Consider the following 42,627-nt stretch of genomic DNA (forward strand, 5'->3'; position numbering starts at 1 on the left):
AAATTATTTTTGCATGCAAGTGATTAATCTTCTTCTTTTGCAATTTGATTTTCTGGATAAGAAATCCAATCACTCCAGCTACCTGCATACAATTTAACATTTTGGAATCCAGCCAATTTTAATGCAACGATATTTGGACATGCCGTAACACCAGAACCACAATATACAATGGTTTCCTTATCTTTCGACAGATTTTGGAATCGTTCTTGTTGCCCAGCTTTATTCTTAAATTGTCCTGATTGCAACATTCCATCCTTCCAAAAATGGTTTACCGCTGTTGGAATATGTCCTGCTTTATGATCGACAAGTTCCTCTACACCAGCATAACGTTTCGGCTCTCTTGAATCAATTAATGTAACATCCGCACCTGCACGGATATTCTCTCTGACCGTTTCCATCGTTACAAGCATATGATCTTGTATATTAGCTTTGAATGTTTTTCGTATAGCAACAGGAATTTCCGCTGTTGTCGGTAGTCCATTCTCTTTCCAAGCAGGGAAACCACCATCTAATATATATACTTTCTCATGTCCTACATAGTTACATAACCACCATAAACGAGCAGCATTTGCACCAGCTTGACTGTCATACGCAATTACTGTCGTATGTTCATCAATACCAGCCTTCGAAAGCTTGTCTGCAAACTCCTCAATATTTGGTAAAGGATGGCGGCCACCATGTTCTGCTATAGGACTTGATAAATCTAAATTCAAATCAAAATATAACGCATGAGGAATATGTCCTTCTTCATACTTTTCTCTACCCCAATTAGGATTCGCTAAATCAAAACGACAATCGATTATACGGACATTCTCATCTTCTATATGCTCACGTAACCATTCGACTGTAACTATCATCTTTAACGACCTTCTTTCTCTTTCAAACGACTTACATACTCCATAACCATTTCTTCTGTAACATATTTACGCTGCAAGGTAACACCATTTTTTGCAAGATCATTAATTTGCTTCGTTACAAAATTAATGACATCAACCGAAAATTCTTTCCCATTTGACGCAAGAGATACGGCAGCTTCAATAGCTGCTTCACGCTGTGCATCTAATTGTAAACATGCTTTTACGCTTTCATTTTGTTTACGAGAATGTGCTGTAATTGCTTTATGTACTTCCATCTTCTCTTCCCCCTAAATAGTTATACGTTTTTATTCAATTCCATTGCAAGCCGGATCATATCACGACATACAATCCCATTTTCAATAATCTCTTCTTCATAATGCTTCGAAAAGTAATCAAAATCAATAGAAAAAATACGAAATCCACATTTTTGATATAAAGCAAGTTGTGAAACACTAGAATTGCCTGTACCAACTTCAAGTTTTGACATACCATATCCTTTAGCAGTTTCTACAGCATGCCTTAATAGCTTCTTCCCAATCCCTGTTCCTTGTAAATGTTCTACAACCGCAATATTCATGATTTCCATCGTCTTTGGCCTTGTTTCCAAAAGAACATATACACCGATAACGCTCCCCCCCTGCTTAGCTACGTATGTTAATCCTCTTTGTACATATGTAGCTATTTGCCGTTCACTTGGATCAGCAAGTAACAATAAAGCCTTCGGTATAGCCTCTTTTGGAATACGTTCTATTACAACAGACATAAAAAATTCCCCCTTCTCTATTGTTCTAAACCCTCCTTGTCTACCATAAGTAATAGAAAGGAGGGATTCACCATGGACAACAATGAGAAAAAATGCAACGTCATCTCTATTGATGGAAAGAAGAAGAAAAGCGACATGTATTCCTATCCAAAATTAGTAGTTGAAAACAAAACATATGAATTTTCTTCATTCGTCTTATGCGGTGAAACACCAGATGGCAGACGACTCGTTCTTACTCATATGATTTCTACCGATGAATTTGCTGGATTTGTAAAATCTTTAGATACTGTACTTCAAAAGAAAATTGAACGAATCTTTTTCTCATAACGACTATATAACATAAATTTCTTTTTCAATCTCTACTAACTGCTTTTGCAATTGTTCTTTACTTTGTTCATATAGAGATACATCGATCGTTTCAGCCAATGCAAACAATATACTTTCATAATAGTTCATCACATCTTGCTGCATCACTTTTTGGAATAAATTCCACTCCATATCCCACTCTTGCTTATAATGATGAACAAATAAATGTTTTTCATCAGCTACATAGTTTGATACGAGCGGTTCTAATACAGATTTAGCGTCTTCTTGCATAAAAGCTTTGTCATTCTTTTCAAAAAAGCTTTTCTCATTTTTAAAATGTGCCAATGCTTTTTTGAAATCTTTTATTTCAACTGAAGGGAAGGGTTCTTTATGTGTAATATCTTTATATTCATACTCCACTGTTCCATTCATAGAAATTGATTCATTTTCTACTTTACAGTTCACTACAATTTCGTCTTTTGCACGCTTCATCGCTTCGTCTATCCATTTTTCAAGGCGTAATGATGTCGCACGCATTTCTTGCAATAAATCATGCTGAATAAATGCTACTAATTCCATAACACACTGCTGCAATTGTGTTTTCACATTTCCATCGGTTCGAAGTGCCGCCGGATTAATAAATTCAGTAAACACATCGTTATAGCGTAGGAATAGACGCTGTTGCACGTAATAAAACAACTCTTTCACTTCATTTTGCATCGCCTGTTCTTCAGCAAGTACACTATATGAAGAAATGATATGAAGTAGTTGATCACGCTCTGCTTCATATTTTTTCGTTTGCTTCTCTTTCTCTTCATTCCCCTGCTTTGCACCCTTTATCATGTTTACTAAAAGCTGATCTGCCCCTTGCAACGCACCATATAGAGCATGCACAGAAACAAGCATTAAATCTCTCATCATAAAGGACGTAAATGATTCCTCAAACTTAGTAATCCCAGAGTTTTGTAAAATACCATACTTCTCTTTTTCAACATTCTTTCCTTGTTTCTCTTCAAGCGCACATAAACTTGAAATTGCAAATAAACGCGGATTTCTAATACCGTATTGCAGTAGCTGATCTGCTATATAACCTTTTACCATTTCAAGTTCTTCTTCAGACTCTGCTAAATCCGCAGCATTAATTAAGAAGAACATTTTATCAAGGGAAAAAGTATCCTTTACACGACCAAGCTGAATTAAAAATTCACGGTCAGCACGAGAGAATACATGGTTATAATATGTTACAAATAAAATAGCATCTGCGTTTTTAATATACTGGAATGCAACATCCGTATGGCGAGCATTGATAGAATCCGCTCCAGGTGTGTCTACAAGCGCTACTCCCTGCCTTGTTAAAGCACAATCATAATAAAGTTCCATATACTCAACGAAGCATGATTTCTCTTCATTCGCTACATAATCAGAGAACTCTTCTAATGTAACTTGTACTTGTTCTCCTAAATAAGTAGAAACTGCATCATACCCTTTTTGTACCGCTCGTAAAAAGCTAAATGTTGTTTTTTGCTTCCCAGTTGGTGAAGGATATTTCATAACTTTATCAATTTGTGCTAACGCTTCATCTAACGTAGCAATCTCATAATGAAACAGCTTATAAACAGCTTTCATATCTTCTAATAACGCTTGCTTTGATTTAAACTGAACAATTACTGTTCCATGTGGTTTTTCCTCTGTAACCGGCAAAATTTGATTAATCGTTGCCGTCGTCGGGTTTGGTGATACAGGAAGTACTTTCTCACCGAGTAAGGCATTGGCAAATGATGATTTTCCAGCACTAAATGCCCCGAATAACGCTACTGTAAATTGTTTTGTTTCTACACGTCTTCTTTTCTCTATTACCTCTTGCTGTACATGTTTCAGCGCTGGCAATGGCTCTAATATCGTTTCAGCTTTTTTCACTTTCTCTAATATCCGCTGAATATTTAAAGCCGCCGTTCCTTTCAGCTCTTCTTCATGAATCGCTACGTTATCGTTTACGATTTCCTTCTCTTGTAGTGTAAATTTCTCACTAACAATTTGCTTTTCCCTTTGCAATATCTCATCTATTTGCAAACCTTCAGGCGTAGCAACATGATCGTGCCAAACATTTCGTAAATAGTCTTCATATGTCGCCAAATTGTTATTGTATTGTAATTGTGTTTCTTTCGCCGTTTGCAACATCGTATATGTTTCAATCTCTTCTTCAATACGAGCAACTGCTTCCCTCACCTTTTGCTTTAAAACGACCGCACTTTTATCAAAAATTTGCTGTGCTTTTATAAAATAACGCTTCTTTAGTTCATTCGCTACATCCGCTGTATAAAGAAGTAAGTAATCACCTGTGAAACCTGCGCCTTGTTTAATTACCTCAGCCAACATTTCTGGTCCGAAAGCAATTTCTAACCCATATATGTCTTTCCCAATTTCCTCCGTGAACAATCCTTCTTCTTTTAAGAAGGCTACAATAAATTCCTTCACATGAAAATCAAGCTGCGTTTCAACAGTCTTTTGAAGGGCAGAATAAAAAGCCTCTACACGCCTTTGTTTTTCTTGCTCCGTCTTTCCTTTCGCAAATAGCAAACCGACTTTAAACTTTGTTAATTTCGTTTCTAAGTACGCATTTGCCAATTCTCTCATTTCAAATGGCATTAAATACGCGTTATCTAATATAGCTTGTAGGCCTTTTATAAATTCATTTCTCACATGAGACTCTTTACTTGCCTCACGATTTTTCGCTTCCGTTAACTCTTCCTTCTTTTCAACTACCTCTGAAATAGAAAGTGGTGATGCTAACTCTTCCTCATATTTCAAAAGAGCTTTTTCATTTTCAGAAACAATAAACGAGAAATGTTCCCCCATTAAATATTCTGTTTCTCGCTCCATTCCAGTCCTTACATACTGCTCTTTTTCTTTCATAATAGAAGTAATTAACGTTTCTAAGCTTCCAATTTCATTATGTGGATGGTTCATCATTCGTAATGACGTATAATATACTCCATCTACTTCAATATCCCAATTAGAGAACGATTGCTTTACACTATCTTTATAATTCTCAAACGACAATTCATTTTCTTTATGTTTATCTATTTGATTGACAACGAGATAAACCGTTTTATTACGTTGTTTCAATTCTTTAACAAATTGCAAATTCACTTCCGATTGGACGTGATTATAATCCATCATATAAAAAATTACGTCTGCTAGATGTAGCGTTGATTCTGTCGCTAATTGATGGACATCATCTGTTGAGTCAATCCCTGGTGTATCTACTAACATAACACCTTCAGGAATTGGCGCATCATTCCGATAAATGTGAACACCAATTACCTCATCACCATCTTTACAAATTTGTTTTAATTCTTCAGCTGAATATGCACCGTCATACTCGTACTGTTCTCCAGATTTAACCGTTACAACAACACGATCCATTCCTTTTTCAATTTTGACAACGTTAGCGCTTGTCGGAATTGGACTTGTTGGTAACAACTGCGCTTTATATAGATGATTCATCATCGTTGATTTCCCTGCAGAGAAGTGACCACAGAACGCTATCATAAGCTGTTCTTGTTTATATTTTTGAATCACCTCAAACAACTTTAAACTATTCTCTGCATCGCCGTGTTTTTGCCACTCTTCATAAAAACAAACAAGTTTTTTCATACCGTTTGTCTGTACTATGTTTGTCATCCCCTTGTTCCCCTTTATCCAAGATGTATATACTTTTCCCCGCTATTTGCGAGCTCATAACCAGTGAGAGTTACACCTACCCATTGATTACAGTTTCACTTTACTATCATACTAAATTTTCAGCATATTCTCATTAAAAATAAAAAATCCCTTTCATTCTTTTTACAAATGAAAGGGATTTTATGTCATATCACTCATTTTGCTGTTCCTACTCCATTTAAAACATACTTCGCAATAACTGCATATACAGCGACTGTACCTGCTACTAATGCATATACCATACTTACACACCAACCTTTTTGATAATGATTATCAATTTTAAATATATTTTATCATTAAAGAGAATCATTATCAACACTTTTCATAAAGAAAGCTCCTTATAAGAAGGAGCTTTACTGCCTGTTTTGAAAAAGGTTAAAACTTGTTGTGCCCTCTTATTATATCGCATCTTACATAACTTAATAGTAAAAAAATGGAAATCAACCCTATACCCTCCATCTTACATTTTGTATAATAAAAGGGAATTACTTAACAGGGAGGAAAATAATGACACAAAATATTTCACAAGGCGAGAGGATACACTCCATCGATATTATTAGAGGAATAGCTGTACTAGGTATTTTTCTTGTGAACTGGCCTGTTATCGCTGGGATTGACTCACGTGATATTTCAGGAGTTTATGAAGGGCTAGATAGCTATATCCGTCTATTTTACGATATGTTTATTCAAACAAAGTTTTATACTATCTTTTCGTTTTTATTTGGCCTAGGCTTTTACATTTTTATGAGTCGTGCTGAAGCAAAAACAGATCATCCGAAAATTTTATTTGTTCGCCGCTTACTTATTTTATTATTATTCGGTTTCTTACATTACGTTCTTTTATGGGACGGAGACATTTTACATACTTATGCGATTGCTGGATTTTTCTTATTTTTATTTTATAAGAGAGAACCTCGTACTATTTTAATATGGGCTATCGTTTTATTGAGTATTTTTCAATTCATTATGCTAATGGCTGGTATTACAGTTGCATTGGTACCAAAGGAAGAGCTAGGTTTTTCCTTACCTATCATGCCATTAGAAGATTGGCTGTCACAAATACAAAATCGTTTCCATGCATTTTACGCTGATGGAATTGGATTAAATTTACTTATGCTTCCAGAAACAGTTGGGCTATTTTTGCTTGGTTTATACGCCGGCAAAAAGGATATTTTCCGCCGCACGAAAGAGTTAGATCTAAAACTTAAAAAATGGCAAATTATTATGTTCCTTTTAACATTACCAATGTGGTTCTTCATGGTCCGTTACTTCTTATCAAAACCATTTTATGAACCAATTTATATGCAGGTCTTTACAATGTTTAGCGGAAAAACGTTATTCATATTCTACATTTTCACGCTAATGCGTTTATTACAAAAAGAAAAATGGCAAACGTTATTACGTCCATTCCAATACGTTGGACGAATGGCATTAACAAATTACATCTCGCATACAATTGTTACATTACTTGTATTTGGTCTATTCCTTAAAAATTATTATCCTGCTCCATTATGGGTTGGACCAATATTCTGCATTAGTTTCTACACGTTACAAATCTTTATTAGCCGCTGGTGGCTTTCACATTATCAATACGGGCCACTTGAGTACATTTGGCGTCTTGGTACGTACGGAAAAATGATGCCACTTAAAAAGAAAAGCAAGGTCTCATAATGAGACCTTGCTTTTTTACGCTTCTCTTACCGCACTTTGCATAGACACCGGCTCTTCTTTTATTTTCACTTTACGCTGCGGCACCATATTAAATACGATATTTAAAAGTACTGCTGACGCACTTCCAAGTACAATTCCGTTATCTGTTAAAATACGAATATTTTCAGGAAGTTGTGAGAATAAAGTAGGAACGACTGTAACTCCAAGTCCGATTCCGACAGAACATGCAACGATTAATAAATTTTCTTGTTTACCAAAATCAACGCTACTTAACATTTTAATACCATATGCCATTACCATACCGAACATTGCTAACATCGCACCGCCCAGTACTGATTTCGGAATGATCGTTGTAATAGCTGCGATTTTTGGAATGAATCCAAGAACGATTAACATACCACCACAAGTATAAATAATAACGCGATTTCTTACTCCAGTTAATTGAACAAGCCCTACGTTTTGAGAATATGTTGTATATGGGAACGCGTTAAAAATACCACCTAACACCATCGCTAATCCTTCTGCTCGATAGCCTTTGGTTAATTCTTTTTCACCAATCTTTTTATTGCAAATATCAGATAATGCAAAGTATACACCTGTTGCTTCTACAATCCCTACGCAAGCAACTAAAATCATCGTAATAATTGGCGTCAATTCAAATGTTGGTGTACCGAAGTAAAATGGCTGAATACCATGGAACCAATCTGCTTCTTCAACTGCTTGCAAGCTTACTTTCCCCATAAATGCTGCAACGATTGTACCGAACAATAAACCTAGCAAAATAGAGATTGAACGAATAAATCCGTCGAAGAAACGATACATAATGATGATAAATAGTAACACACCAAATGCTAACGCTAAGTTTTCAAGACTTCCGAAATCTTTGCTTCCTACTCCGCCAGCCATATCATTAATAGCAGCTGGAACAAGTGTAACTCCAATTACTGTAACGACAGATCCTGTTACAACAGGGGGAAACAGTTTTACAAGCTTTCCAAATAATTTTGCAAAAATAACAACGAATAACCCGGCAGCAATAATTGCTCCATAAATAGAAGACACGCCGTATTGTTTCCCGATTGCAATCATCGGTCCAACCGCTGTAAATGTACAACCAAGCACAACTGGAAGCCCAATACCGAAAAAGCGATTTGATAATGCTTGTAAAATTGTCGCAACGCCGCACATTAATAAATCAATTGAGACTAAATATGTTAACTCTTTTTGATTCAAACCAAGTCCACCGCCCACAATAAGCGGAACGATAATTGCTCCAGCATACATTGCAAGCATATGCTGCATACCAAGCGATGCAATTTTAAATGGATGCTGCTTCATCGTTTATTTCACCTCCGCAGTTTCTTGCTGTACAAATGTAACTGTGCCGTTATCAAGTGATGCAATTTCTGCTAGTGATTCAACACGAACGCCTTGTTCACGAAGCTTCTTTCCTCCATCTTGAAATGCTTTTTCAATAACAATTCCAATTCCTGCAATACTCGCTCCAGCTTGCTCTACTAAACTCATTAAACCTAAAGCAGCCTGACCGTTTGCTAAAAAGTCATCGATGATTAATACACGATCATTTTCATCGATATGATTTCGAGATAATGAAATTTCATTTGTTTCTTGTTTTGTAAATGAATATACGTTTGCAACGTACATATTATCTTGTAACGTTAACGATTTACGTTTTCGTGCAAAAATTACTTTTACACCAAGCTCTAATGCAGCCATAACCGCTGGTGCAATGCCTGAAGATTCAATCGTCACGATTTTTGTAATGTTCTCTTCTTTAAAACGTTTAGCAAATTCTTTTCCGATTTCTTGCATAAGTACTGGATCAATTTGATGATTTAAAAAAGCATCTACCTTTAATACGTCACCAGATAAAACCTTTCCTTCGTTCAAAATCTTTTCTTGTAATACTTTCATGTTTGTTCCCCCTCTTATGCAATAAAAAAACTCCAAAAGCCGCCACCACTCGTTACAAGTGAGAGACGCGCTTTTGGAGTTTCGCAAAAAAAGAATGCTAAACAAGCAATTATATTCGTCCTCACTCATAGTCAAAGTATTTACGGTACTTCGGTAGAAACTTGCAGGCCATATCCCCGCGATTATATGAGTGTAGCTAACTATTTATTTTATAGAAGGATTATAACGTACTTTTTATGCTTTGAAAAGCATTTATCAAAAAAACACGTACAAATTTTTAAAAACCACTATTTTTGTTCGAGTTTTGCAAACTCTTTCATTCCCAATTACAACTTCGTTAAAATGATTGGCCCATCTTTTGTAATCGCAATTGTATGCTCATATTGAGCTGATAATTTCCCGTCCATCGTTCGTACAGTCCACCCATTTAAATCTACTTTAGAATATCGCATACCTATATTTACAATCCGTTCAATTGTAATTACCATTCCTTCTTGTAACTGAGGTCCTTGTCCTTGTTTCCCAAAATGAAAAATTGCTGGTTCTTCATGAATCTCTTTACCAATCCCATGTCCCGTAAAGTCTCTTGCGACAGAAAAACCTTCATTTGTTACATAACTTTCAATTGCATAGCCAATGTCTCCTACATGATTACCAATTACCGCCTGATCAATCCCTTTATACAAAGCATTCTCAGCTACTAACAACAACTTTTCTGCTTCATCAGAAACTTTTCCAACTCTATACGTCCAAGCAGAATCTGAAAGACCCCCATTTAAGTTTACTACCGTGTCAATTGTTACAATATTACCCTCAGTTAAAGGAACATCGGCCGGAAACGCATGACACATTTCATCGTTTACAGATGCACATATCGCATATGGATACCCGTTGTAACCTTTCTGTTCAGATGTGGCACCATGCTTTTTTAAATACATTTCAACAAACGTATCAATCTCTTGTGTCGTTATACCTGGCTTTATCATTTTCGCAATTTCTTTATGACATGAAGCAAGTAATTTTCCAGATTCATGCATCAAATCTATTTCATTTTTCGTTTTAATTGTAATCATACTACCTCTACCCTTCCTTGCTAAACCTACTATTTGCTACTAAACTCCTATCATACACACCCTCTACCGAAATTTCAAAACTCTCAATTACAACAAGTAAACAATATGTATCATATATTTCTAAATCAAAATAAAAAAACAGAAGATCCTCTGTTTTTTAATCACGTTTACATATATAGTTCATTTTCAAGAACTCAAAACAACCACCATTTGTTTTCTGTATAAACGTTCCAACCGCTTCAAACCCCACCCTTTTATACACTTTTATCGCTCTCTCATTAAATGTCGCTACTGATAGTGTTATATATTTGCATCCGTATTTTTCTTTGCTAAAAGCTAGTCCAGCATTCACGAACTGTAAACCAAATCCATTTCCAGTTATATCAGGCCTCATTCCAAGTCCTATATCAACCGTTCCATTATTTATTTTACAAACCGTAAAGAACCCAATGAGAGTACCATTTTCTTTCACAGAAAACACACGATTCCCTCTACTCTCACCCTCTAAAAACTCAGCTAAATCTTCTTCATCTGCCTCTATATCGTAAAAGGAATATTCCCCTTTATAATGCCAGTTATATGCAATCTCTTCCGCCTCTTCTTGCGTCATTACTGTATATGTATAAACCATCTTCTATCCCCCTATAAAAAAAAGCTGCAAGTAAGCAGCTCTTTTTTATAACTCATAAATTCCTTTATACTTCACTTCTAAATAATCTGCTAAGTAATTTGCATTTAACCCTTCGCCTGTTACATCTTCTAAAATTTCAAGTGGCTTTTTCGTTTTACCATACTGGTGAATATGTTCTGTTAACCATTCACGAATTGGTGTTACGTTTCCTTCTTCTAATAATGCATCAAAGTTCGGAATGTCTTTTAACATTCTTTGCTTAAATTGCGCTGCATACATGTAACCAAGCGCATAAGATGGGAAGTATCCAAATGAGCCACCAGCCCAGTGAACATCTTGCAATACACCTTGCGCATCATTTTCCGGACGAATTCCTAAATATGCTTCCATCTTATCATTCCAAGCTGCTAGTAAGTCCTTCACTTGTAATGTACCATCAAATAATTCTTTCTCTAATTCATAACGCACCATAACATGAAGCGGGTATGTAAGCTCATCTGCTTCTATACGAATGAATGACGGCTTCGATTCGTTAATTGCATCATAAAATTCATCGACTGACATATCATCAAATTGACCATTGCTATACTCTTTTAATAAATCATAATTTTTCTTCCAGAATGATTTATTACGGCCGATAAAGTTCTCAAAGAATAACGATTGTGACTCATGAATACCCATAGATGTTCCACTACATAACGGTGTACCTTCAAATTTCTCTGCAATATTTTGTTCATATACAGCATGACCACATTCATGAATTGTTCCAAACACAGCCATGCGGAAATCCTTTTCGTCATAGCGTGTCGTAATACGAACATCCCCTCTATTTAATGTAATCTCGAATGGATGTACTGTTTCATCAAGACGGCCTGCCTCAAAGTCATAATTCAATTGCTTTAATAGTTCTAATGTAAAGTTCTTTTGTTTTTCTTTTGAAAATTTTTCCGATAAAGCACTTGTTTTTAATCCTTTTTTAGACTCCGAGATTTCTTTTACAAGCGGCACGATGCGCTCACGAAGTTGACCAAATACGTGATCTAAAACTTCTACTGTAATACCTGGCTCATACATGTCTAATAATGTATTGTATTTATATGTTTCGTAACCCCAATATGTAATAAATTTCTTTTTAAATTCAACAATTTTTTCTAAGTACGGGCGGAACATTTCGAAATCAGATTTTTCACGAGCTTCTTCCCACACACTCTCTGCTTTCGCTTCTAATTTCACATACGCTTCGTATTCCGCTTGTGGAATTTTCTTATTTCTATCATATTCTTTCCGACACTCTTCAACCATTTTCTTCGTCGTTTCAGAAAGTTTATCTTCACGTATTAAAGCTTCAAGCTCTGTTAAATAGTTCCCCATCTCATCTGAAGTCGACATAGCAAACACTTCGGATGAAAGCATACCAATTACTTCTGAACGTTGATCAACACCTTTTTTAGGCGCCCCTGTTCTTAAGTCCCAAAACATTAAACTTAATGCTTCTCCGTAATTTTGTATCTTCTTCACATATGTTAAAAATTGTTTTTCTACTTCATATGTAGCTACTGTCATTGTATAAAAACCTCCCTTTTCTACCTCAAACTTAATTCGACACGGAAATCTAAATTCCTTTTATAATAGAAAAAAAGCTTGGCAAGCGCCAAGCTTTCTCCTTATAATTCTTTACCTTCTACCGGTAGTACGTTTTTCACCGCTTCTACCACTTTCTCATCTTCTGTATCAGATAAAAAGATTGATATAGCACCTTTATCGTCGCTCGTACGAATTAAACGACCAATCCCTTGACGAAGACGTAAAATCATATATGGTACATCTACATCCCAGAACGGGTCATTCACATGTTTACGCTTCGCTTCAAACACAGGATCGTTTGGAGGGAATGGTAATGACCAAATGATAACATGTGATAATGATGAACCAGGAATGTCTAAACCTTCCCATAAATGAACGGCACAAAGTACAGTCTCTTCTTCATTTTGGAAGCGAGAAACGAGCTGACTAATTTCTTGATCCCCTTCATATAGGAACGGAACTGACATTTGTTCTTTACTTACATATTCTTTAAACGCTGCAAGTTCTTGCGTTGTACGGAATAATACAAGTGTACGTCCGTTTGTTTTCTGTATATTTTCAAGTGTATATTGACACTTTCTTTCCCACTCATTTTCTTTCGTATGCGATAGTAAGTTTACTGCCATTTGCTCTTCATAATCAAATGGTGAGGCAACTGAGAATGATAAGTAATCTTTTACCCCTAGGCTATTTGCTGTAAATGCGAATGAATCGTTATTAGATAATGTAGCAGACGAGAAAATATACGGAATTTTCTTCGAGAATACTTTCTCTTGTAATACTTCTTCTACTGCACGTGGCATAATCACTAACGTGAAGGCTCCATCACCTTCTTCACCCCATGTAATTACATTTTTCTCATGCATGAACAGACGAAGTGAATGCTCTAATACATCTAAATGTTCATCAACGATATTTAAGTCATACGTGTTTACTGTATGCATTTCACTTTCAAATACTAATGCATCACCGACTTCACCAATTTTCGCATAAAGTCGTTTCGCTTCAGCTGTTACTTTTTCTGTCACAGTAATTTCTAAACGATCAGAACCGGCAATTTCTTTTTTGTTTTCTTGTAACACATCAAAGAATCGCTCTGTTTGCCAAATTGTTTCTTCTACTAAATGTGCAAACTCTTCACGAATATCGTTTTGTAATAATCTCGTTAAAAGTTGCTCCATCATCGTTTGCTTTAAACGGTATGTTAAAGCTTTTTGAGCTGCATATTCTACAAGATGTCCTTCATCAAATACAACGCAGCTACTTTCTGGTAATAATGGAATTTGCCCTTCACGCTTTCGAGCATCGTACGTCCAAATATGATCCATATAGAAATCTTGAGAACAAATAATTAAATCTGCTGCTTTACGATAATGTTCACGTGAAAGAGTTTGTCCACAACGATGACGAGAATCACAAGTAAAGCAATCTTGGAAGTAATCCCAATTTACTTTCGACCATTCTTCGTCATTTAAAAGTGGAAATTCTTTTCTGTCACCATAGTGAGTAACGTTTTGCATCGTACCATGATCGAATACAAACTGTGGTAACTCGTAATATACGTCTTCAATTACTTCTGGAGCTCGTCCACTCATAACATCTTCAAGTTTACGTAAGCATAAATAATTATCCATTGATTTTGCAAGCCTTACATCAACAGATACGCCTAACGCTTCAGATAATTTCGCAATGTCTCCTTCTTCTTTCACAAGCTGCTCAATTAACGTTTCATCTGCACAAGCAATAATAGCTGGTTTTCCAGTATAACGCGCGTAACAAATTGCATATAGAAGATATACAATTGTTTTCCCTGTTCCTACACCAGCTTCTGCGAACATAACTTTCTTTTCTTGGAAAGCACGCTCTAACTGAAACGCCATAAAAATTTGTTCATCACGCTCTTCAAAGCCTTTTTCCGGAAGGATGTCGTAAAACACATCTCCAATCCACTCATTCAACTTATCATAAAAATTATCTTGTTTTCCTACTTCAAATGGTAATCTCTTCTCAGTAAACATCCTTAGCCTCCAACCAAAAAGTTTTTCTATAAAAAGATAATAGCAACTGCTACGCATATGTGTGCAGCTACTTTCCCCTGTTGCCATACATATAAATACACGAAAAAAAATTTTCCTTTCGAAAAAGGAAAATTTTCTTCTATATTAATGACTTTAAATACCTTTTATCAATCGCTGTTTCATGTGAAAGAGCTGACAAATATTCTTCTTGTGCTTTTTGTATTTCATCTACAATTGCATCTTGACTATCCACTTCTTTTCCGAGCTCATCATACGTACGGTGAATAGCTTTTTGAATCATTGATAATTGGAAATTATCCATATCACTTCCTCCTTTACGCATTACATAATAGCCAGTATATGCGCGCTGGAGGAGTTTTATACTATGAATTACGCGGTGGACGTTTTCCGAAGTATTGGTAGTAATCTGTACGGATAAATCCGTTAAACAGTTTACGCTTCTTCGACGCATCTTTTCCGTAACACTTCCCAAATGCTTCATAGCTTGTTAATACATACGCTGACCATGTATCTAATGGGCGGAATACTTGTCCCATTTCTTTATACAGTTGTTCAACGAGTGCTTTTTCACTTAAACGTTCTCCGTATGGAGGATTCGTTACAACGTAGCCATAATCCTCTTTTGTTGTGAAATCTTTTACTTGCATTTGTTTAAATGTAATTAAATCACCTAAGCCTACTTCTTCTGCGTTATCTTGAGCAACTCGAATCATACGATGATCAATATCCGATCCAATGATTTGTAATCGTTGATCATAGTTCGCTAAATCTTCAGCTTCTTGACGAGCTTCACGCCAGTTTTGTTTACCTACCCAGCCCCACTCGTCAGATGCGAAACCACGGTTAAATCCTGGTGCAATGTTTTGTCCAATTAATGCTGCTTCAATCGGAATTGTACCTGATCCACAGAATGGATCAACAAATGGACGATCTGGCTTCCAGTTTGTTAATTTAATTAAAGAGGCAGCTAATGTTTCTTTTAACGGAGCTTCCCCTTGATCCATACGGTATCCACGTTTATGAAGTCCAACACCGCTCGCATCAATTGTTAATGTTGCAATATCCTTGAGCATTGCAATCTCGATACGGAATAACGGACCATCTTCTTCAAACCAAGTTGTACGTTTATATGTTGTTTTTAATTTTTCAACGACAGCTTTTTTAACGATACGTTGGCAATCCGAAACACTGAATAATTCAGATTTTAAAGATTTACCGATAACAGGGAATTCGCCATTCTCTGGAATATAATCTCCCCAGTTTAATGCTTTCGTTTTTTCAAATAGCTCATCAAATGTTGTTGCTTTAAATTCGCCAACTTTAATTTTTACACGGTCCGCAGTACGTAACCATAAATTCGTGCGACAAATCGCCTTTTCATCTGCTTCAAATGTTACTTTGCTGTTTTCTACTTGACATTCATAACCAAGATCGCGAACTTCTCGGGCAACTAACGCTTCAATACCCATTGCCGCTGTTGCAATTAAAGTAACTTTTCCCATTTGCATTCACCTCTTATGTATATTCAAACAATAATTAATAGCAATTGGTCCTATTAATCATTACATTTTACGAAAAATTTTCTCATTAACCATTTTAACTCATACTTTATAACTTCATACAAATAAAAAGCCCTCCTCTAACAAAGGAGAGCTGAGTTATTTCATAGTTGGTTCATAACGTTCTGTAAGCCATGTTCTGTTCCTTTGTACTACAAACGGCCCACGCCTCGTACTCCGGTGGCAATCATCTATCTACAGGTTATAAAACCTGTCCTTTCCCGTCGTTCATTTCCTTGGAAAAGATTCCCCTACCATTATTTGGGTTTCTCGCTCGTGGGGTTTACCTCGTTCCACTCCTATCATTTCTTCAAGGACTTCGTCACTGTGGCACTTTAAAGGTAGTCAAACCATATCCGAAAGGACTTAGGTTTTTTCCCTGCCGTTAAACCAGCCTTACAGCCAGAATACCCTAGCTTATGAATTGGCTAGGCACGAACACTACAGCCATCTCAGGCCGTGCGAGCATGGACTTTCCTCTACAACGTTGGCGTTGCAGCGATTACCCAAACGTTATGACATCCATTAGTATAGTGGAAACAAAAAGATTTTGCAACGTTTTTTTCTATGTAAAATGCTTAAACCTTTTCCCACCTTACATCATTCGTATAACTTACTTCCAAATACAGCTTTTTCTAAGTTAGATAAGCGTTTTAAAATATCCGTATTCGTGTTGTTATAAACTGGTTGTGCAACTGGTGTTTGTACAGGTTGTTGTGGAACTTGCGTTACTGCTAGTTTTTGTTCCTCTAATTCACGCTTTAAACGAGCATTTTGTTGCTTTAATTGCTCAAACTCTTTGTGGAAAGCTTCATAGTCTTTAATGATCATATCAAGAAACTTGTCTACTTCTTCTTGCTGATAACCTCTCATACCTGTTTTAAATTCTTTTTCTAAAATATCTTTCGCTGTTAATTTAATTTTATCCGAAATCATTTTCTTCACCTCAAATTTTTACCAAAACTTTCATTAACTAAATTTTTTCAGAAACAATGCTTTTTGTCAATCATATATACGAGTACTATATTACATATTTACTCTGCATTATTCCACTGTTCCTCTTCTATTATATCTTGTAAATCAGAAAAAAGAATGAAATAACTGTGATAATTTTCTATTTCTCCTTTTTTCTTTGCTGCTTCTACAATATATTTGGGACTTCCTGGTTTTTCTTCATCGTATACCGCTAAAAGCGCATCACTTTTTTCAATAAAAAATTGATTTTTTAATTTAAATTGCTCTGGACTTTCATACTTCCGTTTCGTGATACTATCAACATGGTCTGCTTGAGAAAGGATAAATTCGTAATATTCACGATTATCTTCTTTCCAATTTTCTTCTTGTTCTAAAAACGGAGTGAATACCGCTAATTTTAAATCTGGATATTCTACTTGAATTTCAAAAACAACTTCAGCAGCCCATAATTCTACACCTAATTGGCCGCTTATTATAACCCACTCTAAACCATCTTCTACAAAATTGGTTAATTTACGGTGTAACGCTTTCTTTATACACTCCACCCCTGGATGATCATTTTTAAATATTCCAAGTTCAAATGGCTTATATCCTGTTACTGCAATAACTTTCATATCAACACTCCAATTACAAAAAAAGAACTAGCATTTCGCTAGTTCTAACATATCATTTACTTTTTAAATATTCCACCAACGTTTGGTCCGATATTTGGACCTACTGGTGATACGTTTGGTCCAAACGGAGATACATTTGGTCCTGGACCAAATGGTGATACGTGATGTCCATGATGTCCATGATGTCCATGATGTCCATGACCACACGGTCCACATCCGCCACCGAATCCTGGGTCGATTGGGTCCACAACATTTACATTTGAATTTGTTTGTGGGAAGAAGTTTTGGTTTTTAATTTGTTGATGATGTACATGTGTTGTATGTGTTGGGAAAATGTGTGGCACCACCGTTGTTGAAAAAGAGTGTGTTACGCATTGTTTCGTCGGATGAATGACAGGAGCAGTCGTACAAATAGGTCCTGTAGGCTTATGCCCTCCAAAGCAAGGATGACAATGATGCATAGTTTTTTCTCTCCTCTCTCGTTAAAAAAATCTGATTACACTTTACAGTATGAGAAAAGAGAGAAAGCCGTTTGTTATATATACCCATTTATTACAAGGAAATTTGTCTAGTCCTTTATTTCATTTACATTGTTTTTATAGACAATCCTTCAACATCACTTACCAAAAAAGCCTCCAACTTGCTTTACAATACCTGTCACTTGATTCATCGCATTCATCATTTGTCCAGCTGTATTCATCATTTTATTTACATCATAGTTACCATCTGATGTTTTAAATTGAGAAACAAAACTAGAAAACTGGCTTGGCTGTTGTTGCTTTTGCTTACCCTGCGTCGGGTACGGTTGTTTTGGTGGATAAAACATCGCTTGTTGATTAGCATACGGCGATGGTGGTGGCATATAATATTGCGAATTCATATAAGGCTGCTGCTGTGGTTGATTCATGTATGATTGCTGAGCTTGTGATTGTTGAGCTTGATTCACATAAGGTTGCTGCTGTTGTGGTTGTTGAGCTTGATTCATAAAGGACACTTCAAACGGTTGATAATAATTTTGATTTCCATAATAAGGCTCGAAAGGATACATATTATACCGTAAATATGTATCCGTATTATATTGGTACATATTTTGCTGTGCATATGGATTCGTTTGCTGATATACGTTAGGTTGTTGAAACATGCATTCTCTCCTCCTTCACATAAGTTTCTACATATATAATATGTACCTATAAAATAATATGTGTGATGGAATATATGTCTATTTTTGTCGGAAGTTTAAATTTTTAAAAAATTAAAAAAGAAAACCCTTCCATGCTATGATAATTAAGAAGAAGATTCTCATGGGGGAGGAATCAACATGGTATTAGGGGATTTAAAACAAGCGTTTTCTCAAAAAAAGGGGTATTGCACAGAGAATGCAAATGAATTATTAGACTTTGCGAGACATTGGTATCTCGAAGGAAAAATATGCATATCAGATTATCGAACATTAATAAAAGAATTAGAAATAAACGGCGCAACAAAACCTACAACAATGACAGAAGCATAAAAATAACAAGAGGGCTCTCCCTCTTGTTATTTACATTGCTCAACTATATTTTGCAAAGTATACGAAATGGCTTGGTGTGTTTCAAAGAATCGTTTACCTTTACCTTTATTTACAAAGCATTGCAACACATTCGTTTGTAAATTATCGTATACTTGATCAATTTGCTGTACATGTATATACTTTGGCTTTTCTTCTTTAATCCACGTATAAGCTAATTCTTTCCACTTCTTTAATTCCTCATCTACCATATCTACAAACGGTTTCATATCCTTATAAAAGTCGTATTCAGTTAGTTCTCTTTTTTTTACATTCGCTTCATTATTATACTGCATGAGTTTTTCTGAAGACTGTATTAATGCTTCATTCTTCATTTCTTTCCCACCTTATTATGCACTCACTACGACGTTTTGAAATGTCTTCACCCAATTCCCTTTTTCTTCGTGATGCACTAATTTATTTTCCATATGTTCAATATGCATTTCTGTTATTTCTATCTTATTACATATTTTTTCACTCGCATCCTTTAATGCATGATTCATTCTAATCCCTATATTCATTTCCAGCAAATCGAGAGAACTTAACATTTGATCCATTTTTTTCATTACATCTTCCTTCTGAACCATCGCCATATACAAAACGCCTCCTTCTTTGCTTTTCCTTTGTCATGTAATTTCGCCGAATGATTCACCACTCCTGCCCACATGACAAAACTAGTTGTTATTCGTCAAAGAAATCATTTCGTATGTCATTTATAGAAATGGTAACAATACAAAAAGGAGGTGTATTACAATGGCAAAGAACAAAAATGAAAAAAAGAAAAACCAAAACAAACAACAAAATAAACCCGAGACTGGCAATCCAAAGCTAGATGGTCCAAACTTCCCTGCTACATAAAGCGAGACTTTATTACGAACATTTAAATTTCAAATCATCCTTAATCTCCTACTAGCATTACGTTTTGAAATTAAAGTTGTAGCACGCATGGCAGGATTTTTTCAAATTAAGAAGTCCCGTCTTCAAAATGGAAGACGGGACTTCTTTTTTATTATATCATGAACTCATCGATCCTTTTAGCAAAACGGTTTACGATAGATAGCCTATAGATTTGTTCTCTCTTTCTTCTATACCATTCTGTTATATTAACTTCCCCTTTAGGTTCTTCAAGTACAAATAGCACATTCATTTTCATATTTGCACAAAACCAATCTCTCATTTTTATTTCTTCATGTAAAATAACAGGATAAATATCTCTAAGTGTTGGCGTATAAGACTTTCGAGTTTCCTTTGCGTAAACTTCATAATCTTCTCTAGACCCAGTATGTGGAGTTTGCAGTGCAAACTTATAAAACGAACCATTATAAATTGGATGAAACAATAACCATGCTAATTTTTTTCCTAGTTCTATACGCTTTTGTAACGTTTCAAATTGATAAACCGAAAACCCATACATTCTCCCTTCAATTGTTGGGAAGATAACTGCACTAATATGAAGTCTTTCTTGTACTTTAAAAAGTGCAGTATGGAATACATGTTTTTTAAAATATGTGTTCTCAATGACTGGTTTTTGAATTTTATTTTGTTCATTTATAATAAGCGCTGTCATAAGTCTATTCATATCTCTTCTTTCCCAGAAAAGTAACCATTCTTTTTCCATAAAAATTGATACATTGAAGTATTGCAACAAATGAAAGAGAGGTGCATGTCTCTTCTTACTTTCCTCATACAATAATAGCTGAGGAAATGCATCTAAAAAAATAATCCAATTAGCCTGTTCGTACAGAAGAAATAAATGTTTTTTTACCGTTCTAGGTAAAACAGTAGCATAATATCTCCCTTCTAAATCAGTCATATTCCAGCCCGCATTTCTCGAAACCATACTCGCTAAAAAGGCCCACCTGATTTCACTATTTCTTAAATAATATTCTTGATAAGATTGTGTCCGAGAAATATTGTCCACATTAGCTATTTCTGTTTTCTTTTTAATATTGTGAATGATTGCTTTTTCTTCCTCTGTACAAAAATTTTTTTCTCGATTTTGTTTAATTTTCATATAATCATTCCATGTAAACATAAATAAGTCATCATACCTTTCATCAAAAAGGTCACATCTTTTTTCATTTTTTGATATAATCACCTTTGTAAGTAATTCTTAGCAAGTTGGGGGTGGACACACTATGACCATTCGTTACCCAAATGGAAAAAGGTATAATCAAGCTTCACAACCTCAAAAAACACCTATAAAAACACATACTTATAGTAATAGAGGTATGTCCCTTGAAGAGGAATTGAATGAAACAAATCAATATTACTTAACCCATAATATTGCATGTGTACATAAAAAGCCTACACCTCTTCAAATTGTAAAAGTAGATTACCCCGCTCGAAGTGCTGCAGTGGTAAAAGAAGCGTATTTTAAACAACCTTCTACAACAGATTACAACGGTGTATACAAAGGGAAATACATCGATTTTGAAGCAAAGGAAACCAAAAATAAAACTAGTTTCCCACTTCAAAACTTCCACCTTCATCAAATTGAACATATGAAGCAAGTGGTTGCTCATAATGGAATTGCATTTGTTATTATTAAATTTACACTTTTTGATGAATTTTATTTACTAGATGCAAAACATATTATTGCATTTTGGAATCGTCAAAATACTGGTGGACGCAAGTCGATTACGAAAGAAGAAATAGAAGAGCATGGATCCTTATTATCATGCGGTTATCACCCTCGGATTGACTATATCCGTGTACTAGACATGGTTTATTTTTCGTGATAGAGTCATCACTAAGGCTCTTTTTTCGACTTTTGGGGGAGAGAATGAAAGGTAGGAGAAAGTATAATGTCAGATAATTATCGTTCTCGTACAGAACGAAATCATGTGAAAAATCAAGAGAAAAAAACACATAAAGAAGAAAAACCAAAGAAAAAAGGCTCCTTTTTCAAGAAATTCCTTATAGGTTGTCTACTTCTTGGTATCGTTGGTCTTGTAGCCGGCGTTTCCGCTTTCTTTGTTATGGTAAAGGACGCTCCAAAATTAGACAAATCCAAACTTGTTAATCCTTTATCAACAAAGTTTCTCGATAAAAACGGAAATTTCTTCTATGAATACGGTGCTGAAAAACGAACACATGTTACTTATGATCAAATTCCAAAAGTAGTTGAAAATGCATTTCTTGCAACTGAGGATTCGCGTTTCTATGATCATAATGGAATTGATTTTAAACGAACTACAAAAGCAGTTATGGAAAATGTCACTGGTGGTTTCGGTTCCCAAGGTGGTAGTACGATTACACAGCAAGTCGTTAAAAACTACTTTCTAACGATGGACAAAACTGCTAAAAGAAAAGTGCAAGAATGGTACTTATCTTACAAATTAGAGCAACAATACTCTAAACATGAGATTTTAGAAATGTACTTAAATAAGATTAATTTAGGTAACCGTTCATACGGTATTGCGACAGCAGCGCAAAAATATTATGGTAAAGATTTAAAAGACTTGCAATTACATGAAGCTGCTATGCTCGCTGGTTTACCCCAAGGTCCAAACATTTATGATCCAACAAAAAAGGAAAATGTTGAACGAGCAACAAATCGTCGTAATGTCGTATTATCATTAATGAATCGACATGGTTATATAACAAAAGAAGAAATGAATAACGCCGTTAAGATTCCAGTAACTGAGGGCCTTCAACCGTCTTCAGAAGTAACTGAGATGAAGTATCAAGCATTTTTAGATGCGGTTGTAAAAGAAGTTGAAAAAGAATATCCTGATGTAAATATCGGTTCAGATGGTTTAACGATTCATACAACACTTGATCAAGATGCTCAAGATTACGCCGACAAAATTATGGATGGCAATCTTATTAAGTATCCGGACGATCAATTCCAAGGGTCATTCGTATTTATGGATACACAGTCTGGAGAAGTTCGAGCAATTGGTGCTGGACGTAAAGAAAGTAAGTCTACTTTCAAAGGTCATAATATGGCAACTGATTTAAAACGCCAAGTTGGTTCAACAATGAAACCAATTTTCGACTACGGTCCGGCAATTGAAAATTTACAATGGTCTACATACCATCAATTAAACGACTCAGAGTATACGTATTCCAATGGTAAGAAAATACAAAATGCAACAAAGAGTTACAAAGGTGACGTTTCACTACGTGAAGCTTTGAAAAAGTCATTAAACATTCCAGCTTTAAAGACAGCACAAACAGTTGGTCTTAATAAGTCAAAAGAATTTGCTGAAGGTTTAGGCATGACCTTTAAAGAAGGAAAAGTCTACGAATCAACAGCAATCGGTAGTAACGATAGTTCTCCATTAGAAGTAGCAGGTGCATATGCAACCTTTGGTAATAGTGGTAACTATAATAAACCACACTTCGTAAAAGAAGTAACCTTCCCGGACGGGAAAAAGAAAAGCTTTAAACCGAAAGAACATCGCGCAATGCAAGACTATACAGCTTATATGGTTACTGACGTTCTTCGTGACGTAGTAAAACCTGGTTCTGGTGGTACAGGTCCAACAGCATACGTTTCAGGTGTTGACGTAGCAGGTAAAACAGGAACACAAAACTTTGATGAATCAGTTCTTCAAAAATATGACATCCCAGCTGATGCAAACAGAGATAGCTGGTTTGCTGGATATACGCCACAATACACAATGGCTGTTTGGACCGGTTACGAAAAAGATGGTCCAAAAAATTATGTTAGCGATCGCTCCACTAGAATTGCACAGCAAATGTTCCAAGTAATGATGAGCAAATTCGCTACAGATAAATCACGCTTTGAACGTCCTTCTTCTGTACAAGAAATAAACGGAGAGTTATACGTAAAAGGTGCGAAAAAAGATGCAATTAAACAAATTAAAGTAGATGCCCCTAGTGGTCTGAATGTCACTTTTGATGGCGCTAGCACAGTTACACTAAACTGGTCTGGACCAGCAGAAGTTGATGCATATGCAGCCAGCTATAAAGCAACTGACGGTTCAAGTGGTAGCCTATCAATAAGTGGTACGACAGCTACTCTTGGTGGTATTAAACCAGGTGTTACTTACAGCTTCTCTGTAGTAGCGAAAAAAGGCACTGGAACAAGCCCAGCAGTTGGTGCATCTTTCACTGCGCCTGGCGGAACTCCAGATGCGAAAAAAGCTGAAGAAGAGGCTAAGAAAAAGGCCGATGAAGAAGCTAAGAAAAAAGCTGATGAGGAAGCCCAGAAAAAAGCTAATGAAGATAAAGTAAAACAAGAAGAAGCTAAGAAACAACAAGAACAACAGCAGCAACAACAACAAGAACAACAACGCAAACAGCAAGAAGAAGCTCAAAAGAAAGCTGATGAAGAAGCTAGAAGAAAAGCTGAAGAAGAAGCTAAGAAAAAAGCTGAAGAAGAAGCTAAGAAGAAAGCTGAAGAAGAGGCCAAGAAAAAAGCTGAAGAAGAGGCCAAGAAACAACAAGAACAGCAACACCAAAATACCGGAGGAGATACACCTCACGCAGACGGTACTGTTGTTACAACAGAGTCCTAATATACAAAAAAGAAGTCCGTTTCTCTTAACGAGAAGCGGACTTCTTTTTTGTTATCATTCTCTTTACATACAGCTTTTCTATTTCGATATACAACTGCGCTAATTGAATATAAGAATGATAATTACTCGGTTTCTTTATAATGAATGAATATCTTTCCATAAAATTAACAGGTTGCACTTTTAATTTATTCGTATTTATTTGCATTTCATTCAAACTATGAACAGGTTGTTCATTTAGCCAATAGACAACCGATAACAAGTGAGCTGCAAAAAGAATCATTGGTCCCTCAGCCTCTTGCTTATTTCTATTTCGAAACAGTATAGCAATGTCTTCATGCTTATTTTTCCATACATTCAACATCACTGGAATGCTGTTTTCAATTTCCTTCCATGGCTCATACTGTCTTTCAATATCAAATATAAAGTAAGTATTTTGTATTATCTCTTCAAAAGAATTGTCTGTATGATACTTAATTAAATTTATACTTTCTTCAAAAAATGGTAAACAGTGAAATTCTTTCGGTATTTCTATAACTCGCTCCATCCTTTATTTCACCTTCATTCGCTTCTTTCCTTCACGACATACTTCTAACAGTCTGCACTCCTCACATTGCGGTCGTTGTGCTTTACAGTGATAACGTCCAAAGAAAATCATACGATGATGTGTAACTCCCCACTCATCCATCGGTACTTTCTTCATTAATGTTTTTTCTACTTCTAACACAGAGTCTTTCCATCTACACATAGCTAATCGTTTACTCACTCGCTCCACATGTGTATCAACAGCAATTGCCGGAATTCCAAACGCTACGGAAACTACAACATTTGCTGTTTTTCTCCCTACTCCTGGTAATTTCGTCAACTCGTCACGGTCTTCTGGAACTTTTCCATTGTAATCATCCAGCAACATCTGACATAATTTTTGAATGTTTTTTGCTTTATTTCTATACAACCCAATAGAACGTATATCTTGTTGTAACTCTTCTAAAGATACACTTAAATAATCTTCTGGTGTTTTATATTTTTGAAATAAATTTTTCGTCACTTTATTTACAAGTGCATCTGTACATTGTGCAGATAGTGCTACCGCGATTACTAATTCAAAAGAATTCTCATGAATTAATTCACAATGTGCTTCTGGATACATATCCGCCATTGTGTCTAAACAATAGCGAATTTGTGTTTTATTTAACATATACTTCCTCCTATATTACTGCTCCAACCAATTATAAAAAGGCACTTTTCCAGTAAATTTCGTCTCTTGTTTTGTCATTTGTTGTGCCCTTTGTTGATTCGCTCTAAATTTTTGCCCTTGATTTTGAGCCTGATCTACCGTTTTAATTCCATTCTTTTTCCACTCAAATAAAATACGATCAATATATCGGAAATTTAGTTTTCCACTCATTACAGCTTCTCTAAGAGCCGCTTGAATTAAATTTGGATGATGTTGATCTTGGTCCTCCCACATCCCTAACGTTTCACATTCGAACGGCGAAAGTGGTCTTCCAAATTCTTTTTCAAATACTGTATATAAATTTACTTGTAGCTGTTTTTTTTCTTTTTGCTCTTCCTCTATTGATTCATCCATTAAGAAATGTAATATTTTTTCCCATAACGGTTGTAAAGAATAACTTTCGCACATCATCGCTTCTGATTTTTGTCCACCTTCTAGTGATAAAAAACCTTTTTGAATCAACGTCTGAATTACTTCCATACATTTCATTTCCGTTATCGTCATCCGTTCAGAAATCTCTGAAGGAGTCGGAAACGAATTACCTGATTCTAAAAATGTGTGTACATGAAGTACAACCATAAATTCCGTCTCATTTAAACCTAATTTTTTATAATGCATCATAAGCAATTTTGGAATTGCAATGCTTCCCTGCTCAAACCACTGTAACATCATTTTCTTTTTCATCACCAAACACCTCGCTCTCTAGTATAACACACCTTTAGCTATTTCTTTTTGCCACAATTCGTCAAAAAAACCTCCCCATTAATAGGGAGGTTTTTTATATTACATGAATGAAATATAAAATTAAGCTTGCACTTTACTTTTCATAAATGTATGGATGCGCTCTAATGCTTTCTCTACTTGTTCAAGAGATGTCGCATATGATAAACGAACATTATTTGGAGCACCAAATCCTGTACCTGGTACAAGAGCCACTTTTTCCTCTTCTAATAGAGCTTTTGCCCAATCATCAACTGTTGCATATCCTGATAAAGCTACAGCTTCTTTTACGTTAGGGAATAAGTAAAATGCACCTTGCGGTTTAATGCAAGTAAAGCCAGGGATTTGAATTAATTTATCATAAATGATGTTTAATCTCTCTTCAAAGGCTTGACACATTGTTTCCACAGGTTCTTGTGAGCCTGCGTATGCCGCAATTGCGCCGTATTGAGCGATTGAAGTAGGGTTTGACGTACTATGACTCGCTAAGTTCGTCATCGCTTTAATAAGCTGCTTATTTCCTGCAGCATATCCAATACGCCATCCTGTCATAGAATGAGATTTAGATACACCATTAATAATAAGTGTTTGTTCTTTTAATGCATTAGAAAGCTGGGCAATTGAAGTATATTCTACGCCACCATAAATTAATTTTTCATAAATTTCATCAGAAACGATTAAAATATCATGTTCTAAACATACTTCTCCAAGCTGTTGTAATTCTTCTTTGCTATAAATCATTCCTGTTGGATTGCTCGGTGAATTAATAATAACTGCTTTCGTTTTCTCTGTAATTGCCTCACGCAGCTGCTTTGCTGTAATTTTGTACGCATTGTCTTCTAAACCTTCTACATAAACCGGCTTACCGCCAGCAAGCTTTACTTGCTCTGGATAGCTTACCCAGTAAGGAGTTGGGATGATAACTTCATCTCCCTCATCAAGTAATACTTGGAATAATGTATATAATGCATGCTTTGCACCATTACATACAATAATTTCAGATGGATCATACGCAATACCTTGATCGCGAGTAAATTTCTTCACAATTTCTTGTTTTAACGATTGTAATCCACCTGTTGGTGTATACTTCGTATGCCCTTCTAACATCGCTTTATGTGCAGCATCCATAATATGCTCTGGTGTATTAAAGTCAGGTTCCCCTGCCCCTAATGCAATTACATCATGACCCTCTGCTTTTAATGCTTGTGCCTTTGCTGTAATTTCTAAAGTTGAAGACGGTGTTAAAGCAGCTACTCGCTTTGCTAATTTCATTTGTAGTTCCCCCTACATCTATTTTTCAATGCTATATCGTCTTAAAAATTTTCCATCTTTAAATTCAAGATAGTAATAACTATAACGATTGTCATCATCAATATATGTAACTTCCCATAGTGGTACATCATTTTCAAAGCCTAATTTCACTTTCATAATCTCTTTCGGCTTACTTTTTGATTCCTTACTTTCATTGCCGACTTGCTCTATTGTTCTTTGTATAGCCTCTTTTTCAGAAATACCTTCGCTCTTTTTCCTTACTACAGTATCCCCTTTTTTCTCAGGCACCCAAACGATAAGTTGTTCTCCCTTTTCATCTGTACCTTGCACGACTATATATGCAGATTTTCCGTTGTAATAATCAACAGATTTCACCTTTGTAAGCTTTGCTTTTTCTTTAGCAATTTCTACAAATTTCGACTCTTTTGGAATTTTCTTTCCCATCGCTTTATTATAAACATACGCCCCATATATTCCGCTAGCAACGATAACAATAATGATTGCAAAGATCCACTTTTTCATTGTATCACTACGTTCTGTAAATCGTAAATACAGCTGTTTCTTTATCTTTTTCGTCTAATGCTAGTCCGAACATGAGGTCCTGCTCTTTTAACGTACGATTTAAACTATCAACAATTTTATACAAATCCGACGAATATTTAATACGCGTCGTTGATAGTACTTCGATTTTCTTATCCATGAAAAAACTCCTCCGTTACACAAAAATTTCTAATTATAGAAGAACGCAATGCGGTTACAATAAGAGTACATTCTTTACAACCCCTGCTTCATCACCCATCTATTATAGCAGGACATGTACAGCAAAAAAAGGTTTCAAGTCGAAAACCAACACATTTTGTATACAAGAAGTAAGAAAAATAAAATTCCTCCTACCCACATTTTTTACGCCTGAAGTTTATAAGTACTTCAGGCGTATTTTTCTTCTATTTTTATTCATTTGGTGGTTCTTCTAATTGTACTAACAATTCTTCTAATGGCCCTTCATAAAGAGGTACGTTAGGAATTGATTGTAGAAATCGTTTTCCATAGGAAGAACTCGTCAAACGACGATCTAACACTACTACCGTTCCTGTATCTGTATTCGTTCGAATTAAGCGGCCGAATCCTTGTTTGAAACGTAATATGGCTTGTGGGAGCGCTAATTTAGTGAATACATCTTCACCTTGATTTTTTAGCCACTCACCTTTCGCTTCCATCATCGGCTGATGAGGAGGTGTAAATGGTAGACGGACTATAACAAGACAACTTAAGGCATCTCCAGGAATATCTATTCCTTCCCAGAAACTGCTCGTCCCTAATAAAATTGATTTGTCGAACTCTTGAAACTTTCGAATTAAGCGGCTTCGACTTCTATTATTCACACTTTGGGTCAGTAATAAATACCCCTCTAATTCATCATTATTTTTTAAATTCGCATACGCTTCTTTTAACATTTCATACGAAGTGAATAAAACGAGCATTCTGCCTTTTGTGGCTTTCGCTATCTTTGCAATATGTTCCGATACAGATTCAATATATCGCTCATTACTTACTTGCTTAATAAAAGGTACATCCGTTGACACCATTAATTTCATCTGTTCATCATAACGAAATGGCGACGGAACCTTTAAAGTATTTGGAGCGAAATCATGTAAACCAAGTTCCTCTTTTATATAATCAAACGTATCGTTAACTGTTAGTGTTGCGGATGTAAAAATAACACTCTTTTTTTCTGTTAAAAATTCATCAGCAAATCTTTCACCAATATGAACAGGCTGTGCATATAGAACTGTTGAATGAATCGTCCCTTTCGTTTCAGTCTCCATCCAAGTTACATACGAATTCTTTTCTAATACGAGTAACTGTAGTGATTCTGCCATCTTTCTCAGCAACTCAATTAAATGCATAAATTCACCTGTTACAACATGCATCTCCCATTCTAACTTACTTTGCAATATATCCACTTGCTTCTCAAGAGCAGTTACTACCCTTCTTAATTCATATATAAAACGATTTGTTAATTCGACGATACTATCCCACAACTTACCTTTTTCTAGTTCTGCGTTATACCTATAGATGAGCGGCATATTATTCGTTCCTTGCTCTTGCTTTGTTTGTTTAAATATAAAAGTACGTAACATTTGGAAGAGTTCATCCGCATCAAACTTAAGTTCCTTCAAACTATAACTTATCATACGGAAAGTTGAACGAGATGCTTGCTCTGATTTTTTCATCATTTTATATACTTTGGAGAGTACATCTTCTGTTTCTAGCGTCCCAAGACGAGATATAACCAATTGAAAATACATACAAGAGAACTGTTCACCCAATGTTCTACTCGCAGCTTCTTCAATATGGTGAGCTTCATCAAAAATAATATGTTCGCATGAAGCAAACAACGGTTCTTCACTTGAAAAATCTTGAAATAATAACGCATGATTTGTAATAACGATATCTGCAAATAAAGCTTTATTCTTCGCTCGCTGGTAAAAACAACGACTAAACCAATTACTTTGCATACCGCCTGGACTATACGCATCGCTACAAATACGATCCCAAAGTAACTTTCCGCCCTCAGGAATATTTAATTCGTCTCGATCACCTGTTTCAGTTTGCAATAGCCAAACTAAAATCTTCGCCTTCGTAAGTGCCATATCATAATTTTTTTCTTCCTCTTGCAAAGCATACTCAAATTTATGTAAGCATAAATAATGCTTTCTTCCTTTTAGAAGAGCTGCCTCAAATGAAAATGGCATTATTTTTTGTAATAACGGAATTTCTTTTTCTAATATTTGTTGTTGGAGTTGTACCGTTTGTGTACTTATAATGACAGGTTCTTCTTTTCTCTTTGCAAAATAAAGACTAGGAAGCAAATAAGCAAGAGTCTTTCCTGTTCCTGTACCCGCTTCAATTAGTGAAAAACGAGAATCTCTTAACGCCGTATATATCTCTTTCATCATCAGTTGTTGACTTTCTCTTCTTTCAAACTTTGGCATATGTGATTCCAATTTATCCATCGTTTTATTCAAGAAAGCATCAAACTTTGATGAACACGTTTCTCCAAGGTTTAAGGAATAGTTCCGCTTTTTCAGCGCAATATTTCGATGTATTTCATACTCCGTTATATCTTCTTTACCGTGCATTACTTTCTTTAAAATATTTTCAGAAAGCACATCAGCTATATCGCTTTGGAACACATCACTTAATTCATAAAGCGATTGCAACGTGACAAGTGGTAACTTTTCAATTTCATTTAAAAATTGTAAAAATAATTCCGCTGTTGCAAGAGCATCACTATCCGCACGATGTGGTTGATTGTGTTCTAGTTCATGCTTCTTAGCTAAATCACGTAATTTATAACTATCGGCTGTCGGCAAAAGAATTTGAGCCAATTCAACCGTATCGATTTTCGGACAATGTATTTCTGTATATCCAGCTTGCCTTAATTCTTCATTTAAAAAATTCCAATCAAAGTGAACATTATGCGCAACGAAAGCCGCACCTTGTAATAGCTCAACAATCATCGGGGCTACATCTTGAAATAACGGGGCTTGTTTTACAAGACTTTCATCAATCCCTGTTAATTCTGTAATAAATGGTGGGATCTCTCTTTGGGTTAACAAAAGACGAAAAAATCTCCAATATCTCTCCATCTTCTACTACAACAGCTGCAATTTGGGTAATTTTATCCTTCCCATCTTTCCAGGAGTTCCCTGTCGTCTCTAAATCAACAACGACATAACGCTTACTCATATATGTAACACCTCAATTTCTTACCTTTCAAACAACAATAATTTATATAATGTTACTATACCACGTTTTATCTCATCTTAATGAAAAGATGCACAAAAAAGCTATCTCCGCAATGGAGATAGCCTTTCTATTTATAATATCGTACCCGCTTTTTCAGCACCTAACATTTCAATAATTTGATTATTATCGTCTAATACTGCAATTTTTGGTTCTTGTTTATGAATCTCTTCTTCCGTAACTAGCCCATAACAAATAATAATTACTTTGTCCCCTGGTTGTACAAGCCTTGCCGCAGCACCGTTTAAACAAACAACACCACTACCGCGTTCCCCTTTAATAACGTATGTCTCTAAGCGAGCACCATTATTATTATTTACAATTTGGACTTTTTCGTTTTCTACAATATTTACTGCATCCATTAAGTCTTCATCAATTGTAATACTACCTACATAATTTAAATTTGCCTCCGTTACAGTTGCACGATGTAACTTTGCTCTCATCATTGTGCGAAACATAGATGCTCCCCCTTATTTAACCGTTAATGTTATATTGTCAATTAATCTTACATTTTCAAACTTAACTGCAATAGCTAAAATGATTCTTCCTTCGACTTTCTCTACCATTGTTAATGACGGATATGCATATAAATCTGCATAATCTACAGTGCCTTTCGTATGCGTCTCAATATACTCTTTCACAAGATTTGTAATGATTTCCGGATTACGTTCACCTGCCTCAATTCTTTCTTTCGCCATACATAGGCTGCGGTATAAATGAAGAGCTTCTTCACGTTCATCTTGTGATAGGTACACGTTACGAGAACTTTTCGCTAAACCATCTTCTTCCCTTACAATATCAACTGGTACGATTGTAACTGGAATATTGAAATCAGTTACAAATCCTTCAATTACTGCAACTTGTTGAGCATCTTTCATACCGAAATAAGCACGCTTTGGCAGCGTAATATTAAATAGTTTCATTAGTACAGTTGCAACACCAGCAAAATGACCAGGTCTTTGTTGACCGCATAATACGTCCGTGCGCTTCACAACTTCTACCGTTGTTGTTTGTTCTGCTGGATACATTTCTTCTACACTCGGATAAAATAAATAATCTACACCGTTTTCTTTTGCTACATTTTCATCTCTATCAATATCACGAGGATATCGATCTAAATCTTCATTTGGGCCAAATTGTAGTGGGTTTACAAATACACTTAAAACTACAATTTCATTTTCTTCTCTTGCCTTACGTAATAAAGTAGCATGGCCTTCATGTAAATAACCCATTGTTGGAACAAAACCAATACTCTTTCCACTTGCACGAAGTTCGCTCGTAATTTGCTGCATCTCTTGCACTGTAGTTACGATTTTCATTATTGTTTTCCTCCGTATAACGCTAAACATTCTTCCTCTTTCATTGTGAACGAATGTTTTTCTTCAGGAAATTGTCTTGTCTTTACTTCAGTAACATATTGTGAAATCCCACGCACAATCTCCTCTTGAACAGACGTATATTGCTTCACAAATTTCGGAACACGATTTACGCCGTATGAGATAAGATCATGATAAACAAGCACTTGCCCATCTACTTTTTGTCCTGCACCAATCCCAATTGTCGGTATTGTTAGTTGCTCTGAAATAAGTTCTGCTAACTGCATTGGTACACATTCTAACACAAGCGCTATTGCACCAGCTTCTTCACATTTCTTTGCATCTTCTATTAATTTTTTTGCACTCTCCGCATCTTTTCCTTGCACTTTATATCCACCCAACACTCCTACAGATTGAGGGGTTAGACCTAAATGCGCTACAACAGGAATTCCTGCGTTCGTCAAATATTGAATCGTCGATATAACTTCTCCAGCACCTTCTACCTTCAGTGCGTGTGCCCCGCTCTCTTGAACGATGCGGCGTGCATTCACCATCGTTTCTTGTAATGATACGTGATACGACATAAATGGCATATCAGTTACAATAAACGTCTCTTTCGCTCCGCGGCGTACAGCTTTCGTATGATGAATCATATCCTCTACTGTTACAGGTACTGTTGAATCGTATCCGAGTACAACCATTCCAAGAGAATCTCCAACTAGAATCATATCAACTTCAGCTTCTTCTGCTAATTTAGCAGATGGATAATCATACGCCGTTAGCATTGTAATCGGCTCACCTTGCTCTTTCATCTTCAAAAAATCTGTTTTTGTTTTCAAAAACTACTCCTCCTTTATGCAGGAGAGAGGAGATGGCCGAAATCATATAAAAAAACCCCTCTGGCCATAAAAGGGCAGAAGGGTTGTGTGTTAGTCGGCATTATTCATCCCTCTGTCCCAGTCCGTTATTGGATCAAGGCAGAATCCAAGTTATTATTTTTCGTATGACTTCGAATCATGGTGCAGTTCGCTCTGATACTGCCCACATTCGAACTAATTATAGCAAACTACAAAAAGGAATTACTACATTTTTTTGAAAAAATAATTTTTTATTCTTATTACGGTATATGAAATTTAACACGAGAGTATATATGCTATAGAGTTTTTATGGATAATTCAATCCTGAAAAAATACATGTTTTTTCAACGCATGTTAAAAAAGTCCAAGTTAATTTTTTCTGTAATCAATTTAACTATATAGTATAACTCTTAAACTAATGATGCAGGTTAATTGAGGAAAGTACTTAACAAAGGAGAATTGCAGATGTCTATGAACAGGTGGTTATTTCGATTCAGCAGTTTGCTTGTAATGATTGTATGGTGGATGTCTTTAGGATCCTCCCATGTATTTGCCTCAGTTCATGTCGTAACACAACCCACCGATTTAACGAAAGTGATTGAGGTTGAACTAAATGATGATTGCTTTAATCCAAATGTCATCACGATTCCGCTTGAAGGATCAACAACATTACTATTGAAAAATAAAGGTAAAAACGAGCACACCTTTACAGTGAAAAAACTCGGTATTGACGTCGTAGTCCAGTCAGGAAAAGAAAAGAATATTACCGTGAAACCTAAAAATACTGGTACATATGAATTAATATGTCGATACCATCTTCTTAAAGGAATGGCAGGCAAAGTAATCGTCAAATAACATGCCAGGCCAACTCGACAGAAGCTATTTTGAAATGAACTTTAAATACGAAAAGAATTTATTATCATGTTACAAATTCAACTCAAAACTATTGAAATAAAAAGAAGTTCCAAAAGAGGAACTTCTTTTACTTAATTTCGATATCTGCAGAATGAATATGATGTACTTTTCCTTCATGGTCTTCTAGAAGCAATACACCATCCTCTGTAATTCCTTTTGCTACACCCGTAATCGTCTCTCTCATTGTTCGAGCGGTAATTTCTTTCCCGATGCTCACAGCGTAACTTTCCCAAAGAATTTTAATGACAGAGAAACCATTTTTTAAATATTCTTCATATAATTTTTCTAGTTGTAAATAGATTTGTTGCATAAGTTCTGCACGAACAATCGGCTTACCTGATTCAATCGCTAATGAAGTAGCGATGTGCTGAATTTCTTCATCAAAATGTTCTTGCTTTTGATTCGCATTAATACCGATGCCCATAATGACAGCATTAATTTTATCAGGATCCGCTTGCATTTCTGTTAATATACCTACAGCCTTTTTACCTTGAATTAAAATATCATTTGGCCATTTTATTCCTACGTTTACACCTGTACATTTTTCAATTGCCTGTGCAACGCTAACAGCCGCTAACAAAGTAAGTTGCGGTGCATGATGAACTGGGATTGATGGGCGTAAAATAATACTCATCCAAATCCCTGTTCCTTTTGGTGAATGCCATTTTCTGCTTAAACGACCTCTTCCCGCTGTTTGTTCTTCTGCTACAACGACAGTTCCTTCTTCTGCACCTTCATAAGCAAGTTTTGCTGCAATGTGCTGCGTTGATTCAACAGTTTCTTCAAAATACACTGTTCTACCAATCCGCTTCGTTTGTAGCCCTAACTGAATTTCATTAGCAGTCACTTTGTCTGGCTTACTTGCAATTCGGTAACCTAATCGGCGCACAGCTTCAAGTTCATATCCCTCACTCCGCAGATCCTCCATATGTTTCCACACAGCAGTTCTTGAACAACCAAGTTTATCACTAATTGTTTGGCCGGATACAAACTCGCCATCCGCTTCAGAAAAAACTTGCAATAACTGCTTTCTTATAGTAGATTGCATTCTTGCAGCCACTCCCTTATACGCTCTTTCTCATTAACTACGTTTCCTTGTACAATTGCTTCTTCGATTTTCTGAAGCATTTCAGCAACCCACGGACCAGGCTTTTTGTTTGCCCAGTTTAATAAATCATTACCAGTCACATTCATTTCTTGACGCTCCTGGATTGGCAATGCATGAAACATTGATTGTACTCGTTCAATAGATGTAGGATCATAGCTTTCAATCATCGCTTCATATACTCTCTCTGCCATTTCAGCGATATGAATTCCCGTTTTATAAAGAAGGACTGTATCCCAATCCTTCTCCTTTCTAGTACGAATTGCCAATAAAACTGCAACAATATCTTTTATTTTTTTATTCGAAAACTTCCATTGACGTAAAAAGACAGATGGATGTTCTTCTCCGATACAATATAAGAAAAATGCCCACGCCTCAATATCCGTTTCGAAAGAATCCCATTTATACTGCGTAGCTTTTAACAGTCTCTCTTCTGACATTTGTAAATATGGCAAATGAGAAAATAGCTTCGTCTCTACTAATTCTTTGAGACCTTTCACACAATATGTACCAGTTAACAGTTTCTCAAACTCTACTGTAATACGCTCAATTGCTATATGTTCTAGCAAATGCCCATACGTTTCAATCGCTTGCTTCGTTTTCATTTCTAATGAAAAACCTAACGTGCTTACAAACCGAATACCACGCATCATTCGCAGGGCATCTTCTTGAAAACGATCCGCAGCATTTCCAACTGTCACAATTTCTCTCTGTTGAATGGCTTCCTGTCCAGCAAATAAATCAACCATTTTGCCTTCTTCTGTCATAGCAATTGCATTCATCGTGAAATCACGACGTTTTAAATCCTCTTCTAATGAACGAACAAATTGAACACTACTAGGTCTTCGAAAATCTTCATATTCGCTTTCTGTTCGAAAAGTAGTTACCTCATAAGGCTCACCATTTTCTACAACAATTACAGTTCCATGCTCAAGACCAACAGGAACATTTCTTGGGAATATAGCCATCACTTCTTCTGGTAGAGCAGATGTCGCAATATCAATATCTCCAATCGGCCTATCGATAATAAGATCTCGTACGCTCCCACCAACAAAGTAAGCCTCATGTCCTTGTTGCTTTAATGTCTCAATAATAGAACTAGCTTTTTTAAATCTTTCCATTTTTGTCATCCCTTAGTACGTCATAGTAAATCGTTTCATATTGTGAAACAATTTTTTCTGAGCGAAATTGCTCATAAACACTTTCTCTTGCTCGTTCTCCCATATTACGGTGAAGTTCCTCGTCCTTTAATAGCTGAATAGCTTGATTTGCCACTCCTGTTGTATCGCCAACTTCACATAAATATCCTGTTTCCCCGTGTTGAATAACCTCTGGAATACCTCCAACCCGCGTTCCGATACAAGGTACACCACACGCCATTGCTTCTAATAAAACAAGACCAAAACTTTCCTTCTCTGATAGAAGCAACATTAAATCACTCATCGCAAGTAGTTCTGCAACATTATCTTGCTTCCCTAGGAATAAAACGCGATCTTCAATATGTAAATTCTTCACTATCTGTAAAATCGTACAGAATTCTGGTCCGTCTCCAACAAGAAGCAACTTCGCATCTACTTCTTTAACAATTTTAGCAAATGCCTGAACAACATCCTGCACACGTTTCACTTTACGGAAATTCGAAATATGAATAAGTACTTTTTCACTCTCACTTATACCATATTCTTTCTTTAATTGAGACATATTACGCTTGAAATATACACGTTCGTCTATAAAGTTATATACCGTTTGAATTTCTTTACTTGGTTTTACAAGCTCATGTGTTTCGTTAATTAATGAATGCGAGACAGCAGTAACAACATCCGATTGCTCAATACCAAAACGAATTAAATTATTTAACGAAGGGTCGGAACCTAACACAGTAATATCTGTTCCATGCAAGGTTGTGACAATTTTAATACGCTCTCCGATCATTTGTTTTGCTAAATATGCACAAATTGCATGTGGTATTGCGTAATGCACATGTAAAATGTCTAGGTTTTCTCTTTGTGCAACCTCGGCCATTTTACTTGCTAACGCTAAATCGTATGGTGGATATTGAAATACAGAGTATTGATTTACCGTCACTTCATGAAAATAAATGTTTGGATATACTTTATTTAATCGGAATGGTAAACCCGATGTAATAAAGTGAATTTCATGCCCACGTTCCGCCAATTGCTTTCCTAATTCTGTTCCAACAACTCCAGAACCACCTACAGAAGGATAACATGTAATACCTATTTTTAATTTCATTTACATCCCCCTAATAAATCAGCATGTAATAAAACCGGTTTCTTACTCATAAATCCCTCGGCATACAAGACTCCAACTTCTTTTCCAAACATCTTCTCACGAGCGATCACAGTTTCAACGTAACCTTCTGTTAACGGTGTCTTAACACCATCGCTCCCTGTTGAAAACTGACTTTCATACGCTTCTAATGCTTCTACCTTTATAGAGAGGTACTCACTTATATCTATACAAAAATTCGGTTTATGAAAACCATTAATCATATAATTATAAAAAGACTCCACACGATGTGGTGAAAGTTCCGGCATATATTTACGGATTCCTGCTGAAAAAATAGCCTCTTCCACAAGCTTTGCACAATTTGCATGATCTGGATGGCGATCTTCATAGTACGGCGCAAAAACTAGTTTTAGTTTATATGTACGGATCACCTTGACAATTTCACGTATATACTCTTCTTTCATATACAAACCACGGTCTGGCATCGCTAAATTCAGCCTCGTTTTTACTCCCATTATACGAGCTGCGACCTTCGCTTCTTCTTTTCTCAACTCTATCGTTCCATTTGAAGAAAGATCAGCTTCTGTTAAATCACAAATACCTACTTCATACCCTTGCTTTGTATATTTAGCGATGGTACCAGCCATGCCGATTTCAACATCATCGGCATGAGCACCAAACGCTAATATATGTAATCCACTCATAATTGTTCCCCTCATTTTCTTAACTTACGATAATCTAAATCTCCTCGCTCTAATGCGTGCATTAACATTTCAGCACTTGCCATATTCGTTGCAAGTGGAATCGCATATACATCACATAAACGAAGCAATGCATTCACATCCGGTTCATGCGGCTGTGCTGTTAATGGATCGCGGAAGAAAATCACCATATCTAAATCGTTCTTTGCAATCATTGCACCAATTTCTTGATCTCCACCAAGAGGGCCAGATTGATATCTTGTTACAACTAATCCAGTCGCTTCCATAATACGAAGCCCTGTCGTTCCTGTTGCAAATAATTCATGTTGTTCAAAAATTGGTTTATATGCGTATGCAAACGAAACCATATCATTTTTCTTTTTGTCATGTGCGATTAAGGCAATTTTCATCCGTTGTCTCCCCTTTAGTCGATAATATTTTCTAAACCGTACACAAGATGATCAAGGTTCATTACTGTCTCAATTGATAGTTTTACACCTGACATAAATGATGCACGATTGAATGAATCATGACGAACTGTTAACATTTGTCCATCTCCACCGAACATTACTTCTTGGTGTGCAATAAGCCCTGGCAAACGTACACTATGAATGTGAATACCGTCTACATTTGCACCACGTGCACCTGCTAGTTGCTCTACTTCATTTGGATGACCTTGCTGCTTTGATTCACGATTTTGACGAATTAACTCTACCGTTTTTACAGCTGTACCAGATGGTGCGTCTAATTTTTGATCATGATGTAATTCAATTACCTCAACATCTTGGAAATATTTCGCTGCCATTTGTGAGAATTTCATCATAAGAACTGCACCAATTGCAAAGTTTGGAGCAATAATTGTTCCTACTGCTTTTTCTTTTGCATTCTCTTTTAAACGTGCCAATTCTTCTTCTGTAAATCCAGTTGTACCAATAACCGAACGAAGTCCACGCTCAACTGCAAGTGTAACGTGTTGTTTCCCCACTTCTGGTGTTGTTAAATCTAACAACACATCTGCTTCTACTTCATCTAAACAAGTATGTAAATCAGCGTAAATCGGTGCATGTACTGCTGGCATGCCAGGTAAATCAGAAATCTTCTCACCACCATGCTTATAATCCACTGCTGCTACTAAATTAAAATGTTCCGTTCTTTCCATAAGAAGAACTGCTTCATGTCCCATACGTCCTCTTGGTCCGGCGATAATTACTTTAATTTCTTTCATTATTCTTTCTCTCCCTCATCAATACGTGTCCAGCGATCTTTATCACGTGTATTAAATTTATTCATTACAATGTTATGTGCTGTCTCTAAATCAATATTTAAACTATTTGCCATACAAATCATAACAAATAATACATCTCCAAGCTCTTCTTCAATACTTCTTTCTTTTTCAGTTGTTTTCTTCGGTTTCTCACCATAATAATGATTTACCTCTCTTGCAAGCTCTCCCATTTCTTCCGTTAAACGAGCCATCATTGCAAGCGGACTGAAATAACCTTCTTTAAACTGACCAATATATGCATCTACTTCTTTCTGCATATCTTTCATCGTTTTTGCTTCCATACTATTCACCTCTAATCCTTCCTCTTTCATGTTAGCCAATTCATCGCGATTTGACAAATATTATTCCCCGCCAAACACCTATTTGCGACCCATTTTTGGATAGACTATAATAAAGTGAAACTTCTTTTGCGCTTTTTTGCAAAAGATTAGTTGAACTAATCGGGTTCCTACGGCTGGTTTGCCCCTCTTCTTTGCTTCATCTCCTACCAGCCGTTAGAGCGGGATAAAGTGAAACCTTCTTTTGTGCTTTTCGCAAAAGATCAGCCCACACCAATCAAATTCTTACTATTTTCACTAGCAACTAGAAATTACTTATTATTATGTTTTACTGTTTCAGCGGAGCAATGCAATCATTACATAATTAGGGGGATTTCTATATGACATCAAAATTGAAGATGCGAAATATTATTTTTATTTTAATCGGTTCCGCTATATTTTCTTTCGGTATTGTCAATATCAATATTGAAAACCACCTTGCAGAGGGTGGGTTTACTGGTATTACACTATTATTGTATTTTTTATTTAAGTTTGATCCTTCCTACTCAAACTTAATTTTAAATATCCCTATATTTTTTATTGGTTGGAGGTTACTTGGCAGAACGACATTTTTATATACATTAATTGGCACCTTTAGCGTATCTTTATTTCTATGGATTTTCCAGCGTTACGAAGTACTCAACTTACATTTAAACTTGCAAAATGATATGACACTCGCAGCTTTATTCGCCGGGGCATTTATCGGTATCGGCCTTGGAATAATATTTAAATATGGCGGGACTACTGGCGGTGTAGATATTATCGCACGACTAGCTCACAAATATGTTGGCTGGAGTATGGGGAAAACAATGTTTATGTTTGATGCTGTCGTTATCGTAGTCTCTATTCTTACCTATTTATCATACCGCGAGGGCATGTATACGCTAGTTGCTGTTTTTATCGGTGCTAAAGTCATTGATTTTATGCAAGAAGGAGCTTATGCTGCCAAAGGAGCGACTATTATCTCAGAGAAAAATGATGAAATTGCTGCCAAAATTTTATCTGAAATGGAGCGCGGAGCAACCTTTTTAAAAGCTGTTGGATCGTATACAAAAGTAGAACGTAACGTATTGTATTGCGTTGTTGCTAAAAATGAAATCGTGAAATTAAAGAATATCATTACTTCTGTAGATCCTCATGCTTTTGTCGCTGTAAGTGATGTACATGATGTAGTTGGTGAAGGATTTACGTTAGATGAAAATAAAAACCCTTTACATAATTAAATGTAACTAGAAAAGCGCCTTAGCTTTTCTAGTTTTTTATTACAAGTCTTTTAAGCTTCTCAAAATCCTCATGAATAAGCTCCAATAAACTCCGATTATAAAAAATGGAAGCTGGATGAAAAGTCGGAAAAACATGATATTCTTTCTCTGACCATGTAAACTCTGCACTTTGCATATCCTTTAATTTTTGAATGGGCTGTTTTAATAATTGCCCGTGTATATCTGTGATTTTTTTATTTTTTCCTGTTAAACGTTGAAGACCGATATTTCCAAGCGTGACGATAAGCTTCGGATGTATTTTCTCTAATTCATAATCTAACAAAGGCGCATGGGCAACTATTTCTCCCTGATTTGGCGTTCTATTATACTTTTTTTTGTATGATTTCACCATTTCGTTCTTTTTTCTCTCGCCATTTATAAGGTCTACTTCGAACAGTGCTCGTAATATATACTTCTTCCCTTGTAACATCAATACGCTCTAAAAAATCCATTAATTGTTTTCCCGCCCTCCCGCTAAACGGAATCCCATTATGAATTTCTGTTTCACCAGGCGCTTCTCCTAACAACATAAATTTGGGATTTTCAGGACCTTGTCCACTTAAAAAACCTTCTAGTTGATAAGGAGCACTGCGCTCTTGCACTTGTTTTACTAAATGGTCTGGATATTTCATTTCCCCCCACCGCCTTTCCGCATTACTTCTATTATTTCTATTTGCAATACATTATATAATTCAATCTATACAATAAAAAAAGACTATCAAAATGAACTGAACCCAAAAAATTAGACAAATATATTAAGCAGCTACTAAGGATTGAACTCTGTATTGCACAGGGGACAATCCTTTTAGTTTTGT

The 42,627-nt window shown here is 35.9% G+C and carries 43 protein-coding genes, 1 other RNA gene, 2 pseudogenes and 1 riboswitch; of the genes and pseudogenes, 8 read left to right on the plus strand and 38 right to left on the minus strand.

Annotation, left to right across the window (positions count from 1 at the left end):
* Positions 1 to 23 precede the first annotated feature (23 nt).
* The 3 genes from MR169_RS09690 to MR169_RS09700 are packed head-to-tail and all read right to left on the minus strand — an operon-like array spanning position 24 to position 1,620.
* Positions 24 to 857: a sulfurtransferase gene (locus tag MR169_RS09690; protein WP_000637562.1), complete on the minus strand. Its 834-nt coding sequence runs from the start codon at positions 855 to 857 to the stop codon at positions 24 to 26.
* 2 nt (positions 858 to 859) lie between these two features.
* On the minus strand, positions 860 to 1,132 hold the full coding sequence (locus MR169_RS09695) for a YpbS family protein (RefSeq protein ID WP_000451810.1): 273 nt from the start codon (positions 1,130 to 1,132) through the stop codon (positions 860 to 862).
* 20 nt (positions 1,133 to 1,152) lie between these two features.
* Positions 1,153 to 1,620 carry a GNAT family N-acetyltransferase gene (locus MR169_RS09700; protein ID WP_000117687.1) on the minus strand — a complete coding sequence of 156 codons (468 nt, stop codon included), beginning with the start codon at positions 1,618 to 1,620 and terminating at the stop codon, positions 1,153 to 1,155.
* Positions 1,621 to 1,692: 72 nt separating this feature from the next.
* Between MR169_RS09700 and MR169_RS09705 the strand changes: the two genes are divergently transcribed.
* Positions 1,693 to 1,947 carry a DUF3931 domain-containing protein gene (locus MR169_RS09705; RefSeq protein WP_242319327.1) on the plus strand — a complete coding sequence of 85 codons (255 nt, stop codon included), beginning with the start codon at positions 1,693 to 1,695 and terminating at the stop codon, positions 1,945 to 1,947.
* 3 nt (positions 1,948 to 1,950) lie between these two features.
* Here the strand turns inward: MR169_RS09705 and MR169_RS09710 are convergent, their stop codons facing one another.
* Entirely contained in the window at positions 1,951 to 5,610 is a 3,660-nt protein-coding gene (locus MR169_RS09710; RefSeq protein WP_242319328.1) for a dynamin family protein, read from the minus strand.
* A gap of 546 nt (positions 5,611 to 6,156) precedes the next feature.
* Here MR169_RS09710 and MR169_RS09715 point away from each other — a divergent pair.
* A complete protein-coding gene (locus tag MR169_RS09715) occupies positions 6,157 to 7,320 on the plus strand; it encodes a DUF418 domain-containing protein (RefSeq protein WP_000193088.1) in 1,164 nt (387 codons plus the stop codon).
* A 15-nt stretch (positions 7,321 to 7,335) separates the two neighbouring features.
* Here MR169_RS09715 and pbuX read toward each other — a convergent pair whose 3' ends face one another.
* The 13 genes from pbuX to MR169_RS09780 all read right to left on the minus strand — a co-directional run bounded on the left by pbuX (position 7,336) and on the right by MR169_RS09780 (position 18,871).
* A complete protein-coding gene (gene pbuX / locus MR169_RS09720; RefSeq protein WP_242319329.1) occupies positions 7,336 to 8,658 on the minus strand; it encodes a xanthine permease PbuX in 1,323 nt (440 codons plus the stop codon).
* A gap of 3 nt (positions 8,659 to 8,661) precedes the next feature.
* Positions 8,662 to 9,255 (minus strand): xanthine phosphoribosyltransferase, encoded by a 594-nt coding sequence (locus MR169_RS09725; protein WP_000866483.1) that lies wholly within the window; start codon positions 9,253 to 9,255, stop codon positions 8,662 to 8,664.
* A gap of 108 nt (positions 9,256 to 9,363) precedes the next feature.
* A riboswitch (purine riboswitch) is annotated at positions 9,364 to 9,465 on the minus strand.
* A gap of 116 nt (positions 9,466 to 9,581) precedes the next feature.
* Positions 9,582 to 10,328 carry a type I methionyl aminopeptidase gene (locus tag MR169_RS09730; RefSeq protein ID WP_242319330.1) on the minus strand — a complete coding sequence of 249 codons (747 nt, stop codon included), beginning with the start codon at positions 10,326 to 10,328 and terminating at the stop codon, positions 9,582 to 9,584.
* 157 nt (positions 10,329 to 10,485) lie between these two features.
* Positions 10,486 to 10,959 (minus strand): GNAT family N-acetyltransferase, encoded by a 474-nt coding sequence (locus MR169_RS09735; protein ID WP_242319331.1) that lies wholly within the window; start codon positions 10,957 to 10,959, stop codon positions 10,486 to 10,488.
* Between the two features lie 45 nt (positions 10,960 to 11,004).
* On the minus strand, positions 11,005 to 12,522 hold the full coding sequence (gene ypwA / locus MR169_RS09740; RefSeq protein WP_242319332.1) for a carboxypeptidase M32: 1,518 nt from the start codon (positions 12,520 to 12,522) through the stop codon (positions 11,005 to 11,007).
* A 101-nt stretch (positions 12,523 to 12,623) separates the two neighbouring features.
* Positions 12,624 to 14,561 carry an ATP-dependent DNA helicase gene (locus MR169_RS09745; protein WP_242319333.1) on the minus strand — a complete coding sequence of 646 codons (1,938 nt, stop codon included), beginning with the start codon at positions 14,559 to 14,561 and terminating at the stop codon, positions 12,624 to 12,626.
* 139 nt (positions 14,562 to 14,700) lie between these two features.
* Complete coding sequence (locus MR169_RS09750) at positions 14,701 to 14,883, minus strand: DUF3921 family protein (RefSeq protein WP_000368569.1); 183 nt, start codon at positions 14,881 to 14,883, stop codon at positions 14,701 to 14,703.
* Positions 14,884 to 14,944: 61 nt separating this feature from the next.
* Positions 14,945 to 16,084 (minus strand): THUMP domain-containing class I SAM-dependent RNA methyltransferase, encoded by a 1,140-nt coding sequence (locus tag MR169_RS09755; RefSeq protein WP_242319334.1) that lies wholly within the window; start codon positions 16,082 to 16,084, stop codon positions 14,945 to 14,947.
* A gap of 180 nt (positions 16,085 to 16,264) precedes the next feature.
* Positions 16,265 to 16,655, minus strand: an RNA gene (gene rnpB / locus MR169_RS09760) — RNase P RNA component class B.
* An 86-nt stretch (positions 16,656 to 16,741) separates the two neighbouring features.
* Positions 16,742 to 17,077 carry a cell division regulator GpsB gene (gene gpsB / locus MR169_RS09765; RefSeq protein ID WP_000622431.1) on the minus strand — a complete coding sequence of 112 codons (336 nt, stop codon included), beginning with the start codon at positions 17,075 to 17,077 and terminating at the stop codon, positions 16,742 to 16,744.
* 98 nt (positions 17,078 to 17,175) lie between these two features.
* Complete coding sequence (locus MR169_RS09770; RefSeq protein ID WP_000862912.1) at positions 17,176 to 17,730, minus strand: SLOG family protein; 555 nt, start codon at positions 17,728 to 17,730, stop codon at positions 17,176 to 17,178.
* Between the two features lie 56 nt (positions 17,731 to 17,786).
* Positions 17,787 to 18,191: a CotD family spore coat protein gene (locus MR169_RS09775; protein ID WP_242319335.1), complete on the minus strand. Its 405-nt coding sequence runs from the start codon at positions 18,189 to 18,191 to the stop codon at positions 17,787 to 17,789.
* 155 nt (positions 18,192 to 18,346) lie between these two features.
* Positions 18,347 to 18,871 (minus strand): YppG family protein, encoded by a 525-nt coding sequence (locus MR169_RS09780; RefSeq protein WP_016117497.1) that lies wholly within the window; start codon positions 18,869 to 18,871, stop codon positions 18,347 to 18,349.
* A 177-nt stretch (positions 18,872 to 19,048) separates the two neighbouring features.
* Here MR169_RS09780 and MR169_RS09785 point away from each other — a divergent pair, with 177 nt between their 5' ends.
* The gene (locus MR169_RS09785; protein WP_000242652.1) at positions 19,049 to 19,240 is read left to right on the plus strand and encodes a YppF family protein; all 192 of its coding nucleotides are present in this window, start codon (positions 19,049 to 19,051) and stop codon (positions 19,238 to 19,240) included.
* Between the two features lie 26 nt (positions 19,241 to 19,266).
* On the opposite strand, the gene MR169_RS09790 is transcribed toward MR169_RS09785, so the two are convergent.
* Both MR169_RS09790 and MR169_RS09795 read right to left on the minus strand, forming a co-directional pair.
* Positions 19,267 to 19,611: a YppE family protein gene (locus tag MR169_RS09790; protein ID WP_000786940.1), complete on the minus strand. Its 345-nt coding sequence runs from the start codon at positions 19,609 to 19,611 to the stop codon at positions 19,267 to 19,269.
* Positions 19,612 to 19,626: 15 nt separating this feature from the next.
* On the minus strand, positions 19,627 to 19,869 hold the full coding sequence (locus MR169_RS09795; RefSeq protein ID WP_001252036.1) for a hypothetical protein: 243 nt from the start codon (positions 19,867 to 19,869) through the stop codon (positions 19,627 to 19,629).
* An 85-nt stretch (positions 19,870 to 19,954) separates the two neighbouring features.
* On the opposite strand from MR169_RS09795, the gene MR169_RS28310 reads away from it, so the two are divergent.
* Complete coding sequence (locus MR169_RS28310; RefSeq protein ID WP_001987054.1) at positions 19,955 to 20,134, plus strand: hypothetical protein; 180 nt, start codon at positions 19,955 to 19,957, stop codon at positions 20,132 to 20,134.
* 151 nt (positions 20,135 to 20,285) lie between these two features.
* Here MR169_RS28310 and MR169_RS09800 read toward each other — a convergent pair whose 3' ends face one another.
* Positions 20,286 to 21,311, minus strand: a complete 1,026-nt coding sequence (locus MR169_RS09800; protein WP_242319336.1) for a DUF2515 domain-containing protein — start codon at positions 21,309 to 21,311, stop codon at positions 20,286 to 20,288.
* Positions 21,312 to 21,414: 103 nt separating this feature from the next.
* Between MR169_RS09800 and recU the strand changes: the two genes are divergently transcribed.
* Positions 21,415 to 22,017 carry a Holliday junction resolvase RecU gene (recU, locus tag MR169_RS09805; protein ID WP_000155598.1) on the plus strand — a complete coding sequence of 201 codons (603 nt, stop codon included), beginning with the start codon at positions 21,415 to 21,417 and terminating at the stop codon, positions 22,015 to 22,017.
* 66 nt (positions 22,018 to 22,083) lie between these two features.
* Positions 22,084 to 24,768, plus strand: coding sequence for a PBP1A family penicillin-binding protein (locus tag MR169_RS09810; protein ID WP_242319337.1), 2,685 nt, complete (start codon positions 22,084 to 22,086; stop codon positions 24,766 to 24,768).
* A 25-nt stretch (positions 24,769 to 24,793) separates the two neighbouring features.
* Here the strand turns inward: MR169_RS09810 and MR169_RS09815 are convergent, their stop codons facing one another.
* The 10 genes and pseudogenes from MR169_RS09815 to panB form a co-directional block, all read right to left on the minus strand.
* Entirely contained in the window at positions 24,794 to 25,312 is a 519-nt protein-coding gene (locus tag MR169_RS09815) for a YpoC family protein (RefSeq protein WP_016117494.1), read from the minus strand.
* 3 nt (positions 25,313 to 25,315) lie between these two features.
* Positions 25,316 to 25,963 (minus strand): endonuclease III, encoded by a 648-nt coding sequence (nth, locus tag MR169_RS09820; RefSeq protein ID WP_098616275.1) that lies wholly within the window; start codon positions 25,961 to 25,963, stop codon positions 25,316 to 25,318.
* Between the two features lie 15 nt (positions 25,964 to 25,978).
* Positions 25,979 to 26,686, minus strand: a complete 708-nt coding sequence (dnaD, locus tag MR169_RS09825; protein ID WP_000728548.1) for a DNA replication protein DnaD — start codon at positions 26,684 to 26,686, stop codon at positions 25,979 to 25,981.
* Positions 26,687 to 26,806: 120 nt separating this feature from the next.
* Positions 26,807 to 27,994 (minus strand): aspartate transaminase AspB, encoded by a 1,188-nt coding sequence (aspB, locus tag MR169_RS09830; RefSeq protein WP_242319338.1) that lies wholly within the window; start codon positions 27,992 to 27,994, stop codon positions 26,807 to 26,809.
* Positions 27,995 to 28,012: 18 nt separating this feature from the next.
* Positions 28,013 to 28,516: a cell wall elongation regulator TseB-like domain-containing protein gene (locus MR169_RS09835; RefSeq protein ID WP_000758739.1), complete on the minus strand. Its 504-nt coding sequence runs from the start codon at positions 28,514 to 28,516 to the stop codon at positions 28,013 to 28,015.
* A gap of 7 nt (positions 28,517 to 28,523) precedes the next feature.
* Positions 28,524 to 28,694 carry a YpmA family protein gene (locus tag MR169_RS09840; protein ID WP_000358352.1) on the minus strand — a complete coding sequence of 57 codons (171 nt, stop codon included), beginning with the start codon at positions 28,692 to 28,694 and terminating at the stop codon, positions 28,524 to 28,526.
* A gap of 250 nt (positions 28,695 to 28,944) precedes the next feature.
* Positions 28,945 to 31,678 (minus strand): annotated as a pseudogene (gene dinG / locus MR169_RS09845) (ATP-dependent DNA helicase DinG).
* Between the two features lie 200 nt (positions 31,679 to 31,878).
* Positions 31,879 to 32,262: an aspartate 1-decarboxylase gene (panD, locus tag MR169_RS09850; protein WP_000490182.1), complete on the minus strand. Its 384-nt coding sequence runs from the start codon at positions 32,260 to 32,262 to the stop codon at positions 31,879 to 31,881.
* Positions 32,263 to 32,274: 12 nt separating this feature from the next.
* The gene (gene panC, locus MR169_RS09855) at positions 32,275 to 33,123 is read right to left on the minus strand and encodes a pantoate--beta-alanine ligase (RefSeq protein WP_000707024.1); all 849 of its coding nucleotides are present in this window, start codon (positions 33,121 to 33,123) and stop codon (positions 32,275 to 32,277) included.
* Positions 33,123 to 33,959, minus strand: a complete 837-nt coding sequence (gene panB, locus MR169_RS09860; RefSeq protein WP_000851108.1) for a 3-methyl-2-oxobutanoate hydroxymethyltransferase — start codon at positions 33,957 to 33,959, stop codon at positions 33,123 to 33,125. Before panB ends, panC begins: the two co-directional genes overlap by 1 nt.
* Before the next feature lie 483 nt (positions 33,960 to 34,442).
* Between panB and MR169_RS09865 the strand changes: the two genes are divergently transcribed.
* Positions 34,443 to 34,832: a cupredoxin domain-containing protein gene (locus MR169_RS09865; RefSeq protein ID WP_242319339.1), complete on the plus strand. Its 390-nt coding sequence runs from the start codon at positions 34,443 to 34,445 to the stop codon at positions 34,830 to 34,832.
* Between the two features lie 127 nt (positions 34,833 to 34,959).
* Here MR169_RS09865 and MR169_RS09870 read toward each other — a convergent pair whose 3' ends face one another.
* From MR169_RS09870 to MR169_RS09900, 7 genes are read right to left on the minus strand one after another with little or no spacing between them, the layout of a single operon-like run.
* Complete coding sequence (locus MR169_RS09870; RefSeq protein WP_016117490.1) at positions 34,960 to 35,940, minus strand: biotin--[acetyl-CoA-carboxylase] ligase; 981 nt, start codon at positions 35,938 to 35,940, stop codon at positions 34,960 to 34,962.
* Positions 35,925 to 37,118, minus strand: a complete 1,194-nt coding sequence (locus tag MR169_RS09875; RefSeq protein ID WP_242319340.1) for a CCA tRNA nucleotidyltransferase — start codon at positions 37,116 to 37,118, stop codon at positions 35,925 to 35,927. The genes MR169_RS09870 and MR169_RS09875 overlap by 16 nt, the downstream gene beginning before the upstream one ends.
* A complete protein-coding gene (bshA, locus tag MR169_RS09880) occupies positions 37,105 to 38,250 on the minus strand; it encodes an N-acetyl-alpha-D-glucosaminyl L-malate synthase BshA (protein ID WP_000768305.1) in 1,146 nt (381 codons plus the stop codon). Before bshA ends, MR169_RS09875 begins: the two co-directional genes overlap by 14 nt.
* Positions 38,247 to 38,951 (minus strand): bacillithiol biosynthesis deacetylase BshB1, encoded by a 705-nt coding sequence (bshB1, locus tag MR169_RS09885; RefSeq protein ID WP_242319341.1) that lies wholly within the window; start codon positions 38,949 to 38,951, stop codon positions 38,247 to 38,249. The genes bshA and bshB1 overlap by 4 nt, the downstream gene beginning before the upstream one ends.
* 11 nt (positions 38,952 to 38,962) lie before the next feature.
* Positions 38,963 to 39,358 (minus strand): methylglyoxal synthase, encoded by a 396-nt coding sequence (gene mgsA, locus MR169_RS09890; RefSeq protein WP_000684765.1) that lies wholly within the window; start codon positions 39,356 to 39,358, stop codon positions 38,963 to 38,965.
* A gap of 14 nt (positions 39,359 to 39,372) precedes the next feature.
* Positions 39,373 to 40,173, minus strand: coding sequence for a dihydrodipicolinate reductase (gene dapB / locus MR169_RS09895; protein WP_137070194.1), 801 nt, complete (start codon positions 40,171 to 40,173; stop codon positions 39,373 to 39,375).
* Positions 40,173 to 40,514: a nucleotide pyrophosphohydrolase gene (locus MR169_RS09900; protein ID WP_002108639.1), complete on the minus strand. Its 342-nt coding sequence runs from the start codon at positions 40,512 to 40,514 to the stop codon at positions 40,173 to 40,175. The genes dapB and MR169_RS09900 overlap by 1 nt, the downstream gene beginning before the upstream one ends.
* A gap of 377 nt (positions 40,515 to 40,891) precedes the next feature.
* Between MR169_RS09900 and MR169_RS09905 the strand changes: the two genes are divergently transcribed.
* On the plus strand, positions 40,892 to 41,773 hold the full coding sequence (locus tag MR169_RS09905; protein ID WP_000202121.1) for a YitT family protein: 882 nt from the start codon (positions 40,892 to 40,894) through the stop codon (positions 41,771 to 41,773).
* A gap of 28 nt (positions 41,774 to 41,801) precedes the next feature.
* On the opposite strand, the pseudogene MR169_RS09910 reads toward MR169_RS09905, so the two are convergent.
* Positions 41,802 to 42,467: pseudogene (locus MR169_RS09910) on the minus strand (uracil-DNA glycosylase).
* Positions 42,468 to 42,627: the final 160 nt, after the last annotated feature.

The sequence above is a fragment of the Bacillus cereus group sp. BfR-BA-01349 genome, from assembly GCF_022663795.1.
Classification (GTDB): Bacteria; Bacillota; Bacilli; order Bacillales; family Bacillaceae_G; genus Bacillus_A; species Bacillus_A cereus.

Bases quoted from the DNA above. Each gene is read 5' to 3' on its own strand.
- MR169_RS09690 (WP_000637562.1), bottom strand. From the start codon at position 857: ATGATAGTTACAGTCGAATGGTTACGTGAGCATATAGAAGATGAGAAT.
- MR169_RS09695 (WP_000451810.1), bottom strand. From the start codon at position 1,132: ATGGAAGTACATAAAGCAATTACAGCACATTCTCGTAAACAAAATGAA.
- MR169_RS09700 (WP_000117687.1), bottom strand. From the start codon at position 1,620: ATGTCTGTTGTAATAGAACGTATTCCAAAAGAGGCTATACCGAAGGCT.
- MR169_RS09705 (WP_242319327.1), top strand. From the start codon at position 1,693: ATGGACAACAATGAGAAAAAATGCAACGTCATCTCTATTGATGGAAAG.
- MR169_RS09710 (WP_242319328.1), bottom strand. From the start codon at position 5,610: ATGACAAACATAGTACAGACAAACGGTATGAAAAAACTTGTTTGTTTT.
- MR169_RS09715 (WP_000193088.1), top strand. From the start codon at position 6,157: ATGACACAAAATATTTCACAAGGCGAGAGGATACACTCCATCGATATT.
- pbuX (WP_242319329.1), bottom strand. From the start codon at position 8,658: ATGAAGCAGCATCCATTTAAAATTGCATCGCTTGGTATGCAGCATATG.
- MR169_RS09725 (WP_000866483.1), bottom strand. From the start codon at position 9,255: ATGAAAGTATTACAAGAAAAGATTTTGAACGAAGGAAAGGTTTTATCT.
- MR169_RS09730 (WP_242319330.1), bottom strand. From the start codon at position 10,328: ATGATTACAATTAAAACGAAAAATGAAATAGATTTGATGCATGAATCT.
- MR169_RS09735 (WP_242319331.1), bottom strand. From the start codon at position 10,959: ATGGTTTATACATATACAGTAATGACGCAAGAAGAGGCGGAAGAGATT.
- ypwA (WP_242319332.1), bottom strand. From the start codon at position 12,522: ATGACAGTAGCTACATATGAAGTAGAAAAACAATTTTTAACATATGTG.
- MR169_RS09745 (WP_242319333.1), bottom strand. From the start codon at position 14,561: ATGTTTACTGAGAAGAGATTACCATTTGAAGTAGGAAAACAAGATAAT.
- MR169_RS09750 (WP_000368569.1), bottom strand. From the start codon at position 14,883: ATGGATAATTTCCAATTATCAATGATTCAAAAAGCTATTCACCGTACG.
- MR169_RS09755 (WP_242319334.1), bottom strand. From the start codon at position 16,084: ATGGGAAAAGTTACTTTAATTGCAACAGCGGCAATGGGTATTGAAGCG.
- gpsB (WP_000622431.1), bottom strand. From the start codon at position 17,077: ATGATTTCGGATAAAATTAAATTAACAGCGAAAGATATTTTAGAAAAA.
- MR169_RS09770 (WP_000862912.1), bottom strand. From the start codon at position 17,730: ATGAAAGTTATTGCAGTAACAGGATATAAGCCATTTGAACTTGGAATA.
- MR169_RS09775 (WP_242319335.1), bottom strand. From the start codon at position 18,191: ATGCATCATTGTCATCCTTGCTTTGGAGGGCATAAGCCTACAGGACCT.
- MR169_RS09780 (WP_016117497.1), bottom strand. From the start codon at position 18,871: ATGTTTCAACAACCTAACGTATATCAGCAAACGAATCCATATGCACAG.
- MR169_RS09785 (WP_000242652.1), top strand. From the start codon at position 19,049: ATGGTATTAGGGGATTTAAAACAAGCGTTTTCTCAAAAAAAGGGGTAT.
- MR169_RS09790 (WP_000786940.1), bottom strand. From the start codon at position 19,611: ATGAAGAATGAAGCATTAATACAGTCTTCAGAAAAACTCATGCAGTAT.
- MR169_RS09795 (WP_001252036.1), bottom strand. From the start codon at position 19,869: ATGGCGATGGTTCAGAAGGAAGATGTAATGAAAAAAATGGATCAAATG.
- MR169_RS09800 (WP_242319336.1), bottom strand. From the start codon at position 21,311: ATGTTTACATGGAATGATTATATGAAAATTAAACAAAATCGAGAAAAA.
- recU (WP_000155598.1), top strand. From the start codon at position 21,415: ATGACCATTCGTTACCCAAATGGAAAAAGGTATAATCAAGCTTCACAA.
- MR169_RS09810 (WP_242319337.1), top strand. From the start codon at position 22,084: ATGTCAGATAATTATCGTTCTCGTACAGAACGAAATCATGTGAAAAAT.
- MR169_RS09815 (WP_016117494.1), bottom strand. From the start codon at position 25,312: ATGGAGCGAGTTATAGAAATACCGAAAGAATTTCACTGTTTACCATTT.
- nth (WP_098616275.1), bottom strand. From the start codon at position 25,963: ATGTTAAATAAAACACAAATTCGCTATTGTTTAGACACAATGGCGGAT.
- dnaD (WP_000728548.1), bottom strand. From the start codon at position 26,686: ATGAAAAAGAAAATGATGTTACAGTGGTTTGAGCAGGGAAGCATTGCA.
- aspB (WP_242319338.1), bottom strand. From the start codon at position 27,994: ATGAAATTAGCAAAGCGAGTAGCTGCTTTAACACCGTCTTCAACTTTA.
- MR169_RS09835 (WP_000758739.1), bottom strand. From the start codon at position 28,516: ATGAAAAAGTGGATCTTTGCAATCATTATTGTTATCGTTGCTAGCGGA.
- MR169_RS09840 (WP_000358352.1), bottom strand. From the start codon at position 28,694: ATGGATAAGAAAATCGAAGTACTATCAACGACGCGTATTAAATATTCG.
- panD (WP_000490182.1), bottom strand. From the start codon at position 32,262: ATGTTTCGCACAATGATGAGAGCAAAGTTACATCGTGCAACTGTAACG.
- panC (WP_000707024.1), bottom strand. From the start codon at position 33,123: ATGAAAATCGTAACTACAGTGCAAGAGATGCAGCAAATTACGAGCGAA.
- MR169_RS09865 (WP_242319339.1), top strand. From the start codon at position 34,443: ATGTCTATGAACAGGTGGTTATTTCGATTCAGCAGTTTGCTTGTAATG.
- MR169_RS09870 (WP_016117490.1), bottom strand. From the start codon at position 35,940: ATGCAATCTACTATAAGAAAGCAGTTATTGCAAGTTTTTTCTGAAGCG.
- MR169_RS09875 (WP_242319340.1), bottom strand. From the start codon at position 37,118: ATGGAAAGATTTAAAAAAGCTAGTTCTATTATTGAGACATTAAAGCAA.
- bshA (WP_000768305.1), bottom strand. From the start codon at position 38,250: ATGAAATTAAAAATAGGTATTACATGTTATCCTTCTGTAGGTGGTTCT.
- bshB1 (WP_242319341.1), bottom strand. From the start codon at position 38,951: ATGAGTGGATTACATATATTAGCGTTTGGTGCTCATGCCGATGATGTT.
- mgsA (WP_000684765.1), bottom strand. From the start codon at position 39,358: ATGAAAATTGCCTTAATCGCACATGACAAAAAGAAAAATGATATGGTT.
- dapB (WP_137070194.1), bottom strand. From the start codon at position 40,173: ATGAAAGAAATTAAAGTAATTATCGCCGGACCAAGAGGACGTATGGGA.
- MR169_RS09900 (WP_002108639.1), bottom strand. From the start codon at position 40,514: ATGGAAGCAAAAACGATGAAAGATATGCAGAAAGAAGTAGATGCATAT.
- MR169_RS09905 (WP_000202121.1), top strand. From the start codon at position 40,892: ATGACATCAAAATTGAAGATGCGAAATATTATTTTTATTTTAATCGGT.